This window comes from Funiculus sociatus GB2-C1, assembly GCF_039962115.1.
GTDB lineage: Bacteria > Cyanobacteriota > Cyanobacteriia > Cyanobacteriales > FACHB-T130 > Funiculus > Funiculus sociatus.
Window position 1 is genome coordinate 1 of sequence record NZ_JAMPKJ010000044.1, and the last position, 51,878, is coordinate 51,878.

The window sequence follows — 51,878 nt, forward strand, 5'->3', positions numbered from 1 at the left end:
TCTGTCCATCATCAAAAGCTATGGCTCGATAAATGAGGAAAAACAAAAACTTATATTATTGTCGGCTTGAATCACTAATCAAGCCTTCTCTGGGTCTTCCATTATTTATTCAGCAAGCCCTAGTTAGAAAAACCTAATTTAAAACTATGCTTCTTGATGCAAGTTTAGACTGTATACTCTGAGATAAGCTGGCATCCGTAGCGGTGGTGCCAGTGGGGTTAACGCGCTTTCGTCCAGCAGAAGATGAACTGATACCAGTAACGCCCGAAAAAGCCGCTGAAGTTAAAGGGAAAAGATTTAGGCGATCGCGACGATATGACTGTTGAAGAACTTGCCCAAGACTTGGGTACACCAATCTTACCCGTCAACGGCATAGAAGAACTAATCCAGGCTTGCATTCACCCTTGATAAGAAGTTCTCCTTCCCAGGTTGATCCTCGCCTATTTTTTTAAGGGCAGGCTCAGCCTCCTATTCTGGGGTTCTCAGTCTGAGACTAGAAACGAGAATAAGTAAGAATACAAAACTAATGATTTCTATTAAAATTTCTAAGTTTTTCTTCTTAGGAATAACCGTTTTAACACTGCCAGTAATTGGTTGCACCACATTATTTTCGCTGAAAAAATCTCCGGCTCTAGTAGTAAATACAATAGCAACCGTTTCCTCTACACCTATCCCGAAAACGCTATTTGGGATGCACATTCAAGAACCTACTAAAACTCCTTGGCCTGCTGTTAATCTGGGAGCTTTGCGGGTTTTTGTGCCGTGGTTCTTCATCCAGCCAAACAAAGGTGAGTGGAAATTCGAGATATTAGATAAATATGTTGATTTAGCCGAACAACAGGGAGTTGAAGTTCTTTATGTATTTAACGATACTCCTAAATGGGCAGCAGCACGACCCAATGAAGTAGGAGAATGGGGAAAAGATTTCCCCGGAGTTGCTTCAGAACCTAAAGATATGGACGATTGGCGCAACTTTGTAAGAACTGTTGCTACTCGCTACAAAGGTCGCATTCGAGCTTATCAAATCTGGAACGAAACTAATAATAAAAATGATTACAGTGGCTCAATTGAAAAGATGGTAGAAATGGCGCAGGAGGCTTACAAAGTTCTCAAAGAAGTTGATACTAATATTATTGTCGTATCTCCGGGCGCGATCGCAGGTTTGGATTTGCCAGGAAATGAAAGCTGGATTTCCCTTGGGGGAGTCGATTGGCTGGATCAATACTTTGCCAAAGGCGCGGCTGCTTACACCGACGTAGTAGGGCCGCACTTGTATTCTATCAAGGAAAAAACCCCAGAAGAACGAGTGCAAACTATTCGGAGAATGCAACAAGTAATGGCAAAGAATAAACTCAGTAATAAGCCTTTGTGGGACACAGAAAATGCCTATGCTAAATTTCCTAACGAACAGCCATTTACCGATGAAGAAGCAAGAGGTTTTATAGCACGTACTTATATTATTTATTGGGCATCAGGGATTAGTCGTTTCTACTGGTACGCCTGGGATGTAAACACGCAAATTCATCCAAATTGGTTAAAGATGGTGCAGGCGGACAATAAAACTCTGACACCAGCCAGCATTGCCTATGGTGAAGTGCAGAAATGGCTGATAGGTGCGACGATGAAATCTTGTCAACCTGATAGTAATAAAATCTGGATTTGTCAGGTTACGCGAGATAATAATTATACAGGCTGGATTGTGTGGAACCCAGAAGGGAAATTGCCTTTTAAAGTGCCTTCTAATTGGAATGTTAAGCAAGTTCGAGATTTAGCTGGGGGTAAATCTACTTTGCCAGCATCAGGTAGTGTGGAAATCGGGCGATCGCCTATATTATTAGATTAGTTAACCTGTGGTGCAATATATCCACGAGCATTGGGTGTTAAACAGGATATAGCGTTTTTCAGTTGGGTGGAATATATCGCGGTTTTAACATTGCCGCCAGCTTGGTAGGGACATGGCATTGCCATGTCCCTACAGATGTATCGCACCAAATTCCTCTTTCCCAGTCTCTGGCTGGGAATACCTACCATGAGGCTCTGCCTGAAATTATTTGATACTTTATCAGAGGCTCTGCCTCTATATCTCAGCGTTCCCAGTCATAGGGAAACGAGGATAAATTAGCTTGCTAAGTTTATATTATATTAGCTATTTCATCCTCATTCTTTAGTTAGAGAAAGCTTATTTTAAACTCTGTCTGTTGATGCAGGTTTAGATTGTATACCCTGATATAAGCTGGTGACAGTGCCAAAAATATTGAAAAAAGTTTAAGCTTTTTCAGTTGGCGATACAACGCTTTTACGAAAATCAGGTTTTACAGCTTACATCTAAAATTGAGAGGAGTAATTAATTCATGTTTTTCCACAAAAAAGAAACCATTCATACTGTCGATATTAAAGAGCCTAACCCGCGTTTTGCTCAACTAATGTTAGAGCAGTTTGGGGGAGCAACCGGCGAACTTACAGCCGCTTTACAGTATTGGGTACAGTCGTTTCACTGCGACAATCCCGGTATTAAGGATATGTTGCAAGATATCGCTATAGAGGAGTTTGGACACCTGGAAATGGTGGGTAAACTCATCGAACAGCATACAAAAAATACTGACCAAACAGAAGCTTATAAGAGTACCCTGTTTGCTATCCGTGGGATGGGGCCACACTTCTTAGACAGCCAGGGTAATAGTTGGACTGCTAGCTATATTAATGAAGGTGGGGATGTTGTGCGTGATTTGCGGGCAAACATCGCTGCTGAAGCTGGGGCGCGTCAAACTTATGAGGAGTTGATCAAACTGTCAACTGATGAAGGGACGAAGAAGACTCTAGTACATCTGCTCACCCGCGAAATTTCTCATACCAAGATGTTTATGAAGGCGCTGGAGTCGATGGGTAAACTAACTGACCCCTTCTTTGGCAATATCCAGCCTGATGAAACGGTGAATCTTTACTTCAATTTGTCTCAGAATGGTCAGGATGAGCGGGGGCCTTGGAACTCTGCACCTGATTTCCAGTATGTTCCTCAGCCTACGGCTGACAGTTAATCGTACCATCAAGTCGGGACAACTTAGTTAAAAAAATCGAGTCTGTGGGAAGGTTAACCCACAGGCTCGACTTTTCTTAATAAAAAATTAATAATGTAGGTAAGGCGATCGCCTGTAGCAATGTAGAAATTCGGTTTTATATTAAAATCGCACTTGAATTAGAAACAGTTTATACAAAAACTTCTGCGGGAAAACGATATTAATTGGATAGTACGCAATTTAGGAAGAGTTTGAGCGGGGTTTTGCCAAATACATCTGCCTATTTACTGGTATCCCACGGAAGCCGTGACCCTCGTTCCCAAGCAGCTGTAGAGGAATTAGCAACTCTTGTGGCACAGAAGGTAAGCCTTGAGAGCGAATGGATGCAGAAAAAAAGCGATCGCTCATCCTTGGCTGCGCCGCCAGTGGCATTGTCACCCCTGGTAGGTACAGCAGTTTTGGAACTAGGGGATCAGCCTTTGCATGAACAAATTCGGCAATTTAGCGATCGCGCTCATGCCAGTGGCTTGAAACATCTTCAGGTGTTGCCCCTATTTCTGTTGCCGGGAGTTCATGTGATGGAGGATATCCCAGAGCAAGTAGCGATCGCATCCATTGCTCTTGAGAGCAAGTTGACAATAGAGATCCGACCTCATCTAGGCATTCACCCTGGCTTAAGTCGTCTCTTGGCAACTAGCTTGGCTTCAGTAAACGCGGATGCGAGTATTCTCTTATCTCACGGTAGCCGCCGTGTTGGTGGAAATCAGCCAGTGGAGGCAATAGCCGCAACTCTAGGGGCAGTGCCTGCTTACTGGTCGGTGTCACCCAGTTTGGAGGAGCGTCTAGAAGATTTAGTCAGCGCTAAGTATTCTCACATAGGGATTCTGCCTTATTTTTTATTTACCGGGGGAATTACGGATGCGATCTTAACAAAAGTTAAGCTACTGTCTAAGCAATTTCCCACGAGCAAGCTTCATCTGGCTGAACCTATAGGGGCTAGTGCTGAGTTAGCCGATTTGATTTGGGACTTAAGAAGTAAATGAACAGCACAGTCATAGAGAACACGCAGGTAAACAGGAGTAAGTGCTTGGGTAAGGTATATCTAGTAGGTGCAGGGCCAGGAGATCCCGGCTTAATGACGCTAAAAGGGAAAGGACTGTTAGAGTGTGCTGATGTCGTAGTTTACGACGCTCTAGTGAGTCCGCAAATTTTGGCGATGATTAACCCCCACGCCGAGAAAATTGACGCGGGTAAGCGGATGGGGCGTCACTCCCTGTTGCAGGAAGAAACCACGCAACTGTTGATAGAAAAAGCACAGACTCAAGCCATAGTGGTACGACTCAAAGGCGGCGATCCGTTTGTGTTTGGTCGCGGCGGCGAAGAGATGGAAGACTTGGTACGTGCTGGAGTGCCGGCGGAAGTAGTACCAGGAGTGACTTCGGGAATTGCCGCACCAGCCTATGCAGGGATTCCCCTAACTCATCGTGCTTACAGTTCCTCGGTAACATTTGTCACAGGACACGAGTCTGTGGGGAAGTATCGTCCTACTGTGAACTGGTCTAGCATCGCCCACAGTTCCGAAACCATCGTTGTCTACATGGGCATTCACAATCTGCCCTACATTGTGGAACAATTGCACTTTGCAGGATTGAGTTTAGATACTCCCATCGCCTTGATTCGCTGGGGAACTCGACCCGAACAGGAAGAATTAATCGGCACCTTAGCAACGATTGTGGCGCAGGTAGAGGCGGCTGGTTTTGGCGCACCCGCGATCGCTATTATTGGCAACGTGGTGAATATGCACAGTACCCTGTCCGGTTGTCGCCCTCGTGTAATTAGTTGCTAATTGTCCCTAAATGCCCCATCAAGTCGGGGTTACACAAAAAAAGCCTGCGTAGACAGGCTTTTTTTGTCTCGCCTTGCGCGGACAAAAGTTTGTGCAGTTGCGACTATCCTTTGAGAAGGCTAAGCGCCTACAGTCGTCGTTAGGTAATTAGCGCCGCGTTTTTTCTCTTAGGATAAGCATAATTTTAAAGAAATCGTGTTAGTTGGATGCGGTAACGTTCTTTTTTAGTAACAGCAATTTCCCCAACTTCCAGCCTTCCTTTACCGCGAATAGCGATTAAGTCTCCAGATTTAACTTGAGAACTTGCTTGAGTGATTTCTTTCCAATTTACTCTGACATCGCCAGCATCGATGAAATCAACCATTTTGCTGCGAGACATTCCAAATCCAGCAGATGCGATCGCATCTAATCGCAGAGAAGCCTCAACAGTCGTCAACTCTTTTTTCTTCGGTTCGCGAATTTTTAATTCACTAAGCTCAATTCGGCGAGTTTTCACAGGAGTTGAGCGTACTTGATTGAGCTGCATTTCCAGAAACTCTACCATTTCTGGAACCACAATTGCCTGCGCTCCAGACTCTCCCAGTACAATAATATCGCCAGTTTTTTCCCGCACAATTCCACACCCCAGCATAGAGCCGAGAAAGTCGCGATGAGTGGCTTGGTCGAAGAGAAAATTTCCAGCAATATCCAAAGCCGCAACCGGGACTTGAGACACTTCCAGAGGAATTTCTGAACGCGCGATCGAGATCCTTTGCCGTTCAGCTTGCGGATAACCTCCCGAAGCAACAAGTTGTACTTCAGTTAAACGATTGAAAGCCTGTTGAATTTCAACAATTTCTGGAGGAGAAAGAAAATCAGTTACGACCACTTCCCAAGTTTTAATTGCTTGATCCGCCAGATCAATGACACGAGCTACAGTATCTCTATTTTCTACTCCTTTGAGGAGTTCTTCTCTTGGCAACATTCTAAATAGTTTTGAGTTTTGTTTTACACGCGGTTTGTCGCGTCTTGAGTTTTAAATGAATCTACAATGACTTTCTTGATTGTATCGTTGCGATCGCTCAAGGCGTATGCTTACCCAGACACAGATCGCCTACCCAAACGATTTGATATTGACTTCCAAGTCCAGCCATCATTCTGCACTAAGGCCAGAAGCAAACGCCTTCGCCTATCTATTTAGGCTGGTGACTTCTTCCTCAAAGACTTCATCGCTAACAAGGGGAATATTGTTGCTTGCTATCGGCAAAGATGAGGGAGCGATCGCTGGCGCTAAAAATTAATACCCACGCAGCCCAAGTAAGAAAAATCCATACCAGAGTAGAAATAATAATAGTGCTGTAGCCAGCGATTGCTAGCAGATGATGAGACGAAGCGCAGCGATGGTGACGCAGAATAGTTTTCCACACCCAACTAGACACTCTAGATGTAATTGGCCCGCCTCCACTTCCTACCGCTAGCGTTGTCCAAAGTACATCTATGATGATCCACCAGACGAGCGCAACTCCCAAACCCGCTAGCAATACTCTCATTCCGACCAGCCTCAAGTCACTTGCGCTGAAGCAATTACTTAGACTAGCAATGTTATGTTTGTTACTCCCTCTGTCTAGAGGATTAGCTTACACGCCATCTGGGTCAACGTAGGCTTGAAGATTTTCCGGCTCAAACTGGCGGAGTATCCGAGTAGCTACGCGAGTTGTAGTTTCGGGAGCTTTAACCACAACCAGGTACTTACCAGCATTCAGGCGGTTGCGGTAAGGCAAAGCATCGCCACTCCCAACTACCAAACCAACACCGCCGCCGACAAAAATACTACCCAAAGCACCGGAGGCTGCGCCCAGAATACCACCAATGACATGATTACCAAATGCTCCTGCCCAGTGAAAAATTTCTATCCCAGTACTCAAGTTGAAGACAAACCCGGCGATAAATCCAAAGGGTATGAGCCAATAAGCCATCAGCGTTGATTGCTTTTTAGCCTGCTCGTTAGGATCGATCAAGCCAAATTCATCAGCACTTTTGTATCCTCTACCCAGGATAGTCACCTTATCCATAGGTAAGCCTTCTTTTTCTAGAGCGGAATAAGCTGCTTCTGCTTGGATGCGGTCTTGTAGTACGGCGACGAGATAATTCATAGTGATATCGTTAGATGATGCAAAAGATAGCCTTAATTAACAGCCTATCAGTGTCGCTACAGCAAATCCTCTACCCGGATTGGGATGTGAAGCGCAAACGTACTATACAGATTTTGTAGGGTAGGGAGCAGCCCAAACAGACAAAGTTAAAAACTTTCAGGTAACAAGCCGTGTAAGAACACCTGATACAGTTAAAATGACCAACTGATGCGATCGCGCCACTGGTGGAAGTCATCAGATGCGATCGCTCTTGAGTCAACTGCCATCAATTAGCTGACTTTCAATCCTTGCTCCCTGTACACAATATCGCTCTTGGCTTTTCAAAAGTTTTGCGTACAGGAACTGATGATTTTTTACCTAGACCTACCTGCCAATCATGTCCAAGGTTCTTGTTTCTGACCCAATAGACCAAGTTGGAATCGACATCCTCTCCCAAGTTGCCCAAGTTGACGTAAAAACAGGTCTTTCACCCGAAGAACTGGTGCGGATCATGCCAGAGTATGACGCTCTAATGATTCGTTCTGGAACCCGCGTCACCAAGGAAATTATCGAAGCTGGCAAACAGCTAAAAATCATCGGTCGCGCTGGGGTTGGTGTCGATAATGTCGATGTCCCAGCTGCCACCCGTCAGGGGATTGTAGTCGTCAATTCCCCAGAAGGAAATACAATTGCCGCAGCAGAACACGCCCTAGCAATGATGCTCTCCCTCTCCCGCCATATTCCCGACGCAAATGCGTCTGTTAAAAGTGGTCAGTGGGATCGCAAAAGTTTTATCGGGACGGAAGTTTACAAGAAAACTCTCGGCGTTGTCGGTTTAGGCAAAATCGGCTCTCATGTCGCCACCGTCGCCAAAGCAATGGGGATGAAAATACTCGCTTACGATCCGTTCATCTCTGTGGAACGGGCAGAAGAACTAGACGCTCGTCTAGTAGAGTTGGATTTGCTGTTTCAGGAAGCAGACTACATCACCCTGCACATCCCGAAAACTCCAGAAACCACTCACTTGATTAACGCCGAAGCCTTAGCCAAGATGAAACCCACCACCCGGATTATCAATTGCTCCCGTGGTGGCATCATTGATGAAGTGGCTTTGGCAGAGGTTCTCAAAGAAGGCAAAATTGCTGGTGCTGCCTTAGACGTTTTCGAGACAGAACCGTTAGGCGAGTCGTCCTTAAAATCCTTGGGCAAAAATCTCGTCCTCACCCCCCACCTGGGAGCCTCCACAGCTGAGGCGCAGGTGAATGTCGCCATAGATGTTGCTGAGCAAATTCGAGATGTTTTGCTGGGGCTTCCAGCCCGTTCAGCGGTGAATATTCCCGGCTTGCGTCCCGACGTTCTGGAAAAACTCAGACCTTATCTGCAATTGGCGGAAACTCTGGGCAATATGGTGGGACAATTGGCTGGAGGACGGATTGACTCGTTGAATATCCGTCTGCAAGGAGAGTTGGCAACTAATCAAAGTCAGCCTTTGATAGTGGCAGCACTTAAAGGACTGCTTTCGCAGGCACTGCGAGAGCGGGTAAACTATGTGAATGCCAGCATTGAGGCCAAGGAACGAGGAATTCGCGTGATTGAAACGCGGGACGCCTCGATTCGAGACTATTCTGGTTCGCTGCATCTGGAGGCGCAAGGAACGCTTGGGGAGCATTCAGTGACGGGCGCTTTATTGGGAGATGGGGAAATTCACATCACCAGTATTGATGAGTTTCCGATCAACGTCCCCCCCAGCCCTCATATGCTGTTTACTCTGCACCGGGATATGCCAGGGATTATTGGAAATATCGGTTCCCTGTTGGGCAGTTTTAATGTCAATATTGCCAGTATGCAGGTGGGACGCAAAATTGTCCGGGGCGATGCGGTGATGGTGCTAAGCCTGGACGATCCCTTACCGGAGGGAATATTGAGCGAGATTACCAAAATTCCCGGCATTCGGGATGCTTATACGGTGACTCTTTAAACGATGCAAGGATTTTGGATGCAAGGATTTTGGATTAAAGGTTTACTCGTTAATCCTCAGGTTGTGTGGTTCTAACCCGTTACCTAAAATCTAAAATCTAAAATCATCGGAGGCGGAGAAACTCCTTCGCCCCCGCAAAATCTAAAATCCAAAATAGATATGGCGAACACCTGGTGGGAAATTCAAGTTTTGGGCGACCCAGCTTTGGAAGATTTAATCTTCTGGAGGCTGGACAAATTTGGCTGTCGTGGTACTTCCAGTGAGGTAAAAGGACATTCCAGCTTGGTGTGCGCTTACTTATCTCCCCTTGATGCAAATCTGCTGGATTTGGCGGCGCTGTCTCTGTGGTTGCGTCAGGATGCATTGATGGTGGGATTGGCAATGCCGATGACCCATTGGCATTTGATTGATGAGGAGGATTGGTCGAGTAGCTGGAAGCAATATTGGCAACCGCAAGAAGTAGGCGATCGCTTACTTGTCTACCCGGCTTGGCTCCCTCCTCCAGAACAGTCAGAACGCCATACCCTGCGCCTCGATCCCGGTGCAGCTTTTGGCACAGGCACTCATCAGACAACTCAGCTGTGTCTAGAGTCGTTGGAAATGCGCTTGGGTGGCGACCAAGAAGGGGTTACAGTGGCTGATATTGGCTGCGGATCGGGGATTCTCTCGATTGCCTCTGTGTTGTTAGGTGCCGAAAAAGTTTATTCCATAGATATCGATCCGATGGCGGTGCGAGCCACGCGCAGTAATCGGGAACTTAACAAGATTAGCCCCCAGCGTCTGATTGTAGAGCAGGGTAGTATCGACCGCTTAATAAAAATGAGCGATGAGCCTGTCGATGGCATTCTCTGCAATATTTTGGCAGAGGTGATTATTGACTTGATCCCGCAAATGACTGCGATCGCTAAACCTTCTAGTTGGGGAATTATTAGCGGTGTTTTGCTAGAGCAAGCCAAACCAATTGCGGATACTTTAGAACAACACGATTGGATTGTTGCCACTCTCTGGCGACGGCAAGAATGGTGCTGCTTTAATATCAGGCGTTCTTGAATTGTGCCTGTAGCAGCCCCAGTGATTCTCAAGTTGATTTCGGGAACACTAACATCAGTTGCTTGGTGTTAGTCTATGTCCCGTCTCAACAATCGCGCTTTTGAAATCCTGCGTGCTGAAATTACCAAATGTGCCGGGAATGACCCATTGAGTAAAATAGAGCAAAGCCTTGTAGTTAGGGAGTTACAATTACTGCAAAAGCAACAAGGCTCCCCTGCATCTTTAGAAGAACTACAACAAATAGTCGTCACCACTTATCCAAACTTCAGAGAGAAGGCGCTGAAGCAATCCGCAAAAGCTAATCGCTCGATAGGTATTTTAGATGTAATTAAACTAGCTGCTATACTGGTAGTCTTGCTAGTCTTAGGATCGGGATCGCTTGTCTTAGCCATCCTGCTGTATCCTACAAACGATCAGCCAGTAGCGCAGAATGCTCTCCTGAGCAATGAAGAAAATTATGAATTAGCGATCGCACTCTTAGAACAAGCAGAAGAATTAATTAACCAAGCCAGTACAGCAGCAGATTTGGCATTGGGTGAAGAAAAACTAAACGCAGCAAAAAAACATATTGATGAACTGCCAGTTTCGCATACAATATCTTCGCCGCAATACTCTTACAGGCGCAAAAAGGGTAGGCGCTATGTTAGCGGTTACAATACGCAGACAATAGAGGACGAGCAAACTGCCTCGATTCGCTCTAGATTTGAGCAGGTAAAAAACCAACTTTCTGAACAAAAACAGGTTCAGGGACGCACCAAAACTTTAATTAAAGGTGCCAAACAATTTGCCTTTGCAGCTGCTAAACTTGGACAAAATGCACCTCATACAGCAGATAAATGGCAGCAAATTGAAACTTTGTGGTACAAAGCAATTGAGCAGCTGCAAAACATTCGCGTAGATGACGTTGACTACGTGGAAGCGCAAAAATTACTAGCAACGTACCAAACCAACTTAGGCACTGTGCAAACTCGACTGAAAGCAGAACGCGAGTCACAAGAAGCTTTTAAATATGCTCAAGAGCAAATCCAAGCTTTGCTGGCTTCTATCCCTAAGGATGGTTCACAGGTGAATCGCAACCAGATAATTAGCCAGATGCAAGAAATTATCAATCAGCTGCAAACGGTTAAATCTGGGACAACCACCTATTCAGAAGCCCAAAACCTGCTGCAATCAGCACAGAAGAAACTCGCTGCTGCTCGAAAATAGCAATGAGCGGCGCGATCGCACACTCAGATAAAATGTAATTAATATTCCTTGCTGACAGCAGAAGGCTGGCGTACCATGCGTGATCCTGATTTTACAGATGCTTTACAATGGACACCTGATGCCAAAACAAAGCTGAAAAATATTCCCTTTTTTGTCCGCACTCAGGCGAGACAACGGATTGAGCAGCTAGCTCGTGCTGCTGGTTCGGATATTGTCACGGTTGAGTTTGTTGAGCAAGCAAGGGTCGAATTTGGACAGTAATAAAGTAATTCAGCTTGTCTATAGCAATCCTATTTGAGTTGTGACTACCTTTTAAATCAACCGCCCAGGCGCGGCCGGCAGAGGAAAGGGAGAAGTTCATAAATGATTTAGGACTGCTATATAGGGTTTCTCAGTTGGGTGGAATATATGGAGGTTCTGACGTTCGAGCCACCTTGGTAAGGACATGGCAATGCCATGTCCTTACAGATGTGTAACACCCAATCAAGAATTGCTATAGTAGCATGGCACTAAGTGGATATACGAAATAAATTACACATCAAATCCTATTGAAAGCCTGATGTAGCAAGGCAAGTTTGTGTAATTAATTCTGCACAGTTACTTATAGAGTAATGACTACCTAATCAACCTTCCTCTAAATTCATTGCCGATAAAATAGCCTGCTGACTCACTGTTTTGTAAACTGTATCTAAATATTGCATTACTGGCTGACTAGAAGCTGAATTGGAACCTGATGATAAAGGAATAGGGCCTAAAACATCTAATATTGTGTCGTTGCTTGGTGGTGCAATTACAACTAAGGAAGACTCTAGAGGCTCGTTGTATTGCCAAAATTGCTCAATTTTAAGCGGGGTTACTGTTCGAGTTAGCGGCGATGTTTCCGCAGTAATTTCTGTTTCAGAAGTTTCATCAGCCCCACGTCGCAATTGACGTAATGTGTCGAGTATTTGTTCTTTGGTACGTCCGCGCAACTGGAAGATTACAAAGGGGTCTTCGCTGAAGCGATCACCTAACAAATAATATACTGCTCCAATATGTTTGCAAGGATTAGCCGGATCGGGGCAAGAACATTTACTGTGGATATCAAACTTGGTCAACGGAAACAAGCTTATACCATTTGCAGTAAACACTTCTTCAATATTTTGTGGCATTTCTCCAGCCAACAAACGAGCTGAAAAAATTGCCCGCTGTGACATAGTTTCAATCACATACTCCCATTGCTCGTCGCTAAAAGCATCCAGCGATAAAACAACTTTATATGGTTCAGGCGCAGTTCCTTGCACTCTAGAAACCACCTTGTGACCGCGAAATTCTAGGCTTAAAACTTTGCCTTCTCGTGCATATATTCGCGCCCGTTCCAAGCGACGCCGCCAGCCAAAAGACTCTAGTAAATCTAGCCACCGTTGCGCCCACCATTCTCGACTTTGTTGAATATCGTAATTTGTCATTTTGTTTTACTCCTGTTGTTCTCTCATTTCCTCAGCCTGGGAACGAGAATTGAAGGCTGTAAAGGCGGATGAGAGTTTGTGCGGTTGCGAGTTTAGAGGATGTCTGGAAAGTCATAATCAAGACGCTTAGACGGTAAGATCCCCCTAAATCCCCCTTAAAAAGGGGGACTAAGACTTGATTCTCCCCCTTCTCTCTAGCGCAGCGGCGCGTTAGCGCGGGGACTGGGGGATCTAGCTAACTTTTGACGGTTCTGGGACATCCTCTTAGCCGTTCAGCATTTATTCATCATCAATTACTGCACTGCGGTCAAGTAACAGTAAGTTGCGGAGTTGGTCGGTATCTAGTTCTGTTAGCCACTGTTCGCCAGCACCAACAACTTGTTCCGCCAGCGCTTTCTTACTTTCAATCATGTCATTGATTCTTTCTTCCAGAGTACCTGTGCAAATAAATTTATGCACTTGAACATTACGAGTTTGACCGATACGAAATACCCGATCTGTTGCTTGATTTTCTACTGCTGGGTTCCACCAACGGTCAAAGTGGAAAACATGGTTAGCGCGTGTCAAGTTAAGACCTGTACCACCAGCTTTTAGAGATAGAATAAATATTCTGGGGCCTTCCGGGTCGTTCTGGAATCTGTCTATCATTTCCTCCCGTTGTTGTTTGCGGGTTCCACCATACAAAAACAATGTTTCCCAGCCAAGTTGTTGTTCTAAATAAGGCTGAAGGAGTTTTCCCATTTCGGCGAATTGAGTGAAAATCAAAGCGCGATCGCCTTCTGCTAAAGCCTCTTCTAGCATCTCTTCTAGCCGCTGAACTTTACCAGAACGACTGCGAAAAGATAAATCTTTAGTTTCGCCTGCTGATTTTAAGAATTGTGCAGGATGGTTGCAAATTTGCTTCAGTTTTAGCAATAAAGCTAAAATCATTCCCTTGCGTTGAACACCCTCGGTTTCTTCGATTTCAGCAAGAGACTCATCTACCAGTTGTTGATAAAGTGCAGCTTGTTCTGATGCAAGTCCGCAGAATACATTCATTTCCTGCTTTTCTGGCAAGTCTTGAATGATTTTGCGGTCGGTTTTAAGACGACGGAGGATGAAAGGACTAACAAGCGATCGCAATGTCTGCAACGATGCTGTATCCCCATATTTCTCAATCGGTAAAGCAAACCGCCGCTGGAAGAAATCCCGCGTTCCCAAATACCCAGGATTGAGAAAATCCAAAATTGACCACAGTTCAGCTAATCGATTCTCTACTGGAGTTCCTGTCAGCGCAAACCGAAAACCTGCTTTTAGCTGACGTACCGCTTGCGATTGTTTCGCCTGGGGATTCTTAATATTTTGGGCTTCATCCAATACCACCCCTTGCCAAGAAACACTTTGCAGGTCTTTAGCATCTCGAAATGCGAGAGAATAACTGGTAATTACCAAACTTTTCCCTTTGATTGCTTTGGTAAATGTTTTCCCTTTGGCGCGTTTATCTCCGTGGTGGACTACAACATTCAAAGTCGGGGCAAATTTCTTAACTTCTCGCTCCCAGTTACCCAACACCGAAGTCGGGCAAATTAGCAAAGTTGGTGCTTCTAATCTCCCTTTTTCTTGCAAATTTAGCAAAAATGCGATGTATTGAACCGTTTTTCCTAGCCCCATGTCATCCGCCAGACAAGCGCCCAAGCCCCAGCGCTCCATGAAGGAAAGCCAGCCCACTCCGAGGGCTTGGTAAGGGCGCAACTGACCTTGGAAGTTGGCGGGAGGCGCGATCGCTTCCACTTTCTTGTTATCTGTTAAAGTCGTCAACAACTGTTCCAGAGGCCCTGATGCCTCAAAGCTAACTACCGGAAGTTTTTCAACAAGTTTGGTATCGCCACTGCTGAGGCGCACAGCGTCCTCTAAAGAGAGAGAAAGTTGATCTTTCGGTGTCGCCAACAGCGCCGCCGCTGCTTTAACTTCTGAAGGTTGCAGTGCAATCCAATCGCCATTCACTTGTACAAGTGGACTTTTGAGGGCTACGAGTCGGTCAAATTCCTGTTTAGAAATTGTGCGATCGCCTATAGCTAATTCCCACTCAAAATCTAGCCAACTTTGTAACCCTGATTGACCTTTTCCCGGTGTCGCACTGGAGCGAATTTTTAGCCCCAAGCGCCGATTTTCTCCCTCAACAGGTGTCAGACTGGGCGGCAAAATTACCCCCAACCCGCTGTCAGCTAGCCGCCATGCGCCAGCCTTGATAAACTCATACACCTGAATTGGTGTCAAGCGACAAAACTGCGGACGGCGGTCGTGCAAGCTGGCTTCTATGGGAGGATATATTCGGGAAGCCAACCCTAAACCGCCAAGCAAAGTCTCTTGAGGATGCTCAATTGTCCGACCTTTGAACACTCCTCGCTGCAAGGAATGGTTCCAAATGGTTTCTGCATCCACCAGAAATTCTGAGTTATCAACTGCTTGCAGAAAGTAATCCAAAGTCCAGTTTTCCTCACCTGATGTCGGTGGTTGGAGAACCAAACAGGTGCGAAACAGATTCTGCTCTGGCGCTAAAAAAGTGTAAGATTCCCCGTTAGCGATCGCTCTAGAAACTAAATGGTTCTGCACGGGCGCTATCCAATCTTTGAGCGCCGTTTCCAGCTTTCCTAATCCCGTCGGTGCGTTCAGGGTATCAGATGTCGTTGATAGAGCGCCTAACCATTCTCTAACCGCAGGTTCTACTGCACTTAAGTTAGGATTGCCAACACGCAACCTCACAATCGTGTCTATCATACTACTCAAGAATCCCAACAGTAACTCCTGTGGTTCTATCGGCAACTGTACCGATTTTGGATTGGGAATTGGGAATTGGGAATTGGGAATTGGGAAAGAGGTATTCGGGAAAGTTTCCTTGTCCCCAGTCCCCAGTCCCCAGTCCCCAGTCCCCAACCCCCGATACGTGCGACAAGTAGATGGCATCAAAGCGGTAAACTTTTCTAAACGCTCCCGATCTACTGCACTATCCAGCAGGGGTTGCCAACGGGCGACGATGGTATCATTTTTTTGCCGCTCTAGTGCGGGCAAAAACTTGCACCGAGCCAGAAGATCCAAAACCCATCGACCAATATGCGACCAAAAGCGCAATTCTCCCCCCACGAATGTGTCAGATGCTTTCAAAGAGCCAAGGGGAAGCGCTTGCAAAAATTGCATTGCTTGCAAAGGGTTAAGACACAGCCCCTCAACTTGCCAAGGGTGTAAAAATAGAGGCGGCGTGTCCCCATTTTCTGACACCATTTTGGTAGACAATACGGGATAAACTGGTTCGCCTGTCTCCCCTGTTTGGGTGGGGAGAGCTAGTATACAATGCTGCCATTTCTCATCCGCAGTACGATTCTTTTTGCTTTTGGTTGCCGATGTTTGGACAAATTTCTCAATATCAAAATGGGGCGATTCTCCTCCCAAGACACTGCGCGATCGCAAGAAAGATATCAATTCCGCCTGTGTCATCGCCAAAGGATGAAATGGTATCAAATCTGTTTTATAAGACCCATCTGGCGGAATTGGTCGCCAAGTTTCTCCCCAAACAAATAAATAACTATTCTGAGATTGAAGTAGCCAACTACCGTGTAAAACTGCCATGATTTAAAATTTAATTTCTTGATTTCTAACTTAAATCTCTATCCAATTATTTTAGGTAGACTATCTAACAGCTACCTGATAAATTATAAATTTTTAAATTAAATTTTTACATAAGAGATAACATATTTTCCAAAAATTATGAATATTAATTTGCCCTGGCAGAAAAGTTTAAAAAATGGAACAAAAGTAAACTTAGACCGGATGCGCCTAAGCGAACAAAATGCGGTCAGGGCGTTATTGAACCAAATCATTATTGAGGATCAAACGTATCCACAAAATCAACCTCTATCCGAAGTAGAATTTGCTGCCTACTGGATGACTCACGATGCTTTTGTCGTCAAAGCTGCCGATGACGAAACCGCAGCAACGCCGGAGGAAATTTTGGGAGCTTTCTATCTAAAACCCAATTTTCCCGGACGGTGCAGCCACATCTGTAATGCTGGCTTTATTGTACAACCATCTATGCGGGGCCAAGGCATTGGGAGGTTGATGGGACAGGGAATGCTAGAAATTGCCACCCTTCAAGGTTACACGGCGGTGATGTTCAATTTGGTCTTTGCAAACAACACTCCATCCATCCAGTTATGGGAATCCTTGGGATTTCAGACAATGGGGCGCATTCCGGGTGCGGCGCATTTATCTGATGGACGGGTGGTAGACGCACTGATGATGTATCGGCCATTAGTCATTAGGCATTAGTTCAGTCAAAAGTCGTCAGGTTGTCCGGTTGTCCGGTTGGAAGAAGCTGACAACCTTCAAACGCTAACAGACAACTGACAACAGACTAAAAGCACCAATATTATACAAATGCTAGGATTGCGAAAGATAAAGAAAAATGATGAAAGGACAAAGTACCACATGGTAGAACTAGACAAGTCAATATCCTTTGATGGACGGGATATTCGACTGAAAGTCGGGTTGTTTGCCCCACAAGCAGGGGGTTCAGTTTTGATTCAGTCAGGAGATACGGTAGTTTTAGTCACGGCGACTCGCTCAACCGGCAGAGAGGGAATTGATTTCCTGCCTTTAATAGTAGATTACGAAGAAAGGCTTTATGCAGCAGGTCGCATTCCCGGTGGTTTTCTGAGACGGGAAGGGCGGCCGCCGGAAAAGGTGACACTGACAAGCCGTTTAATTGACCGTCCCCTGCGTCCGTTGTTTCCTTCCTGGTTGCGAGATGACCTGCAAGTGGTAGCAACGACACTTTCTATGGATGAGCAAGTACCGCCGGATGTACTAGCGGTGACTGGCGCTTCGATTGCCGTGTTGTTGGCAAAAATTCCCTTCCTGGGGCCGATGGCGGCGGTGCGTGTTGGTTTAGTAGGCGATGATTTTATTATCAATCCTACTTATGCAGAGATTGAGGCGGGGGATTTGGATTTGGTAGTGGCAGGTTCCCCAGAAGGTGTGATTATGGTGGAAGCTGGAGCCAACCAGTTGCCAGAGCAGGATGTGATTGAGGCGATTGATTTTGGCTATGAGGCGGTGCGCGATTTAATTCAGGCGCAGCGAGAGCTTTTAGCAGAACTGGGTATAGAGATGGTGCAAGAGACACCGCCGGAATTAGACCCGACGCTAGAGAATTTTATAAGCGATCGCGCAACAGCTCAAATCAAAGAAGTCTTATCTAAATTTGACTTAGATAAAAACCAGCGTGATGCTCTCCTAGACGAGATCAAAGAGACGCAAATCACCAGCGCGATCGCCCAATTACCTGAAGAAGACCCGATACGAGTTGCCGCTTCCGAAAACTCTAAAGCAGTTAGCAACGTTTTCAAAGGTATCACCAAAAAGATGATGCGCCGTCAGATCATCGAAGACGGCGTTCGCGTAGACGGTCGCAAACTTGATGAAGTGCGTCCTGTCTCCTGTCGCGTCGGTCTGTTACCTACTCGCGTTCATGGTAGCGGTTTATTTAACCGGGGACTGACCCAAGTATTATCTGTTTGCACTCTTGGAACCCCAGGCGATGCCCAGGATCTCGCAGATGACCTGCACCCAGAAGATGAAAAACGCTACTTGCATCACTATAATTTCCCGCCCTATTCTGTAGGGGAAACCAAGCCGATGCGCGCTCCTGGTCGTCGGGAAATCGGTCACGGAGCGCTGGCAGAACGAGCCATCGTGCCAGTGTTGCCGCCGAAAGAAGAATTTCCCTATGTGATTCGGGTAGTATCGGAAGTGCTATCTTCCAATGGTTCAACCTCGATGGGTTCCGTGTGCGGTTCCACCCTCGCTTTGATGGATGCTGGCGTGCCAATTACTGAACCAGTCAGTGGCGCAGCAATGGGTTTAATCAAAGAAGGCGACGAAGTTCGCATTCTCACAGATATCCAGGGAATCGAAGATTTCTTGGGCGATATGGACTTTAAAGTTGCAGGCACTGAGAGCGGCATCACGGCTTTGCAAATGGACATGAAAATCAGCGGGTTGCCCTTAGAGGTAATCGCCAAAGCGATTGAGCAAGCCAAGGGAGCGCGGCTGCACATTCTGGAAAAAATGCTGACGACAATTGAGAAGCCGCGTACCGAAATGTCGCCGTTTGCGCCTCGCCTGCTGACAATCAAGATCGATCCAGACTTGATTGGCATGATCATCGGGCCCGGAGGCAAGATGATTAAGAGTATCACTGAAGAAACTGGTGCCAAGATTGATATTGACGATGATGGCACCGTAACGATTTCTTCAGTGGATGGCGAGAAGGCGAAAAAAGCCCGCAACATTATCCAGGGTATGACGCGGAAGCTGAACGAAGGAGATGTCTATGCCGGTCGCGTTACCCGTATTATCCCGATTGGTGCCTTTGTGGAAGTGCTTCCCGGAAAAGAAGGCATGATCCACATTTCTCAACTGGCTGACTATCGGGTTGGTCGCGTAGAAGATGAAGTAGCTGTCGGTGATGAAGTGGTTGTCAAGGTGCGAGAAATTGACTCAAAGGGTCGGATTAATTTGACGCGCTTGAATATTCACCCCGATGAAGCAACAGCAGCCCGCGAAGCGGCGGCGAACCGTTAATAGCAGATAGAACAAAGCTCGGTCTGTTACAGACCGAGCCGCAGTATTTGAGGTATTAGTTTTCAACAACTGCCTTACTCTATCTCATGCCTTTGGGCAGAATCGCATTATCTAAGGCAGCATCCTCTAAGTTAGCATTCATCAAGTTTGCCTCACTCAGGTTGGCACCGCTCAAGTCTGCTTGCTGGAGATCCGCACTATTGATAAATGCGGCAGTCATATTAGCCTTTTCCAGATTAGCCGCTGTTAAATCAGCACCTTCCAGGTTAGCTTTGGACAAGTTTGCGCCTTTCAAATTAGCCCCTCTCAAGTCAGCTCCGGCCAGGTGAGCGCTTGCCAGATTTGCCTGTGTTAAGTCGCAGCCCTTACATTGTTTAGTTTCTATCAACTGTCTGACATGGGCAGGATTTTCTGCGCGAACCGGAGCTACTAAGCTTAAGGGAAGTAGAAGTGCTGCGGTTGCTAAAATTGTCAGTTTCATATTTTTTACCTGCGCTATTTTATTAATTCTTTATTTTTGTTTCTGATATAATCTTATGTTTTACGATTATTCCAGAGCATCCTGCATTAGGTTGAACCTGTGGGGTGAATCCAGAGGAAAGCCTGGAAAAAATTTTTGAAGTAATACCTAAGAGATAGAAGGGGGGAAAAAAAGAGCAAAGCCTCGCCTATAGGGGCATACGCTACTCTTTGGGAACCCCGGTAAGCATCAAGGCGATCGCGATCGGATCTATTAATGTATAAAATTGATCCCCTTAAAGGCAGAGGTTCCCCCGCGCCGTACTAAACTGGAGGTTACAGTTTTTAGCATTGTGAACTTGGCTGAGCTACCTGTGCGGAAAATAGTTATTGCTGGTAATTGGAAAATGTACAAAACCCAGGCAGAGAGTCTGGAGTTTTTACAAGGATTCATGTCCCACCTGGAAGAAACACCTCAGGAGCGGGAAGTCGTTATCGCGGCTCCCTTCACCGATCTGAGCATCCTATCGAAAAATTTACATAACAACCGGGTGCTGCTATCTGCCCAGAATATCCACTGGGAGCAGGAGGGAGCCTACACAGGTGAAATTTCCGGTTCCATGCTCACTGAAATCGGTGTGCGCTACGTAATTGTCGGTCACAGCGAACGGCGGCAATATTTTGGCGAAACCGATGAAACAGTGAATCGGCGACTCAAAGCAGCGCAGCGCTGTGGTCTAACGCCGATTCTCTGCGTCGGTGAAAGCAAAGAACAACGAGAGAATGGTGAAACGGAATCCCTGATCACCACTCAACTTAAGAAAGGTCTTGTTGACGTTGATCAGCAGAACCTAGTTATCGCCTACGAACCCATCTGGGCAATTGGCACTGGCGACACCTGTGATTCGCCGGAAGCTAACCGGGTAATCGGTCTGATTCGCAGTCAGTTAAAGAATCCTCATGTTTCGATTCAGTACGGTGGCTCGGTAAAGCCTAACAATATTGATGAAATCATGGCGCAGCCAGAAATTGATGGTGCGCTGGTGGGGGGAGCGAGTCTGGAGCCTGAGAGTTTTGCTCGGATTGTGAATTATAAGTAGTAGTCATTAGCTAATGGCTAATGGCTAATGGCTAATGGCTAATGGCTAATGGTCATTAGTCCTTAGCCATTAACAAACGACGAATGGCTAAGGACTAATGACTAATGACTGCGGATTTTTGACAATCAGGGGAAAAACCTTTGAGTGGGGAAAGCGCACGTATTTGATGGGCGTGTTGAATGTAACGCCTGATAGTTTTAGTGACGGGGGAGACTTCAGAGCGATCGCTTCTTCCCTGGCGCAGGCTGAGCATCTGATAGCGTCTGGTGCAGATATTCTCGACGTGGGAGGACAATCGACTCGACCAGGAGCCGCCCAAATCTCTTTAGAAGAGGAATTGCATCGGGTGCTGCCAGTTGTGCAGGCACTACGAGAAGGCGAAAGACAAGATAAACAAATTGATCCAACCGATCCCCCCAGGGAAAATCACGCGATGTTTTGGGAAGAACGGGAGGTTGGGGGAAGAACCAGTAATGGTTCAACTCCCTCATCAATCTCCCCAAACATCGCTCCAAAATCCTCAGTGGTGATTTCGGTGGATACGACGCGCTCGGATGTAGCACGGGCTGCGATCACATCTGGGGCAGATATGATCAATGATATTTCCGGCGGGACTTTCGACCCTCAGATGTTCCCCACCGTAGCAGAGTTAGGCGTACCGATTGTGTTGATGCACATCCGGGGAACGCCTGCGACGATGCAGCAGATGACAGATTATCAGGATTTGATGGGGGAGATCGGGCAGTTTTTGGCAAGCCGAATAGAAAGCGCGATCGCGTCTGGCATTGACCGCCAGAAGATTATCATTGACCCAGGTATCGGCTTTGCCAAAACTTACGAGCAAAGCCTAGAAATCTTGCGTTCCTTGCCGATGTTGCGTTCTTTGGGCGTGCCGATTTTAGTGGGGCCATCCCGTAAAAGTTTTATCGGGCGGATTTTAAATCAACCCGATCCCAAAGCCAGAGTTTGGGGAACTGCGGCGGCTTGTTGTGGAGCGATCGCGAGTGGTGCTGATATCCTGCGAGTACATGACATTCAACAAATGCACGATGTCTGTCGCGTCGCCGATGCCATATTTAGAATTAAAAATTAATAAAACTTTTTTAATTCTAAATTACTTATTGCCATTGCTGCCATTGCTGCCATTTGGTACGTCAGTCTCCGTTCCCATCAGCTCTCCCAGTGCTTCGCTCATAGCTTTCGGGTCCATAAACAGAATCTTGGAATTTGGAGATTCGCCTAATCTATAGTTAGCATCGACAAATCTCTGAGCCAGATAAAACTGCAAAACTTCCTTACTATTAGCTTGCGATCGCAAAGCTTGAGAAATGCGGTTCATATACTCCGCAGCGCCCTCAGCTTCCAAAATTGATGCCCGTTTTTTAATCTCAGCTGCCCGCTCCTGCTCCATCGACTCTAGCACCGTCTGAACTGGCATAATATCCAGAACTTCCACACGAGTGACTTTCACGCCCCAAGCGTCAGTCACATCATCCAGCTCCGCCAGCATTGCCTGATTAATTTCTTTTCTAGCTGAAAAGGTTTGCTCCAACTCCATCTGACCAACTTCAGTTCGCAACCGGGTCAAAACCAGATTTTTCAGCGCGTTTTCAATATCATCAATAGCGTAATAAGCTTTCTTGAGATCAAAAATCTGCCAATACAACACAGCATCGGCTATCAGAGAAACATTATCTCTGGTAATGGCTTCTTGAGGTTCAATGTCTAAGACCCTCTCACGAGTTGTCTCTTCCACTACAATTGAGTCCACAAAAGGGATGATGAAGTTAAGACCAGGTTCTAGTTTGCGATGGAACTGACCCAAACGCTCTACCAAAGCTTGATTACCCTCATTGATAATTTTCCCAGAACCCACTGCTGAGCCGATAATCAGTAGGGCTAGGGGAGCAAGAATTGTGATCGGGTCCATGACTTTTGTTTTTTCCTCAAAAAGCTACTTTCCAAGTAGCTATTACCTTAATGGTAACGAAAGCAATGTGCAACTTTACGTTTTGCTTTGTTTGTCTTGTTCCTAGCCAAAGGCTAGGAATGCTTACCCTAAGGCTGGAGCCTCATATCAAGTTTGTTTGTCTGGTTCTCACTCAGAGAGTAGAAACGAGAAATTTCAATTTTGGCAAATAGGGATTTCAATCCAAAACTCCGCTCCTTGTCCAGGTTCTGAGAAGCATTTCAAGACACCGCCGTGCTTTTGGGTGATAATTTGGTAGCTAATGGATAGCCCCAAGCCAGTACCCTTGCCGACGGTTTTAGTAGTGAAGAAAGGATCGAACAAACGCGATCGCACATTCGCAGTCATTCCCGATCCATTGTCTTTTATTTTTATTACCACACTCTGAGCATTCAGCGCCTCGGTGCAAATCCGAATCTCCGGGGCTGGGGATTGGGGATTAGGGATTAGGGATTGGGGATTGGAAGAATTCTTACCCAGTCCCTTGTCCCCAGTACCCAGTACCCAGTCTGCAATCCCGACTTCCAAAGCATCAATAGCATTGACTAGGATATTCATAAATACCTGGTTTAGCTGCCCCGGATAGCACTCAACGAGGGGCAAGTCGCTGTATTCTTTAATCACCTGAATACCGGGACTTTCTGGCTTGGCTTTGAGACGATTGTGTAAGATCAGCAGCGTACTATCGATGCCCTCATGGATGTCTACAGGCTTCACCTGGGCTTCATCCAGACGAGAGAAGTTCCGCAGAGACAGGACAATTTCACGGATGCGCTCTGCCCCCAATTTCATCGAAGTTAACATTTTGGGGAGGTCTTCGAGTAGAAAATCGAGGTCAATTGTTTCGGCTTCCTCCTGAATTTCCGGCACCGGATGGGGATAGTGCTGCTGATATAGACTCAGGAGGTAGAGCAAGTCTTGAGTATATTCCTCGGTGTGGACAAGGTTGCCATAGATGAAGTTGACTGGGTTGTTGATTTCGTGAGCGACACCAGCAACTAGCTGCCCCAAACCGGACATCTTTTCTGACTGTACCAGTTGCAGTTGAGTGTGTTGCAGCTCTTTTAAAGTTTGCTCTAGCTGAGTAGTTTTGTATCGCAAGGCTTCCTCTGCGGTTTTTCGCTCAGTGATGTCCATCAGCAAGCCATCCCAGATAATATCGCCATTAGCTTGCAGTTCTGGACGGCTTGCACCTTGAATCCATTTCAGCTTTCCTGATGCTGTATACATTCGTCCTTCCCAGTACCAAGGTTGGAGCGTTTGTGCGGATAGCGCCACAGAGTCTTTATGCTCTTGGAGGTCATCGGGATGGATTAGATTGTAGACGAGGGAAACATCACTCTGGGCGGCTTCTGGCTCCAGTTCATACAATTCTCGGCAACCGGGACTCATGTATGGGAAAGATATCAAGCCATCCGGTCGCAGGAGGAATCGATAAATCATTCCTGGCATATTCGCGGCTAGCTTTTGTAATTTTGCCTCAGTTTCGGACAATGCTTCTGTGGTTCGCTTATGCTCGATATTTAAAGCGATCGCATTCGCTACCGTGAACAGCCCTATCTGCTTCGCTTCACACAGCGGTTTAGTAAAGAACATTGCCATCACGCCTACCAGCTTTTCCTCTACCAAGAGGGGGTAGCCAGCGAAAGCAACCATTCCTTCCCGCTTCGCCCACTCTCGATCACTGATGCGAGGATCGTCTTGGACGGTGTTGCTCAGGTGTGGCTGGCGCTTTTGGGCAATCATACCGATTTTAAACTCGCCAACTCTCACTCGGCTATGGGGGCCGTCGATATGGGTGTACATTCCAGCACTAGCTTGCAATTCAAGTACATCCTCCTCCGAGTTGAGTATCCAGATCCGAGCAAATGCTGCATCAAGGTGTCGAACTATGGTTTCGGCACACAACTGAAGACTTTGTTGCAAAGTTGCCTTCTGCGTCAAAGCGAGGTGTACATCTGCTCGCAGCGCCTCCATGCAAAGCTGCGCCAACAATGCCTCTTCTGCTTGCTTCCGCTCGGTGATGTTTTGTGTCATCATCATGCCCGCGGTAATCTCTCCGTTTTCATTTCTCACTGGCAGAGTATGCACTTTGTAGATGCGTGAAGCAAAGCTATCGCCGCAGAAGCGCGAATCGCGATAAGGCACTTCAAAGACATTTTCGATGCCAGCCAGTGCGGCATGAAAATAAGGCTCTAGGAGTTCACTGGTTTCCGGCGTGAGTGTCTCGTGCAGGGTTTTTCCTTCCAAAAACTCTTTGTCTTTACAGCAGCCGACAACTTCTAAGTCTGTACCTTCAGCTAAGGTGTAGCGGCAGTCACTGTCAAATAAAACTACAGCACCATTAGGGAAGTTTTTGGCTATTGTGCGATAAAGTTCTTCACTTTTTCGCAATTGAGTCTCAATTTGCTTGCGTTCGGTGATATCTTCTGTAATTGCCAGCAAATACTCTGGTGTTCCTTGGGCATCTAAAAGCGGTATTTTCCGAGTGTGCAGTATTCTTAGCTCTTGATGCCCAGTCTGAATCTGCTCTTCGGGAATGTCTACCAGTTTGCCATTCCTCAACACTTCCCGATCGATGCTGGTGAAGAAATCAGCTTGTTCTTGTGGGAACAAGTCATAATCATTCTTGCCCAGCACGTCTTGTCTGGAAAAGCCGAGCAGTTCCTCGCAGGTTTTATTGCAGAACGCAAAGCGGAGATCGGAAGCATTCTTACAACAAACCCCGACGGGCAGATTGTCTAACACAGAGTTGAGAAATGTTTGGCTGTGCAAGAGAGCAACTTCTGCACGTTTGCTCTCGGTGATGTCTCTGCCGATGCCCGTTGTCCCCAAGACTAACCCAACTTCGTCATGGAGAACAATGGCGTTAAAACTTATATGGACAGGCTTGCCATCCGAGTGCAGTTGTACTGTCTCATACTGATAGTAAGACTGGGCCGCTAAAATCTTCTGATACACTTCCCAGCCTTGCTGTTGTTGTTCTGGCGGCTGAAAATCGGTGAAGGTATGCCCAATCATTTCTTCTGGTTCGTAACCCAGAATGCGCTTAGCGGCAGAGTTCACGAAAGTAAACCGCCCTTCTTGGTCGGTTGACCAGATTAGATCCTGCGACATTTCGACTAAATCGCGGTACTTTGTTTCACTTTGTTTGAGTGCTGTTTGGGCTATAGTGCGAGCTTGTGTAGCTAATACGCGCTCGGTGATATCGGTTTGCGCCCCGATGTAGTGAATTACGCGTCCCTTAGTGTCGCGGACTGGCGAAATCTTCAGCTCATTCCAAAAAGGTGTGCCGTCTTTGCGGTAATTTTTGAGGACGACTTGACAAGTGTTTCCTTCGCGGATGCTGGTGCTGACTTGCTCTATAGCGATGGGATCTGTATCTGCTCCCTGCAAGAACCGGCAATTTCTGCCGATAATCTCGTTGCGGGAGTAGCCTGTAATTTTTTCAAAAGCCCGGTTGCAATAAATGATGGGATTGTCGGGTAAGATAGCATCGCTAATGACGATACCTGTACCGCTATAGGCGATCGCTTGTTCTAATAAATACAGCAATGTTTCTACAGAACCACCTGGAAACGGCTCTTGCTGTTGAGGTAGTTCGGGCGGCTGATCTTCAGTCTGATTAGTAAGAAAAATATCTGAACTGGGAGTCATAGAACATTGGGGATAGGGAATGGGGTGGTGGCAGTAGTTTCCCGGTCGTCCGCCCGAATTGCGATCGCGCCCTTCGACAGCTATTGTTTTTTGCCGAACTGTTTGGATGCAGTATAGGCTAAACTCTCTTGAATATGTAAGCGTGATGCTACGGGAATTGTAACCATTTGCTATGTTGCTTTCCGTGAAAAACAGGAGAGGGTAGATATGGAAGACAAGGGACTGGGGACTAGGGACTGGGGATTGGGGACTAGGGACTAGGGACTAGGTAAGACTTTTTCCCAATTCCCAATTCCCAATTCCCAATCCCCAATCCCTAGTCCCCAGTCCCAATTCCCAATCCCCAATCCCTAATCCCCAATCTATGGCAGTGCAGATAAACTAAGCCAGGAAATAATACTTGCTGGTAGTTGCGTATTGAAGCGCAGAGGCATTTTTGGGGTAGAAAAAGATTGGGTGTAGGCGGGTGAGAGAAACGGTTCGTAAGTTGGGGCGGCTGGAGTTAGTTGTTTGACAAACGAGAGGCCGATCCCTTGGAGCAACTGACGCATAGGAGTAGCAACCATGCCGGTTCTTTCGTTAACCAGGGTACTTCGGGTGAGAACTTCGCCTTGGGAGCCGGGGCTAAAGTCGCTAATGCTTAAGTGAGTGCCACCGATGGCTGTGATCAAGTATTTGGGATTAGGTAGTTGCCTAAAAGGTCGCAGTTGATGGTTCAGTGCTGGGGTGAGGTTGTCATCTGTCCCAGTCAAGATTAAGGTGGGGGTGGCAACTTGGGCAAGTCCAGTTTTACCAAACAACTGTCCGATAACCGGGTTGAGCGCGATCGCGCCTGCTATCCGGCGATCGCGCAATTGCACTCTCTTTTCAGGTAAATCCGCAGCTGCACACTGCAACCAGTCTCCCCCAGATTTCAAAAGCGGGTTGCGATTTTTGCACACGGATCGCAATTCGTCTAGATTCAGTTCGGCTCCTGCCAAAGCTAAAGCTGTGTAACCGCCCAAGGAGTGACCGATGGCGGTGACTTTCTCGGTATTTAGCTTACCTTGTAGGGAGCCTGGTTTCTGGTTTAGCTTTTTTAACCGATCTAGCAAAAAACTAACGTCTTCAGGCGTGGCGATAAACTCAGACGCTGGTAGCAAGGGATTAAGTCCAGGCAACCCTACAGGGCTGCTGCCTAAATGCTCGGCAAAAAGTCGGCTGGCATTGCTACCAGGATGCTCGATGGCGGCGACGGTTACACCGTGGGATGCTAGATGACGGGCTAGGTAGCCTAAAAATGAGCGGTCAGCACCAAAGCCGTGAGAGATGACTACCAATGGGGTGTTGAGTTGCTGCGGTTTTGGTGAGGGAGACAAATCTTTCTTGTCTCCCTGATCTCCCGCTTTTGCCTCTCTCCTTATTACCTCTGGCAGTTCTTTCCAGACTGGGGCGGAGAATGAGTTTGCCCAGTAGAGATCGACGATGATTTTGCGATCGCGTCTTCGGTCGTAAAAACTCCGAGTTTGTTTATGCACTCTCTCAGAACCGAAAGCTGCTGGGTTAAAGGCTGGGCTGAAATTTTCCCCAGCAACAGTCAATTCCCGTTCTAAGAGCAAGCTTAAAGCTTTACTCTCCCAGTAGGGGGCGTTAAATTCAAGGACAATAGCGATCGCGCTTGAAGCATCTAAGGTTATCGTTTCGGCTGGGTATGCCTGCAAAAAGCTGATAACGCTTAAGCCGTTGCTTTGTTGCACAGCTAGACTCAAGGCAGCTTGCATTTTTTCAATGTTACTGTCGGGCAAAGCCACGCCGATTTTCTCGATTAACTCTTTTCCTACTGGCGATCGCAACAGGTCTTTAACTACTTTGTCTCCCAATTTGGGATCTAGCTGCAAGCTAGATTTGAGCGTTTCCCGAAATTGGGGAGTTAACAAAAGCTGGTAGTGCTTAAGCGTCCGGGGAACTTTCCCCGTTTTGGCAAATTCTTCTAAGTCGCTGACCGCTACTGACTGGTGAAATGGCCCCAAGCGCATTTTCACTCGTTCGGCGGCTAACACCGGATCGAGGCTCAATGAGAGTGCGATCGCTCCGCCAGAAAGCGCGATCGCTGCACTCAAGAAAATTCTTTTTCTCCAGCTTCCAGAAATTGCTTTCCCTGGACGTTTTGATCCGGTCTGGGTTTTTTGAGTCATTTGCCGTAACGCCCTACCACAAGACCAGTCAAGCTTTAACTTCATCATTACTCCTCTGACCAAAGAATTAAAAATGCCAAATTAAACATAAAAAAAGAACTATTTCCCTTTTTATTTTTAATTTTTAGTTTTTAATTTTTTCCAGTGCGGCTGTAAGAAGGATACGCGGGAGCCGTATAACCTTTCAACCCATTGGCAACTATACCCAAGACAGAGCCACCAGAGATTTTTAATCCATCTAGTGCTTTCATCAGCATAGTACGGTCTGTTTTGTCAATTCCCACAACCAGCACAGTACCATCTGTATTAGCAGCCAGAATGTTGCTATCTGCAAGACCGACCAGGGGAGGCGAGTCGTAGATAACTAAGTCAAAACGGGCTTGAAATTGCTCGATCAGATACTGCATTTTATCTGACGAGAGCAATTTTATCGGGTCTGAGGAATTTTGACCTGCGGTTAACACGAAGAGGTTCTTATCTGAGGGCGATCGCCCAATAGCATCATTAATACTCAAGTCTGTAGCGATGACATCCCCTAATCCACGCACGTTGGGTAAATTCAACCGAGTATGCAAACTCGGACGGCGCAAATCTGCGTCTACTAACAATACCCGTTGACCGATTGCTGCTGCTGCTAACGCCAGGTTAATCGCCACAGTAGACTTGCCATCTCCGGGTACAGCTGAACTAACTGCCAACGAAGTAATCGGTCTATTGGCACTAATTAAGCGAATATTTGTATACAGAGAGCGAAATGCTTCCAAGAATGGGGAATCGGTGTAAAAATTCAAGGAAGCTCTGCCATTGCCATTATTAACAAGATTGCCACCCAAACTTTCATTTAAACTACCTACCTCCGGTAAAGAAGCAAATTCCTTTTGTTTCTTGGGAAGTTTTTTGAGTTCTTTGGCGAAAGGAATTACCCCAAGTATTGGCAGTTTAGTTTCACCTTTTACATCTTCAGGGGTGTGGAATACTGTATTGAGGGCTTCTATCAGGAAACCCAGCCCGATGCTAAGAAGCGCACTCAAAACGATTGCGATCGCTAACTGTTTTTTAGTTTGTTTCGTAGCAACTGATAGCAGATTGCCCTCTTCATCAACTCGTAGCTGAGGATTTTCAATCAATTCCCAAGGCACTTCCTGCTGGGCAGCATCTAGCCTCAATGCTTCGCGTTTGGCTAAAAACTCCTTTAAATTCTGCGTCGCTACTTCTAATTTCCGTTGTAAATCTCCATACTGCCGGGAAACATCTGGCAATTGTTGAAGTTTTTGCTTTACCTGCCTTTCAGTTTGAGCAATCGTTTGGTAGCGATTCTCCAATCCTTCAAGTTGCCCAGCAACTTTTTTCAGAATTCCTTCGGCTTGTTGACGCAACAAATTTTGTATATTTTGTTGCCTTTCCCTTAAAACCTGAATAGGTGGGCTGTCTTCACGAAATTGGGGAGACATTGACGCAATCTCAGTTTCTAGCCCCTGTAGCTTTCCAATTAAGGTTTCATATGTCTTGGAATCTGTAGCTAAAACTCCGGTAGGATTCCCTTCTCTCAACTGTTTTTGCAGAGTAGCGTAAAACGCTCGCGTTTCCGCCAATTGTACTTGAGTATCTAATCGATCTTTCTCCAGAGCCAGAGCTTGCTGAAACAGCATAGTGTCTGCTTGTTCCGGATCGCTCACATTGTACTGCTGCCGCAATTTTTGCAGCTGTCCTTGCAGTGTATCAACTTGCCCCCGTAGCTGCGGGAGCTGCTGATTAAGAAAATCTAGTCCCTGTTTTAGACTTGACAGGCGCTCTTGTTTGCTGTACCTAAGATAAGTTTGAGAAAGTTTATCCAATATGAAATTTACTTTTTCGGGATTTTTATCTCGATAACTAACTTCTAAAATTTTTGTTCCATATTGCGTCCCATCTTTCTCATAATTAACTCTAAATATTAATAGCTTGGTAATCATGGAGTTATAGTTAATATCAGGATATTTTTTTTGCATATCCTTGATTACTGGTTCCATCAATTTACTACTAAGCAAAACCCTAATTTGAGTCTCGTAATCCAACAAACTAGATTTTTCTACTTCAATTTTTTGGATATCTGCATTATTTGTTTGAGAGGATAAAAATTGCTTTGCCAGTCTATCTTCAGCAGTGACAGGCTCAACTAAAATCCGAAATGAGCCTTCATACTCTGGAACAATACTTTTCGACTTCAAAACGATCGTGCTTCCAGAGATGGCAGTCAATACAATTGCTACCCCTGCCATAATTGGCAAGCGGCGACGCACAACTCCTAACAGCCACGCTAAATCTAACTTCTGTTCATCACCGTCGTCAGGTTTGACAGTGAGCTGTCCCGGCAATGATTGAGGCTGGTTTCCTCCGCTATTACGCCTATTAATAAACGCCTGTGAATCGTGTTCGGTATCCATTTAACAATTAGAGAAAGGTTAGCTACATAAAACCAGAAAAAAGACGCACCCGAAACACCCAAATTACTGCCTATCCAAGATTCCGAAGAGACTAAAAATGTTAAAGAAAGTAAAAACTTTCTCAATGGGTTCTAAAAATGTTCTCACGCTGTCACCAGTCTTAGCGCTACCAGAACGGCTGACTACAATAATGTCGTTTTCCCGTAGCAGTGGATTATTTTGCTCATTGATTCCTTGGGCTAAATCAATTTTTACTTTACTTTTCGACACCGTGCCGTCAGGATTGAGACGAATCAGATCAACAGCCTTGCGATCCGCCCTAGCATCGTTAAATCCTCCCGCAGTTAGCAAGGCTTGATTCAAGGTTGTATTGGGTGCAACCTCCACGACTCCAGGTTTTTTAACTTCTCCTACCACACTAACTTTAATAATACTGGGAGAAAAGCTAGTGGTTGCTAATTCTGTTACTTCTGCCGGGTTTACTACTGTTGCAGTGGGAACAATAATGGTATCTCCATCTTGCAAAATCGCATCTTGACTCACATCTCCTGTCTGCAATAGTTGCCACAAATTTATATCGATGAGTTGTTCAGTTCCAGATTTGGTGAGGCGACGTAGTTGGACGCGGCGCACATCAGCCAATGGCTTAATGCCGCCAGCCAAATCGATAGCCCGCGTCACGCTGGGAATTCCCAGCGTTCTTTGTTCTAGTGTTGTTTTTCCGCCGATGACGACATAAGATCCAGGGCGGTTAACTTCGCCTACCACAGCAACGGTGCGGGGTTTCTCTAGAGGTGGTGCAAACCGAGTAGTGGCTAATTGGCGTGTTTCTGCTAGGTTGACGGTGGTGGCTGTGGGGACATAAATTGAGTCTCCATCTCGTAAATTTAAATCTTGCCGCCTATCGCCAGTTTGCGCCAGTTCCCAAAGGTTAAGAGTGATGACTTGATCTTTACCTGACGCTGTTTTGCGGCGTACCTGAACCCGACGAAGATCGGCGGCTAGGGTAACTCCTTCCGCCAACTCAATTGCCTGGGTTACAGAAGGATATTGCAGCCCAGGTAAGGTTCCGACTCCTGCTGTCAGGGGAATTGTGAAGCCTCCGGGACGGTTTACTTCTCCCCCCACGCGAATATTTGCGGGACGCGGAGACAGAACGCTCATTGTAATGATGGGACGTTTGAGGAAGCGAAAGTATTTAGAGGAAATGATATTAGCCGCCTGTTCTACGGTTCGCCCTTCGACAGGTATAGTCCCAATCAGGGGTAGGTAGATTGTGCCATCTGCTAGAACTGTGTACTCGCCGCTAAACTGAGGAACCTCGAAGATATCAATGCGGAGGCGATCGCCTCCGCCTAATGTATAAGCTGCACCCGCTGGGACGGGGCTGGCATTAGGTTGTGCTAATGGTGCATTTGGCTGAAAACCGGGTACTTGCGCGTATGTTAAAGATTGGTAAGAAATGGTAAGTGTTGCCCACATTAAACTCGCACAACCACGGGTGAGTTGTTTAGAAAAACCTACATCGACCATACACAACCTACTTGCTTTATCCTTATTAATTTAAGCTTGACTTTCAATAAACTGCCAAGGCTAATATTTTTTACTTCATTCCTTATGTAAATTTACTGATAAATTACTGCAACCTATCCCCGGTCAGTATCTATGGGTTTATTAAGCTGATTATAATTTTTTTAGCTGGCAAGAAATTTGCAGATGTAATAAATTTAATATACCGTAAATTTATCTTTCGGGTATTTATATTCGGACAGGGAAAATTTAGCAGGTTCTTTTAACCAATAAAATAGGTATGAATACTATAACGTCAGAGCCTTTACTTCTTATCATTATTCTAAGCATGGTGGTTATTTATATTTTATTATTATTTAGCAATGCTAGTAATAATAAAACTTTTTCTGCCACTTTAGAAAAAGTTTTTATTATGCTGATGATATTTGCGATCGCTGGGGTAACGCTAAGTGGTTTTGATAAAATACACCCTAGAGCTTTGTATCTCGAAGGCAAAAAGCTTTTTTCTCTCATTTTACAAATTGGAATCTATGTTGTCGGCTTGTTTATTATATTTTACCGGCTAAGACACACCCTTAAAGATATTATCTTTGTATATTCAAAAATTATATTAAAAAATCCCTATTTCTGTCTTTTGATGTTACTTTTATGCCTGTCGGCTGCTTGGTCAGGAACCCCAGTATATACATTAAAAGCTAGCATGGTTTTTTTAGGAACCACGGTTTTTTGTATTTATGTTGGGAAACAGTATAAGTGGAAAGAACTGTTTGAATTATTACTATTTACCAACCAAATTATACTTGTACTGAGTGTATTTTACGCTTTATTCAGACCGTCAATCGGAGTAACTTCTAAAGGCTGGCAGGGAATTTTGCCCCACGGCAATGCTTTTGGCTTCTTGATGGCTCTGACTACGATCATGTTTTATTTGCAGTCAGTCCGCAAACCCAAGACTAAGGTGCAATCTTTGGGATTTGCTGCTTTAGCTCTTTATTCTCTCCAACGTTCAAACAGCGGTATGGGTAAAGTTTTAATGGTTTTATTGGTAGGTGTATTAGTAATTGTCCGGTTTATAAAAAAAATGCCACCTAGATTGGCTTTCGCCTGCATTATCTTTTTCATGGCTTTGGGAATTTGTCTGACTATTTTGGTAACGCAAAATGCAAAATTTATTATTGTAGATACTCTGGGGAAAGATTTGTCATTAACCGGACGTATGGACTTCTGGCCCCTGGTAATCGAGCATATCAAAGAAAATCCAATACTGGGTTATGGATACTTAGGATTTTGGCAATCTTGGCGAGGAGAAGCCGATCCTGCGGCTGACATCCTAGTAGTGAAAACCCAATTTAAGCCTGAGCATTCTCACAATGGCTTTTTAGACCTTACCGTAGACTTAGGTTTGGTAGGATTAGGTCTATTTTTCCTTTCTTTTCTCACTAATATTGCGTTATCAGTAAAGTACATGAAACGCAGTACAGACGTTGAATTAGTCATGCCCCTTCTACTTACTACGTGGGCAGTGATGACAAACATAACAGAAACGGGCTTGATGTCAATTACCTATGCGTGGATGTTTTATGTTTTAGCGACAGTTCGATTGTGTCTGGACTCTACAACGGAAAGTTGTAATGAACATCCCAGGCTGCAAGAACCGCTTCGCTAGTGCGCCTCCCCCTCTTGAAGAAAGCCACGCAGGAGCAGCCTCATAACAGGCATTCCCAGTCGGAGGCTGAGAACGAGAAAGGGTAAAAAATATTTTTTCAGCATAATTACGTAGGACATTTGTCTAATAATTTAATTTCAGCGTAATTACGTAAGACATTTGCCTAATAATTTAATAACATACGATTAAATTAATAGGCAAATAGCAGCTTTTGGAGGATTTATTTATGGATAGACCTAGAGACTATTATCAAGCTAACGGATACTATATTTTTAGAAATCTCATTCCTCAAAACATAATTGATAACCTCTTAAACGAATATGCGTCCAAGGTTATCACATCAAATTCTCCTTTTTTTAGGCAGTCAAGTAACCGCTGGCAACCTAATAAAATTAATGATTATGGATATTCCGAAGAATCTTTTCGCGATGTTCACGATTACCCAAAACATTCAACATTTACTGAATCAGCTAGAAAAATTTTTTGTTCGCAGCAAGTTAGGGAAGCATTAACTGAACTAACGGGTATTGAGGAACATAATTTAATGCAAACTATGTTGTTCGATATGAACACTGCTACCCCAGCCCATCAGGATTGGTACTACTTAGATTCTATGCCAAATGGTCATTTACTGGCTGGTTGGTTTGCCTTAGAAGATATTCACGAAGAAGCTGGTAGATTCTATGTTTTGCCAAAATCTCATCTAGTGGATTTTGAATTAACAGAAGATAAGAAGCTTTCTAATCGTTTTTATTTAGAAAAATTGAAGGGTTATATCAATTCTCATAAAGATGATATTAATGCGCCAGCTTTGAATAAAGGAGATGTACTTTTCTGGAACTCCAGAACCATTCACGGTTCTTTGGAAACAATTAATCCTAAGTATTCTAGAAAGTCTCTTACGGCACATTATTTGCCAGGGGTGTATGAATTTGGCAGCCGCAATGCCTCTTCTCCTAGTGCTGTAGAATATGCTACATACAACGGGATGAAATATCGGTTAATTCCTTCAATGTACAAAGAATATTCTCCGGCGGCCAAACTAAAGACGGATTTATTGCAGTATTTATGGGAGCAACCAAAATTGATGCAAACCGCCCAATTTGTGAGAAAAGCTTTGCAAGGTGCTAAAGCTAAATAAATGGATTTTTATAGCATTTGCTACATAAACTATGTAGTGCGACTTTTTATTCCCTAAAATATTGAAAAATTGTGATGTTAGATAAGCTGACTTTGGTAAGTCAAAAGTTTAGTCCTGGTTTAAGGAAGGTTGTCAGCAACATAGGTTGGCTGTTTGCCGACAAAATCCTCCAGATGGGCTTGAGCTTAATAGTAGGAATTTGGGTTGCTCGCTACCTTGGCCCTGAGCAATTTGGGTTATTTAATTATGCGATCGCATTCGTTGCACTCTTGGGGCCAATTGCCAATCTGGGCTTAGATACCATTGTGGTGCGCGACATTGTGCGTCACCCAGATAGTAAAAATGAGACGCTTGGTACTTCCCTCGCACTAAAGCTCTTCGGCGGTGGTGTAACAACTTTGTTGGCTTTTGGCGCAATTTCTTTGCTACAGCCCCAAGATAATTTAACTCATTGGCTGGTAGGAATTATCGCCGCTGGAACGATTTTTCAAGCTTTCGAGACTATCGACCTGTGGTTTCGCTCGCAAGTTCAATCTAAATATACAGTTGTTGTTAAAAATAGCGCTTATATACTTATTTGCGCTCTCAGAATTGTTCTAATTCAAACGCAGGCACCCCTAATTGCATTTGCCTGGGCGAGGTTTGGAGAACTTGCCTTAGCTGCGGTGGGGTTGGTGATGGTTTATCAAGCAAGCGGACAGGACTTAAAAGCGTGGCGCAGCACCCTCCCTCGTGCTAAGAAATTGCTCACAGAAAGCTGGCCTTTGATTGTGTCGGGAATTGCAATTTATGTGTATTCCACAATCGATCAGGTCATGCTCGGTTCTTTTAACCAAACAGTGCAATTGGGCATTTACGCCGCCGCAGTTAAGATATCGCAGATATTTGATTTCATCCCATCTATCATGCAGATATCTTTTTTTCCCAAACTCACTGAAGCCAAGGCTCAAGGAGAGAGCGAATACATCAAAAAATTTCAAGCATACTTTGATTTAACTTTAATTTTATGGCTAGTGGTAGCAATTCCAGTTTCTCTACTTTCTAATTATGTTGTTCATTTTCTATACGGCGATAATTACGCTGCTTCAGCTACAGTATTATCAATTTATGTGTGGGCGCAGTTTGGTAGTGGTTTTGGAGTTGCCAGAAATGCTTTTATTATGATTGAAGGCAAAGCTCACAACGAATTATATTTAACTTTTACAGGTGCCTCATTAAATATAATTTTAAACTGGTATTTAATCCCTAAGTATGGTGCAATAGGCGCAACTGTAGCAACTTTAATAACTTATTTTGTTGTCGCTGTATTGCTCAATTTCATAATTCCAGATTTAAAGCCAGTCGGTAAGTTTATTCTCCGCTCTTGCAACCTATATAAAGGTGTAAATAGAATTTTAGAGGTAGTGCGATGATTGAAATTAAACCGAACATTCAGCACCCATCTACCTGTCCCCATTGCGAAGCACCGCTTAAACCTAAAACTATTCTGTGGCAAGGGATGCACGTCTGCGTCGAATCTAAGTGTGTTAGTTGCCATACAAAAATTATTGAGGACTTAGAAGTTGGTCACGCTGTTAATTTTCCATACCAAGTTGATTTAGCAAAACACGAAGTTTATGGTCATGAATTTTGTAAATATTGGTTAGGAGAAAAGCTGCTCGTATCTCTGCAAAATCCTCAAGAGGAGAAACTAGGAATATCTAAAGAAGTTTTTAAATGCCATCAGCGCGTCCTAATTTTAAACTGTATTGATTATCTTTATGGACATAGTTTGTTAAAACTATTAAATGCTCAAAGACATTTAGACAATTATCCTGATTATGGCTTAATTGTTATTGTACCGAAGTTTCTTAGATGGATGGTTCCGGAGGGAGTTGCAGAAATATGGACGGTGAATATACCTTTAAAGCGGGGGCAATGCTACTATCCAAATTTTGACCGATTTGTATCTGAAGAATGCCAACGTTTTGATGATATTTACGTCAGCAAGGCACATTCTCATCCGAGTCATTTTGACATTAGCAAATTTACCAGAATTCCCCAGTATAACTTTGATAAATATCCGCCTAGAATAACGTTTATCTGGCGTGACGATCGGATATGGTGCAATGCGCTGCTATCGGCAAGTCTGAGAAAGCTGAAAATGCCTGATATTGCCCTCAAGCTTCAAAATGCGCGGGTGCAGAAACTATTTTCAAAGATACGCGATCGCGTTCCGGAGGCAAAGTTTGCGATCGCGGGATTGGGTAGAAGAACTCAATTTCCAGACTGGATCGAAGATTTGCGGGTAGACAAGTTTAATGCAGAAACAGAAAGGGAAATATGCCAAATTTATGCCGAAAGCCGTTTGGTAATTGGCGTACATGGCTCGAATATGCTGCTACCTTCTGGTCATGCTGGCATGACACTTGACTTAATGCCAGAGGAGCGGTGGGGAAATTTAGCGCAAGATATTCTCTACCAGGAGGCAGATGCAAGACTAGCTGCTTTTAGATATCGCTACGTTTCGCTTCAGACTCCTTTAGCTGAAATAGCAGCGATCGCTTCTAGCATGATGCTACACTACACCGAATTTAAGCAGAATATGACTGCTGACAAATATTTATGAAAACTCCAGTTGCTTTGTTAATCTTTAAGCGTCCTGAAACTACTGAAAAAGTATTTGAAGCGATTCGTCAGGCAAAACCACCTAAACTTTTAGTAGTTGCTGATGGACCTCGTGCCGATAAGCCAGGTGAAGCAGAACAGTGCGCTGCGGCTCGTGCAATTATTGACAGGGTAGATTGGGATTGTGAGGTTTTAAAGAATTATTCGGATGTAAACTTAGGCTGTGGGTTACGTCCAGCTACAGGCATCACTTGGGTTTTTGAACAAGTCGAAGAAGCCATAATTTTTGAGGATGATTGTTTACCCCACCCGACCTTTTTCCAGTTCTGCGAAGAGTTGCTCTCAAAGTACCGGGATGACGAAAGGGTAATGGCGATCGCTGGTACAAGTCTTGTAGGAGAATGGCGATCGCCTCTGCAAAGTTATTATTTTTCCCAGTTTGGCGGTAACTGGGGCTGGGCATCGTGGCGGAGAGCCTGGAAATTTTTTGATTACAATATTAAGCTATTTCCGCAACTTTTAGAGGCTCAGTTCCTAGAAAATTATCTGCGAGAGCCAAAGTATTATTTATATTGGAAAAAACTCTTCCAAGAAATATATGAATCTCCAGATAGATCCTGCTGGGATTATCAATGGTTGTTAGCTTGTTGGATGCAAAATGGGTTAAGGATTTGCCCAGAAGTTAACTTAATTACTAATATCGGATTTGGAGCCAATGCTACTCATACTTTTAGCGATAATCCTTTAGCAAACGTGGAGACGCAAGAAATAAATCTACCCTTAAAACATCCTCAATTTATGATTCAGAATTTCCAAGCAGATCATCTTATTCAAGAAAAATTCTTTAATGTAGGCTTTATGTCTAAATTAAAGAGAAAAATAGCACAAACAATCAAAATTAAGTAGTAAAACAAACCTTAAAACGTATGAAGAACATAAAAAGCTTCATAGTCTCAAAACTCTCAGATTCCCAAATAGACAGACTCAAATGGTTGGGAGGTAACTTTAAAGCTTATTTCGCTAAAAGGCGGAATGTTGGCAAAAATACTTATATTGAACCATCTGTTCATGTACTAGGTTGGGGAAACGTAAAAATTGGTGAAAATTCTGTCATCGGACAGGATACAACAATTGTGATTAACAAACGGGAACTAGGAAAGGTTTCTGTCATCATTGGCGATAACTGTTTTATTGGACGGAGAAACTTTCTAACTGCGGGAGGTCTGATTAAAATTGGTGACTACGCCATGATTAGTAATGACTGTCGAATTTTGGGAAGCGGGCATCTTTTTGATACCCCTTTTATGCCCTATATCGCTACTGGAACTACCTGCGATGACGTAATAGAGTTAGGGGCAAATTGTTGGTTAGGAGCAAATACTACTCTCTTAAGAGGTGTAAAGGTGGGATATGGTTCAATTATTGGAGCTGGAAGTGTTGTAAACGGCGATATTCCTCCGTGCAGTGTAGTTGTGGGAAATCCTTCTAGGATCGTCAAAAGATTTGATATGCAGTCTCAAACTTGGGTAAAAGCTAAAGACTATCCCGAAGATAGCGATAAATATCTTCCCAGTGAAGCGGAGTATTTAGAAATTCTCAAGAAGAAATGTCCCACTACAAGAATGCCAATAATTGCTGTTAGTAAAACTTTAGGCGATCTTGAGTAATATACTGCTTATGAAAACTGTTTTAATTACAGGTGTAACAGGATTTATCGGGCGATATGTTGCTCGTCAATTTGCCGAAACTGGTTGGAGCGTTGTCGGTATAGGAAACCGTCCTCCTGAGAATGCACCCAGGCAAGATTTGTTTCGCTATCAACAAATAAGTTTGCCTTCTGCTGATTTAGTAAACGTGATTCAAGAGTTGCAGCCAGAGATTTGTATTCACTGTGCTGGACGAGCATCAGTAGAACTTTCAATTACAGATCCATCAGCAGATTTTAGTAACAGTGTTTCTGTTACTTTCAATCTACTTGATAGTTTGCGTCTTTACGCTCCAAAATGCCGTTTAATTTACCTTTCTAGTGCTGCTGTCTACGGAAATCCCGAAACATTACCAATTCAGGAAAGCCAAAGCCTGAAGCCAATTTCACCTTATGGTTTTCATAAGATGATGTCCGAGCAGCTTTGTACAGAATTTTTCAAAGTTTATAACTTACCTACTGCCATAGTACGTATTTTTTCAGGCTATGGGCCGGGATTAAGGCGGCAAGTTCTTTGGGATATGTGTCAGAAAGCTTTGACACAATCTGCACTGAAGTTAAGGGGAACCGGAAACGAAAGCCGCGATTTTATTCATGGGAGAGATGTAGCAAGAGCAATTCACATTTTGGCTGAAAAAGCTGATTGTGAAGCTGAGGTTTATAACCTAGCTAATGGTATCGAAACAACGATTAAGGAACTAGCCGAGCTAATGTTAGCGAAACTTGGGGAATATGTTCCAGTTGAATTTGATAATGTTACCCCGGTAGGAACGCCGATAAATTGGCAAGCAGATATGAGCAAGCTTACCAAACTTGGATTTACCCCTGAAGTAGCTATAGAAAGGGGTGTAAATGTGTACGTTCAATGGTGTCGCGCTGAGATTTTAGGATGGTGAAAAATTTACATATTTGCCTCAACATGGTGGGTGGCTCTGGTTGGCTGGGAGGGGTGCTATATATTCAGAATTTAGCGCGTGCGATCGCAACTTTACCCGCTGAAGAAAAAGCTAATCTCAAACTAACCGTAGCCGTTCACGATAAAGACCTAAATTTGATAGAACCTGCACGCGGTTATGTTAACCATATTTATGCTACTTCTAAGTTGCAGCGTGCCTATCTCAAAGCTTGTAATGTTTTAGCTGAAAAGGTTTCTTTTATTCCTCTAAATCTACTAAATCCTCAAAAAGTTGACTTTCTCTACCCCGCCATAGCTGGAACCCGCACACCTTATCAATGGGGAGGTTGGATTCCTGACTTTCAACACTATCACTTACCCAACCTTTTCTCGCCAGAAGAAATCGAGCAACGCAACAAAGATCATCAACAAATTGCGAGTGCAGCTCCGGTTATTGTACTAAGTAGTCAGATGGCGCAGCAAGATTTTAAACATCTCTATCCTGATGCGGCTTCTCGAAGCGTTGTGATGAATTTTGTAAGTTGTCCCGAACCCGAATGGTTTGAGTTAGATCCCCAACTAACTCAAAAAAAATATCAACTTCCAGATAAGTTCTTCTTGGTAAGTAATCAGTTCTGGAAACATAAAGATCATGCTGTGGTAATTGAAGCTTTGGGTTTGTTGAAGAAACAAGGTATTACGCCTACAGTTGTCTGTACGGGAAGTGCTAGCGATTACCGCAATCCTGATTATTACAATCAACTATTGGCGAGAATTAAAGATTTAGGGATAGGGGAGCAAGTGCGCCTTTTGGGATTAATTCCTCGCGTAGATCAAATTCAGCTAATGAGAAGATGTTTAGCGGTAATTCAACCTTCCTTATTTGAGGGGTGGAGTACGGTTGTAGAGGATGCACGTTCTCTTGGTAAACCTATGTTACTCTCTGATTTTCCAGTTCACTTGGAGCAAAACCCGCCAGATTCTTACTTTTTTGAGCGAAGTAATGCTGAACATTTGGCAACGCTCATCGATAAAGCTTTTACTACTTTAATGCCAGGGCCAGATGTAGAGAAGGAAAGTTTAGCCAAACAAGATAATGTTGAGCAAATAAAAGGGTATGGTAGGCGGTTTTTAAAAATAGTGCGTGGGGTTCTATAACAGGATTGCTTTGTTTATTTCTTCACATTTGGCAGGAGAATGAACCACTCTAAGTACAGATTACGCAGAGAACAAGCTGGCTAAATTCTGATTTTTATAATGTAATTATTAGGAGATTGGGAAGATGCTGAAGCGCTCAGAAAAATACATACATTATGTGTTAGTTGATTCGCTGAAGGATAAAAGTATTATTCCCCCAGTGATTTTTTGGATAGGGGTAGTTACGTTATATGCAGTAGCGAATGCTCCGAGAAATAGGATACTTATAGCTCTTGAAGCTATTTTAAACCGTCTCCCTCAAGATTGGGTTTTTGCAAATGTCCAAGCAATCTTAAGCCGTTTTACTCCAGGGGTGATTTCTTCAGAGATTTTAGCCAAAACTGCACCGCAGCAATTAGCAGAGATTATTACTACTTATGGCGTTATTCCTATCAAAGGAATGCTCTTTTTTGTAGCAACTTTAGTAGTTGGTATGCCAATTTTAATGTCGATTATAAAGTCGCGTTTTTTCCTATTTAATGCTGGATTTACAAGGAGATCGATCGCATCCTTAAGCATCTTCCTAATTTTATCCTTACTTATCCTTCCTTTCAGATATCCTTTAGGCACAGCAGTAATGGGTTTAGAGTATGCTATCAGGAGCTTGGAGCCTTTTAGTCAAAACGCAGACTGGTATTATAGACGGCTGCTCATGCTGGCGATCGCTAACTTTATTCACATGAGCGGCCCTTTCCTATATTATATTTTTTCGCTGCTTTGTACTTACGTTTTAATATTGTTATCATTAACATTTATAGAATCAAAGATTTTAAATTTAGACAATAGATATCCAAATTACCGGACACAATTTTTATATTGCCTATCGATAGTAACCAGCAGTTACGTGATGTTTAATTATCAATTTCCAGGTTATGTAGATCAGCTATTTTTTATCCTAATATTGCTTCCTGCTTGCATACCAATGAGTCGTCAAGGTAGATTAGGAACACTTGCTCTTGCCTTAGCAACGCATGAAGCTAGTGCCTTTGTCTTTATCCCAATTGTTATCTTCTGTTTTCCCAGACGAGAAGTATTAACTGCTTTATCTTTAGTACCAATTTACTGTTTTATTTGGTTTGCGGGTAGTGGATTTTCTCTGGATAGTCCAGTTAAGGCACACTTGATACTGGAGAATAAGACAGCTTTGCAGTATTTGGCGGAAAATCCACTGATGGGATTAGCTGGTTTCTTCTTTTCCTATAAATTACTTTGGGTTATTACCCTGTATATTCTCTGGATACTTTGGCGACAAGGGGAGACACTTTTGGTAGCTGCCATAGCAAGTATCATTGCATTTCCCATATCTACAATGTTTTTGATTGTAGATACCAGCAGAAACGTCGGTTATGGCTTCTTTGGAATGCTGATTGCATTGGCTATCCTGCTAGGAGAGGAAAAAAAAATTCCGGGATTTAAAATGTTGTTTTATATTGCTTTAGCTAATATTATTTTGCCGTCCTATTATGTAGGTTTAAATACAGGTTTTCAAAGTTATACAGGTCTTTATCACCTTATCCCTCTTTTTCCATCTACTTATGTTCCATAGCGCTAGAGACACGGCACCGCCGTGTCTCTACTGAATCCTTACTTAACACATTCCATAAACAAAGATTCTGGGCGTTCTTCTTTTTCAGCAATACCTGAAATTTTACTTTCTCGATACTCACGTCTAACAACGTCCCGAAAACCTGCTTCTTGGAGAATCTTTCGCAATGAATTTTCGTTATAGTGCCAGTGATGGCGATTTTTCTCTAGTGTCTGTGTCGCCTCTAAAAACTCCGTTAAAAAGACTTCTGGACTGCTAGAATCGTAACTCTTAATTAATTGATCAAGGTCGGGAACTGCGATCCGAAATATTCCACCCGGCTTGAGAACGCGATAGACTTCCGAAATGCAATTTAGCGCTCCCTCAAGATACAAATGCTCAAGTACGTGCGAGGTATAGGCAGCGTCCACGCTGTTATCATCCCAAGGAAATTTTTTGGTTAAATCGAGATAAGTTAACTGTCGAAAAATGCCTTTTTTATGCTCGTCGTAACGCTCTTTATCTAGCTTTCTTAAGCTAAACATTACATCTGCTAAAAAAGGTACTTTTGTGACAAAAATGTGAGGGGTAATATCGGTATTGATCCAGCCTGGAAAGATGCGATCAAAAGACCCTAGATTCAATTTCATTGTTGTACTCATGGTTCAATTCTGCATAAGGGGTATATAGTAAGTTTAGTGTTTTTTAGATAGCTTAATGAAAAGCTTTATCAAAGATTTATAAAATGTTTTTTTAATCTTGGAAGAAATTACAATGTATCAGTTTAGTTATAAAATAAATATAACAAAAAAATATACGATCGCTCTCTTACAGCGCTAGTATTAATTTCAACGAGATAAACGAGTAATGGGAACAAGCATAGCAATTCTGATAACTTGCTATAACCGCAAGCCTAAAACTTTGGCAAGTCTAGAGGCACTTTTTAACCAGGTATTGCCAGCTGACGTTGAGCTTTGCGTTTATTTGGTAGATGATGGCAGCACCGACGGCACGGCGGAAGCTGTAAGCCATATTTATCCTCAAGTAAAAATAATTCAGGGAGATGGCAATTTATTCTGGAACGGGGGAATGCGGATGGCATGTTCTGAAGCAATAAAGCACAACCATAATTATCATCTTTGGCTTAATGATGACACCCTGATTTATCCCGATGCTTTGAGTAAAATGCTAGCAACATCGCAGCGTTTAGCTGAGCAAGGTTATGCGCCAATAATTGTCACAGGAGCGACTCGCGATCCAGAGACAAATACAGTTTCTTATGGAGGCGTAGAGCGCAATACATGGTGGCATCCCTTCAAGTTTCGCTGGCTAGAACCAGGTGAAGAACCTACGCGCTGCGATACCATGCACGGGAATTGTGTCCTAATTCCTAGAGAAATTTATCAAACAATAGGAAACTTAGATCCTGACTTTAGACATTATGCCGGAGACTTTGATTATGGGTTAAGAGCAAAACAGAAAGGATATACAGTTTGGTTAGCTCCAGGCTACATTGGAACGTGTTCAGGAAACCCTTTGTATGCTAATTGGATGGACTCGAATTTGCCTATTCGCGAACGATGGCAGAAAGCAGAACAGCCGAAGAATTTTACCTTCAAAGAACGGCAGTTATTTGCTCAGCGTCATGCGGGTATTTTATGGCCTATTTTTTGGTTGCTACCGTATAGAAAATTACTTTTTTCTAGCTTCGGAAAGCGGCGACGGGAAAGAGCATGAAAGTAGCTGCACCCTCGGATGGTGTGACTATAAAGGCCGTCTACGCGGTCTTTATAGCCTGCTAAGCTACGGCTTAGTTTATTTGCCGTTGACTTTAGTCGTAAGGCATTTTTACAAAAATGAGACACATTGGTATAAAAGTTGAGAATAAAGAATTAAATATGGATAAACTCCGCATCGCCGTAGTGGTTCCCTCCGTCGAATTTGGCTCTTATTGGCGGCCAGTTTTGTACGAACTTACGAAAATATGTAAGAATACAGTTTTTTATACTGGTTGCCTTTGGCCTAAATTTGATCCTGAAGCTCCGGGAGCTTCCGCGGTTAAACTTGTAGGAAAATTTAAGTTTGTAGAAGCAACTCAAGTATCAAGTGGCTATGGTCGCGGCTTCATGGTGGCTTCACCGAAGATTGTAAATGAGTTACTTAAATTTAAGCCTCATGTAGTTTTTGCCAGTGCTTTCTCTATTTGGACTGTATTGGCTTTACTTTTCAAACCTTTGGGAGGTTGGAAAGTAGTAGTTATTTACGATGGCAGTTCACCCAATACTAACTTTCAAGATTCTAAATTTCGTTCCTTCGCTCGTCGGTTAATGGTTCGGTTTACAGATGCCTTTATTGCTAACAGCCATGACGGTAAAAAGTATCTTCAGAAAGCGATTGGAGCCGATGAAAATGGAATTTTTACTAAAACTTATTTGGTGCCAGATACGCAAGCTTTGCGGGAACGGCTTGAAGCTGCCAAACAAAGTGAATTACAGTTAAAACGTCCGGTTTTCCTATTTGTCGGACAAGTGATTTCTAGGAAAGGGATAAAATCCCTGTTAGAGGCGTGTTCACTTCTGCAAAGTCAGGGATACTCTAATTACTCGCTGCTCATTATTGGGGATGGAGCGCAACGAGAGGAACTGGAAGTTTTTGTTAAAAATAGGAGTTTGGCAGAGCGCGTAACCTGGACGGGATGGGTTGAATACGGACAGCTTGGTGCATACTTTCAGTATGCAGATGTTTTCGTATTTCCTACCTATGAAGATGTCTGGGGTATGGTGGTACTTGAGGCAATGGTGTTTGGCAAACCTGTTTTATGTTCTAAGGGTGCAGGCGCTTACGAAATGATTGTGGAAGGGGAGAATGGTTATCTATTCGATCCTCTGAAACCGGAAGAAATTGCTGAAGGTATGCGCCGTTTTATAGATAATCCAGATTTAATTGCTTCAATGGGTAAAAAATCGCAGCAACTGATAGCACAATATACTCCTGAAGCGGCAGCAAAAGAAATGGCACAAGTGGCAATAAATGTAATAGAAAAAAAATGATTGGCTGGGGCCGCCCGTGAAGGAGGCACCAGCCTCTATAATTTCGTTTCCAAACTCAGCCTGGGAACGAAATTATAGGGGTAATGGGTATTTTAGAAAAATAAATGGGAATTATATAAATAGAAAGTTGCTAAGTTTATCAAGAGATGAAAAGCTTATGAAAATCCTTTTGTCTGCTTATGCTTGTGAGCCTGGTTGTGGCTCTGAGGAAGGAGTAGGCTGGAATACGGTGCGACAGGTAGCAAATGATCACAAAGTTTGGGTGTTGACTCGCATTGGTTTTCGTCAAGCTATTGAGGCAGAATTAGAACGCAACCCGGTGCCAAATTTACACTTTGTTTACTTTGATCCCTTCAACTGGACTGAGGATTGGCGAAATAAGCAAGGGTTGGTGCAACTTCACTACTACCTTTGGCAAATTCAAGCTTATTTTTTGGCAAGACGACTCCATCAAGAGATTTGCTTTGACATAGTGCGTCACGTTACTTATGTTAAGCACTGGTCGCCGAGTTTCTTAGCGTTGCTGCCAGTACCTTTTATTTGGGGACCTGTGGGAGGCGCGGAAGCTGCACCAAAGCTTTTCTGGAAAGATTTTAGTCGGCGTGGCCAGGTTTATGAAGTGCTGCGAAATTTAGCTCAATCTGTGGGTGAGTGTGATCCCTTTGTGCGGCTGACGGCTGTTCGGAGTAGGGTGGGTTTAGCAACTACGCACGAAACTGCGGAACGGTTGCGATCGCTTGGGGTAAAAAATGTCCAAATCGCTTCGCAAGTGGGTTTGTCTAAAGAAGAAATTAACAGTTTGGCGCAATATGGCCTACCTGATGGTAGTCCAGTGCGGTTTATTAGTGTTGGTCGCCTGATACATTGGAAAGGCGTAGATTTGGGGATTCGCGCTTTTGCGATCGCTCTCAACCACATCCCCGAAGCCGAATACTGGATAGTCGGAGATGGAGGGGAACGGCAACGATTAGAAGCATTAGCGCACTCGTTGGGAATTGGCGATAAAATCCGCTTCTGGGGAGCTTTGCCGCGCCAAGAAACACTGTCTAAAATTGGGCAGAGTCACGTCCTCGTTCACTCCAGCTTGCACGAATCTGGCGGTTTTGTATGTGCGGAAATGATGGCGGCGGGTCGTCCAGTAATTTGCTTAAATTTGGGAGGGCCAGCGGTACAAGTGACTGAGGAAACTGGGATTAAAGTTGCTGCTGAAAATCCCGAACAGACAGTACACGATTTAGCTAAGGCGATGATTCGTTTAGCTGAACCACAAGTTAGAATTCGCATGGGACAAGCGGGACGAAAGCGAGTGCAGGAAGTATTTGATTGGGAACTCAAGGAAACACTTTTGCTTGATTTGTATGAAAAAATTCTGCCTCAGTCAGCTGTTGTAAATTCTGTTGTTCCAAAATGACCGAAAATAATGGGATGCAAGCCCCGTCCTTCTAGGACGGCTTTTTATTGTCTTGTTCTTGGAATAAAGCATCAATGAAGTTCCTCATCTGACGGCCTGTCACCCCGTCAGATGAGAATGGGTTATGGGAAGTTCGGCTTCACATAACCCATTCACGTTATTAGCCTGTGACTAATAACGAGGATAAAGTCAGTCTTTTTCTTCGCCCCCTCCTCATTGACCAACTGGGGATGGGGTGACGCAGTGTGGCTGAAAAAGGAAGTAGCGATCGCCTTATTGTTTTTGGGCTTGGTAGATATAAATATTATTAAAAACTCCCACCGACTCAAAATGATAAGACGGCAAAAACGAACTCACCGATAAATCCGTGCGGTAAATACTAAAGAAAATAAAATTATGCCTTTCTGTAGTTTCAGCAATAAGTTGCTTAACTTGCGGACTACCAGTTTCTACCAGTAAATTACATTGACGCTTCAAAAAGCCACCGAAATCTTCTGACGCTTTTGCACAAACATTGTCTTTTAAATACACCGTCAGCTGCTGTAAGGCAAACTCTTCATACTCAGCCTGACTCGGATTAGTCATAGCCATTGCCACGCCCAGCCCAGCTAGGACGACTGTCCCAATTGTTTGAACAACCTGCAAACCCTTCATGGTACGCCTACGACTTATCTTTATGGTTAAGACTACGCCTGCTGGCTCCTGAGTTCCGGGGTAATTTTTGGCTTAGTGGATCAAACCGGAAAATTATGCTATAGTTAGAAACTGGAATGGCGAGCGTAGCCAAGTGGTTAAGGCAGTGGATTGTGGTTCCACCATTCGTGGGTTCAAGTCCCATCGTTCGCCCTCATCTTAACACCACACAAAAAGACCCCTCGGCGGTGGCCGAGGGGTTTTTTAATATTTGGTTGTCAAAGTGTAAGCTACTGGTATACTACCCCCCTTCCAAGGGAGGCAAAGCAGGGTGGTTGCATTTATTAAAAGAAAATTCTGAACGTTGATTTCGGCTGGCGGTAGGGGCATGGCAATGCTATGCCCCTACAAAATCTCGCAATTTTCGATATTTTCTAAGGGTTGTATGAAACCACCCTGCCTTCTAAGGGAGGCAAAGGAGGATCTTACTTTATGTAGCTCACGTCTAAGATCGCCCCAAGCCCTTTTCCCAGAGAGCCTAAGAAAAACTTGTCAATTACGTAATCTACTTGATGGGAACAGCCTTAACATCAACGGTGTCTGAAGAAGCTGTTGAAGCTTGGTTAGCAGCATCAGCTTCGCTAACTGTTTCCTCGTTACGAGATTTGAGACGCTGCGACAGCATCTGGGATATCTCAGAAACCAGCAGTGTCAAAAGCAAGGCATCGTCAATCTGTCCCACAACAGGAATAAAATCCGGAGCAATGTCAATCGGGCTGAACAGATAGGCCACTGTCCCCAGAATCAGCCACCAGCGATACTTGGGATTACGAATTGTGTTGCGATACCAGTTGTAAAGTGATTGGATTGAAAAATTCATTCTTTAACCCTCGATCTATTTTTAATATTGACAAATCTACCAGCAGTATGCAGGTGTGGATATCCCCCCGAAGTTTGACGCTTATGATGCGACAACAGCAGAAGAAGGTATCTCTTATGAATGACAATGCTTAACTAGAATTGGAATGGCTTTAACAGAACAAAGAAAACCTAAGCCGGGGAGTGAGGAGGAAAGAATCCACTGTGACATTTCAAGAACTGATTGAAAAGGGCGGACCGGTGATGTGGCCCCTGCTGGCTTTATCGCTGCTATCTCTGGGAACAATTTTGGAGCGTCTGTGGTTTTGGGCGAGAATCTTAACTAAGGAAAGAGAGATTATAGATCGTATACTGGAGGCGGCGAGCCGCAACTGGGACGTTGCCGCAGAGATTGCCGGACAGGCGAGAAGACAACCTATTGGGCGCTTTTTGTATGCTCCCTTGCGGCTGGCTAACCCCGATCCAGAGGTGTTTAAACTGGCGCTGGAGTCATCAGCGGACGAGGAATTGGCTGCGATGCGCCAAGGCGACAAACTCTTAGAAGCTGTAATTGCCCTAGCGCCTCTACTAGGTTTGCTGGGTACAGTTTTGGGCTTGATCCGCTCCCTGAGTGGTATTCGTTTGGGCGATTTGGGAACGTCTTCGACTGCTGGAGTAACTTTGGGAATTAGTGAATCTCTCATTAGTACGGCGGCTGGACTGGTGGTTGCAATTACTAGTCTGGTCTTCTATCGGCTGTTTCAAGCTTTTTTGTTTAATCAAATCAAAATTTTCCGCAAAGCCGGGAATGACTTGGAGTTACTTTACAGGCAGGAATGGCCGAAATTTGGCATTAACCCTCATAGTAATGCCATCAAACCGAAAATCGACAGTTCTGAGCCTAGCGATCGCTGAAATTAGTCCTTAGTCAATGGCTAATGGATTTTTAACAATTAGCGATACTTCAATTAGCAATTCTCCTCTTTTTTCCAACAATGAAAGTAAATTTGGATACTCCGTCTGAAGAAGCGCGGATTGAGATTGTTCCTCTGATAGATGTCATCTTTTGTATCCTGACGTTTTTTCTGTTAGCTGGTTTGCAGCTAACTCGTCAGCAAGCTATCAGTGTGGATTTGCCTAAAGCTAGCAGCGGCACTCCGCAGATGCGAGAGATGTTGATGGTAAGTTTGGATGATGTGGGTCAAGTTTATATCGAACAACAGCCGATCGGCTCAAAAGATCAGCTATCTGTGGCACTAAAGAATTATCGCTCGACAAATCCCAATGGTTTGATGGTGCTGTATGCGTCACGAACTGCAAGTTACAACGATGTGATTCAGGTGTTGGATTTGCTACGCGAGGTAGGAGGCGATCGCGTGTCTTTAGCAACTTTACCCGGTTCCGGTGACGGGACTTCTGGCTCTAATACGCAGGTTCCTGTTGCTCCGGGAGTTACACCTTACTCCGGTACTGCTCCTATCCAGCCGTATAATCCCTACGCTGCACCAGCTCCCACTTACCCTTACAATCCAGGTCAGCCGCAATTACCTGTTGTACCCGGACAACCAGGTGTTAATCCTACTGCACCCCCTGTCCCAGTCCCTGGTGCTACTATTGCTCCGCCAAAGGCTGATTCTGTTCCGAAGAGGTAGAGTTGATTCTGCCAATTTATAGAGGTAGAGGCGCGATCTTTAACTTACGGTAGTAGTTATAAAGATAATTTTTCACGCCTCTACTTCTTGAAAGGGAGTAATAAAAATATGGATTTTATTGATCTTTTGATTGCATGGCTGGTATCAGCTTCTAGCTTACTGATTATTTCCCAAATACCTGTAGGCGTAGAAATTGATAGTACCCCGAAAGCATTTGTTTCAGCAGCCGTGCTGGGAATTGTTGCGGCTATAGTTAGACCAATTATGGGACTTGTGTTTGCAATTCCCAACTTTTTGACGTTTAACTTGCTGTCAGGGCTTTTCACGTTTATTGTTACGGTTGCAACTTTCATGATTGCAGCGTCTCTGGTACAGGGATTCCGCTTGCGGTTGGGGATTTGGAGTGCGGTAATCGGTGCGATCGCGCTTTCTTTAGTCAGCAACCTGATCTACAACTTTATCTAGACGCTGTAGTTGAAAATATAACCCTATAATTGAACCGCCTGGATGTGAAAGATTCAGGCGGTTTGCGTGTAAATATATAAGATACGATATCTTAGCGATCGCTTATCATCATCAAACCTCAATTTCACACTTCTAAATTCCAATCCTCCCCACCTGGTAATTGACTGAATTGCTCCGATATTGCATCACCTAACGCTTTTTCTGCATGAGAATAAGTTAAATTTAGGAGTTTATCGGCTATATTTATAATTTGTGTTTTGTCTACTATTTTAATTAATTGAGCTGGCTTATATGCTCCATTAGCAACTTCCACACTAGCTGCAAAAACTGCATCATCAAAAGCATTTTCTAGGTAATATTCCCATTGTTCTTGCTTAGGTGGTGGTAAATATGTAGTGAAAGGGTAAATATATAAACTAAAAATACTTTCATTTTTACACTTTGCACTGGTTATTTATTTGCCTCGGCAAGCGGTTATTTTGACAATTAG

Annotated in this window: 44 protein-coding genes and 1 tRNA gene; 29 read left to right on the forward strand and 16 right to left on the reverse strand. The window is 44.3% G+C overall.

Annotated features, from left to right (window positions below):
- Positions 1 to 218: 218 nt before the first annotated feature.
- Entirely contained in the window at positions 219 to 398 is a 180-nt protein-coding gene (locus NDI42_RS29075) for a hypothetical protein (RefSeq protein WP_190456236.1), read from the reverse strand.
- A gap of 128 nt (positions 399 to 526) precedes the next feature.
- Between NDI42_RS29075 and NDI42_RS19030 the strand changes: the two genes are divergently transcribed.
- The 4 genes from NDI42_RS19030 (at position 527) to cobA (ending at position 4,860) form a co-directional block, all read left to right on the forward strand.
- Positions 527 to 1,843: a beta-galactosidase gene (locus NDI42_RS19030; protein WP_190456237.1), complete on the forward strand. Its 1,317-nt coding sequence runs from the start codon at positions 527 to 529 to the stop codon at positions 1,841 to 1,843.
- 508 nt (positions 1,844 to 2,351) lie between these two features.
- Positions 2,352 to 3,035, forward strand: a complete 684-nt coding sequence (locus NDI42_RS19035; protein WP_190456239.1) for a manganese catalase family protein — start codon at positions 2,352 to 2,354, stop codon at positions 3,033 to 3,035.
- Between the two features lie 242 nt (positions 3,036 to 3,277).
- Positions 3,278 to 4,057: a sirohydrochlorin chelatase gene (locus NDI42_RS19040; RefSeq protein WP_190456240.1), complete on the forward strand. Its 780-nt coding sequence runs from the start codon at positions 3,278 to 3,280 to the stop codon at positions 4,055 to 4,057.
- Positions 4,054 to 4,860 carry a uroporphyrinogen-III C-methyltransferase gene (gene cobA / locus NDI42_RS19045; protein ID WP_190456242.1) on the forward strand — a complete coding sequence of 269 codons (807 nt, stop codon included), beginning with the start codon at positions 4,054 to 4,056 and terminating at the stop codon, positions 4,858 to 4,860. The genes NDI42_RS19040 and cobA overlap by 4 nt, the downstream gene beginning before the upstream one ends.
- Positions 4,861 to 5,044: 184 nt before the next feature.
- Here cobA and NDI42_RS19050 read toward each other — a convergent pair whose 3' ends face one another.
- Complete coding sequence (locus tag NDI42_RS19050; RefSeq protein ID WP_190456244.1) at positions 5,045 to 5,824, reverse strand: photosystem II electron transport protein, Sll1252 family; 780 nt, start codon at positions 5,822 to 5,824, stop codon at positions 5,045 to 5,047.
- Between the two features lie 66 nt (positions 5,825 to 5,890).
- Here NDI42_RS19050 and NDI42_RS19055 point away from each other — a divergent pair, with 66 nt between their 5' ends.
- Positions 5,891 to 6,040, forward strand: a complete 150-nt coding sequence (locus NDI42_RS19055) for a hypothetical protein (RefSeq protein ID WP_190456246.1) — start codon at positions 5,891 to 5,893, stop codon at positions 6,038 to 6,040.
- Between the two features lie 31 nt (positions 6,041 to 6,071).
- Here the strand turns inward: NDI42_RS19055 and NDI42_RS19060 are convergent, their stop codons facing one another.
- Positions 6,072 to 6,389, reverse strand: a complete 318-nt coding sequence (locus NDI42_RS19060) for a hypothetical protein (RefSeq protein WP_190456248.1) — start codon at positions 6,387 to 6,389, stop codon at positions 6,072 to 6,074.
- An 87-nt stretch (positions 6,390 to 6,476) separates the two neighbouring features.
- Positions 6,477 to 6,992, reverse strand: a complete 516-nt coding sequence (locus NDI42_RS19065) for a hypothetical protein (protein ID WP_190424452.1) — start codon at positions 6,990 to 6,992, stop codon at positions 6,477 to 6,479.
- A 376-nt stretch (positions 6,993 to 7,368) separates the two neighbouring features.
- Between NDI42_RS19065 and serA the strand changes: the two genes are divergently transcribed.
- The 4 genes from serA to NDI42_RS19085 all read left to right on the forward strand — a co-directional run bounded on the left by serA (position 7,369) and on the right by NDI42_RS19085 (position 11,466).
- A complete protein-coding gene (gene serA, locus NDI42_RS19070) occupies positions 7,369 to 8,949 on the forward strand; it encodes a phosphoglycerate dehydrogenase (protein ID WP_190456251.1) in 1,581 nt (526 codons plus the stop codon).
- Between the two features lie 159 nt (positions 8,950 to 9,108).
- Positions 9,109 to 9,999: a 50S ribosomal protein L11 methyltransferase gene (prmA, locus tag NDI42_RS19075; protein ID WP_190456252.1), complete on the forward strand. Its 891-nt coding sequence runs from the start codon at positions 9,109 to 9,111 to the stop codon at positions 9,997 to 9,999.
- A gap of 75 nt (positions 10,000 to 10,074) precedes the next feature.
- Complete coding sequence (locus NDI42_RS19080; RefSeq protein ID WP_190456255.1) at positions 10,075 to 11,205, forward strand: hypothetical protein; 1,131 nt, start codon at positions 10,075 to 10,077, stop codon at positions 11,203 to 11,205.
- 75 nt (positions 11,206 to 11,280) lie between these two features.
- On the forward strand, positions 11,281 to 11,466 hold the full coding sequence (locus NDI42_RS19085) for a PCP reductase family protein (protein ID WP_190424522.1): 186 nt from the start codon (positions 11,281 to 11,283) through the stop codon (positions 11,464 to 11,466).
- Between the two features lie 362 nt (positions 11,467 to 11,828).
- Here the strand turns inward: NDI42_RS19085 and NDI42_RS19090 are convergent, their stop codons facing one another.
- Positions 11,829 to 12,653: an SWIM zinc finger family protein gene (locus NDI42_RS19090; RefSeq protein WP_190456257.1), complete on the reverse strand. Its 825-nt coding sequence runs from the start codon at positions 12,651 to 12,653 to the stop codon at positions 11,829 to 11,831.
- A 279-nt stretch (positions 12,654 to 12,932) separates the two neighbouring features.
- Positions 12,933 to 16,256: a DEAD/DEAH box helicase gene (locus NDI42_RS19095; protein ID WP_190456258.1), complete on the reverse strand. Its 3,324-nt coding sequence runs from the start codon at positions 16,254 to 16,256 to the stop codon at positions 12,933 to 12,935.
- Positions 16,257 to 16,400: 144 nt separating this feature from the next.
- Between NDI42_RS19095 and NDI42_RS19100 the strand changes: the two genes are divergently transcribed.
- Together NDI42_RS19100 and NDI42_RS19105 are read left to right on the forward strand one after the other, a co-directional pair.
- Entirely contained in the window at positions 16,401 to 16,955 is a 555-nt protein-coding gene (locus NDI42_RS19100; RefSeq protein ID WP_190456305.1) for a GNAT family N-acetyltransferase, read from the forward strand.
- A 159-nt stretch (positions 16,956 to 17,114) separates the two neighbouring features.
- Positions 17,115 to 19,271: a polyribonucleotide nucleotidyltransferase gene (locus tag NDI42_RS19105; RefSeq protein ID WP_190456260.1), complete on the forward strand. Its 2,157-nt coding sequence runs from the start codon at positions 17,115 to 17,117 to the stop codon at positions 19,269 to 19,271.
- Positions 19,272 to 19,350: 79 nt separating this feature from the next.
- Here NDI42_RS19105 and NDI42_RS19110 read toward each other — a convergent pair whose 3' ends face one another.
- Complete coding sequence (locus NDI42_RS19110; protein ID WP_190456262.1) at positions 19,351 to 19,752, reverse strand: pentapeptide repeat-containing protein; 402 nt, start codon at positions 19,750 to 19,752, stop codon at positions 19,351 to 19,353.
- 352 nt (positions 19,753 to 20,104) lie between these two features.
- On the opposite strand from NDI42_RS19110, the gene tpiA reads away from it, so the two are divergent.
- A complete protein-coding gene (gene tpiA / locus NDI42_RS19115) occupies positions 20,105 to 20,830 on the forward strand; it encodes a triose-phosphate isomerase (RefSeq protein WP_190456264.1) in 726 nt (241 codons plus the stop codon).
- Between the two features lie 97 nt (positions 20,831 to 20,927).
- The gene (folP, locus tag NDI42_RS19120) at positions 20,928 to 21,923 is read left to right on the forward strand and encodes a dihydropteroate synthase (protein ID WP_199311211.1); all 996 of its coding nucleotides are present in this window, start codon (positions 20,928 to 20,930) and stop codon (positions 21,921 to 21,923) included.
- Positions 21,924 to 21,944: 21 nt separating this feature from the next.
- Here the strand turns inward: folP and NDI42_RS19125 are convergent, their stop codons facing one another.
- From NDI42_RS19125 to NDI42_RS19145, 5 genes are all read right to left on the reverse strand, one after another.
- Complete coding sequence (locus tag NDI42_RS19125) at positions 21,945 to 22,760, reverse strand: SPFH domain-containing protein (RefSeq protein ID WP_190424468.1); 816 nt, start codon at positions 22,758 to 22,760, stop codon at positions 21,945 to 21,947.
- 195 nt (positions 22,761 to 22,955) lie between these two features.
- On the reverse strand, positions 22,956 to 26,456 hold the full coding sequence (locus NDI42_RS19130) for a PAS domain S-box protein (RefSeq protein WP_190456266.1): 3,501 nt from the start codon (positions 26,454 to 26,456) through the stop codon (positions 22,956 to 22,958).
- Positions 26,457 to 26,818: 362 nt separating this feature from the next.
- On the reverse strand, positions 26,819 to 28,630 hold the full coding sequence (locus NDI42_RS19135) for an alpha/beta hydrolase (protein WP_348231455.1): 1,812 nt from the start codon (positions 28,628 to 28,630) through the stop codon (positions 26,819 to 26,821).
- Positions 28,631 to 28,761: 131 nt separating this feature from the next.
- Entirely contained in the window at positions 28,762 to 31,053 is a 2,292-nt protein-coding gene (locus tag NDI42_RS19140; RefSeq protein ID WP_190456268.1) for a GumC family protein, read from the reverse strand.
- Between the two features lie 63 nt (positions 31,054 to 31,116).
- Positions 31,117 to 32,586: an SLBB domain-containing protein gene (locus NDI42_RS19145; protein ID WP_190456270.1), complete on the reverse strand. Its 1,470-nt coding sequence runs from the start codon at positions 32,584 to 32,586 to the stop codon at positions 31,117 to 31,119.
- Between the two features lie 277 nt (positions 32,587 to 32,863).
- On the opposite strand from NDI42_RS19145, the gene NDI42_RS19150 reads away from it, so the two are divergent.
- The 9 genes from NDI42_RS19150 to NDI42_RS19190 all read left to right on the forward strand — a co-directional run bounded on the left by NDI42_RS19150 (position 32,864) and on the right by NDI42_RS19190 (position 43,340).
- Complete coding sequence (locus NDI42_RS19150) at positions 32,864 to 34,249, forward strand: O-antigen ligase family protein (RefSeq protein WP_190456272.1); 1,386 nt, start codon at positions 32,864 to 32,866, stop codon at positions 34,247 to 34,249.
- A gap of 226 nt (positions 34,250 to 34,475) precedes the next feature.
- Complete coding sequence (locus NDI42_RS19155; RefSeq protein ID WP_190456274.1) at positions 34,476 to 35,390, forward strand: phytanoyl-CoA dioxygenase family protein; 915 nt, start codon at positions 34,476 to 34,478, stop codon at positions 35,388 to 35,390.
- A 74-nt stretch (positions 35,391 to 35,464) separates the two neighbouring features.
- On the forward strand, positions 35,465 to 36,802 hold the full coding sequence (locus NDI42_RS19160) for a flippase (RefSeq protein ID WP_190456276.1): 1,338 nt from the start codon (positions 35,465 to 35,467) through the stop codon (positions 36,800 to 36,802).
- Positions 36,799 to 37,998 carry a hypothetical protein gene (locus NDI42_RS19165; protein WP_190456278.1) on the forward strand — a complete coding sequence of 400 codons (1,200 nt, stop codon included), beginning with the start codon at positions 36,799 to 36,801 and terminating at the stop codon, positions 37,996 to 37,998. The genes NDI42_RS19160 and NDI42_RS19165 overlap by 4 nt, the downstream gene beginning before the upstream one ends.
- The gene (locus NDI42_RS19170; protein ID WP_190456279.1) at positions 37,995 to 38,903 is read left to right on the forward strand and encodes a glycosyltransferase family 2 protein; all 909 of its coding nucleotides are present in this window, start codon (positions 37,995 to 37,997) and stop codon (positions 38,901 to 38,903) included. Before NDI42_RS19165 ends, NDI42_RS19170 begins: the two co-directional genes overlap by 4 nt.
- A 20-nt stretch (positions 38,904 to 38,923) precedes the next feature.
- Positions 38,924 to 39,664: an acyltransferase gene (locus NDI42_RS19175; protein WP_190456281.1), complete on the forward strand. Its 741-nt coding sequence runs from the start codon at positions 38,924 to 38,926 to the stop codon at positions 39,662 to 39,664.
- Positions 39,665 to 39,674: 10 nt separating this feature from the next.
- The gene (locus NDI42_RS19180) at positions 39,675 to 40,598 is read left to right on the forward strand and encodes an NAD-dependent epimerase/dehydratase family protein (RefSeq protein ID WP_190456282.1); all 924 of its coding nucleotides are present in this window, start codon (positions 39,675 to 39,677) and stop codon (positions 40,596 to 40,598) included.
- A complete protein-coding gene (locus NDI42_RS19185) occupies positions 40,592 to 41,755 on the forward strand; it encodes a glycosyltransferase family 4 protein (RefSeq protein ID WP_190456284.1) in 1,164 nt (387 codons plus the stop codon). Before NDI42_RS19180 ends, NDI42_RS19185 begins: the two co-directional genes overlap by 7 nt.
- 124 nt (positions 41,756 to 41,879) lie before the next feature.
- The gene (locus NDI42_RS19190) at positions 41,880 to 43,340 is read left to right on the forward strand and encodes a hypothetical protein (RefSeq protein WP_190456285.1); all 1,461 of its coding nucleotides are present in this window, start codon (positions 41,880 to 41,882) and stop codon (positions 43,338 to 43,340) included.
- Between the two features lie 38 nt (positions 43,341 to 43,378).
- Here the strand turns inward: NDI42_RS19190 and NDI42_RS19195 are convergent, their stop codons facing one another.
- Positions 43,379 to 43,969, reverse strand: a complete 591-nt coding sequence (locus tag NDI42_RS19195) for a class I SAM-dependent methyltransferase (RefSeq protein ID WP_348231456.1) — start codon at positions 43,967 to 43,969, stop codon at positions 43,379 to 43,381.
- A gap of 217 nt (positions 43,970 to 44,186) precedes the next feature.
- On the opposite strand from NDI42_RS19195, the gene NDI42_RS19200 reads away from it, so the two are divergent.
- The 3 genes from NDI42_RS19200 to NDI42_RS19210 all read left to right on the forward strand — a co-directional run bounded on the left by NDI42_RS19200 (position 44,187) and on the right by NDI42_RS19210 (position 47,780).
- Complete coding sequence (locus tag NDI42_RS19200; protein WP_190456289.1) at positions 44,187 to 45,056, forward strand: glycosyltransferase family 2 protein; 870 nt, start codon at positions 44,187 to 44,189, stop codon at positions 45,054 to 45,056.
- 161 nt (positions 45,057 to 45,217) lie between these two features.
- A complete protein-coding gene (locus NDI42_RS19205) occupies positions 45,218 to 46,369 on the forward strand; it encodes a glycosyltransferase family 4 protein (RefSeq protein WP_190456291.1) in 1,152 nt (383 codons plus the stop codon).
- Between the two features lie 157 nt (positions 46,370 to 46,526).
- Positions 46,527 to 47,780, forward strand: coding sequence for a glycosyltransferase family 4 protein (locus NDI42_RS19210; RefSeq protein WP_190456293.1), 1,254 nt, complete (start codon positions 46,527 to 46,529; stop codon positions 47,778 to 47,780).
- 273 nt (positions 47,781 to 48,053) lie between these two features.
- Here NDI42_RS19210 and NDI42_RS19215 read toward each other — a convergent pair whose 3' ends face one another.
- Complete coding sequence (locus NDI42_RS19215) at positions 48,054 to 48,434, reverse strand: DUF4359 domain-containing protein (protein WP_190456295.1); 381 nt, start codon at positions 48,432 to 48,434, stop codon at positions 48,054 to 48,056.
- Positions 48,435 to 48,553: 119 nt separating this feature from the next.
- Here NDI42_RS19215 and NDI42_RS19220 point away from each other — a divergent pair.
- Positions 48,554 to 48,626: transfer RNA gene (locus tag NDI42_RS19220), tRNA-His, on the forward strand.
- Between the two features lie 352 nt (positions 48,627 to 48,978).
- Here NDI42_RS19220 and NDI42_RS19225 read toward each other — a convergent pair.
- Positions 48,979 to 49,293, reverse strand: coding sequence for a YkvA family protein (locus tag NDI42_RS19225; RefSeq protein ID WP_190424631.1), 315 nt, complete (start codon positions 49,291 to 49,293; stop codon positions 48,979 to 48,981).
- A 203-nt stretch (positions 49,294 to 49,496) separates the two neighbouring features.
- Here NDI42_RS19225 and NDI42_RS19230 point away from each other — a divergent pair, with 203 nt between their 5' ends.
- The 3 genes from NDI42_RS19230 (at position 49,497) to NDI42_RS19240 (ending at position 51,388) form a co-directional block, all read left to right on the forward strand.
- A complete protein-coding gene (locus tag NDI42_RS19230; RefSeq protein ID WP_190456296.1) occupies positions 49,497 to 50,186 on the forward strand; it encodes a MotA/TolQ/ExbB proton channel family protein in 690 nt (229 codons plus the stop codon).
- A gap of 80 nt (positions 50,187 to 50,266) precedes the next feature.
- Positions 50,267 to 50,923, forward strand: coding sequence for a biopolymer transporter ExbD (locus tag NDI42_RS19235; protein ID WP_190456298.1), 657 nt, complete (start codon positions 50,267 to 50,269; stop codon positions 50,921 to 50,923).
- 108 nt (positions 50,924 to 51,031) lie between these two features.
- On the forward strand, positions 51,032 to 51,388 hold the full coding sequence (locus tag NDI42_RS19240; RefSeq protein ID WP_190456300.1) for a phage holin family protein: 357 nt from the start codon (positions 51,032 to 51,034) through the stop codon (positions 51,386 to 51,388).
- A gap of 124 nt (positions 51,389 to 51,512) precedes the next feature.
- Here the strand turns inward: NDI42_RS19240 and NDI42_RS19245 are convergent, their stop codons facing one another.
- Positions 51,513 to 51,701 carry a hypothetical protein gene (locus NDI42_RS19245; protein ID WP_190456302.1) on the reverse strand — a complete coding sequence of 63 codons (189 nt, stop codon included), beginning with the start codon at positions 51,699 to 51,701 and terminating at the stop codon, positions 51,513 to 51,515.
- Positions 51,702 to 51,878 lie beyond the last annotated feature (177 nt).

Coding starts and splice junctions, on each gene's coding strand:
- NDI42_RS19240 (WP_190456300.1), top strand. CDS start 51,032: ATGGATTTTATTGATCTTTTGATTGCATGGCTGGTATCAGCTTCTAGC.
- NDI42_RS19140 (WP_190456268.1), bottom strand. CDS start 31,053: ATGGATACCGAACACGATTCACAGGCGTTTATTAATAGGCGTAATAGC.
- NDI42_RS29075 (WP_190456236.1), bottom strand. CDS start 398: ATGCAAGCCTGGATTAGTTCTTCTATGCCGTTGACGGGTAAGATTGGT.
- NDI42_RS19035 (WP_190456239.1), top strand. CDS start 2,352: ATGTTTTTCCACAAAAAAGAAACCATTCATACTGTCGATATTAAAGAG.
- NDI42_RS19180 (WP_190456282.1), top strand. CDS start 39,675: ATGAAAACTGTTTTAATTACAGGTGTAACAGGATTTATCGGGCGATAT.
- NDI42_RS19185 (WP_190456284.1), top strand. CDS start 40,592: ATGGTGAAAAATTTACATATTTGCCTCAACATGGTGGGTGGCTCTGGT.
- NDI42_RS19150 (WP_190456272.1), top strand. CDS start 32,864: ATGAATACTATAACGTCAGAGCCTTTACTTCTTATCATTATTCTAAGC.
- NDI42_RS19080 (WP_190456255.1), top strand. CDS start 10,075: ATGTCCCGTCTCAACAATCGCGCTTTTGAAATCCTGCGTGCTGAAATT.
- NDI42_RS19160 (WP_190456276.1), top strand. CDS start 35,465: ATGTTAGATAAGCTGACTTTGGTAAGTCAAAAGTTTAGTCCTGGTTTA.
- NDI42_RS19135 (WP_348231455.1), bottom strand. CDS start 28,630: ATGACTCAAAAAACCCAGACCGGATCAAAACGTCCAGGGAAAGCAATT.
- NDI42_RS19210 (WP_190456293.1), top strand. CDS start 46,527: ATGAAAATCCTTTTGTCTGCTTATGCTTGTGAGCCTGGTTGTGGCTCT.
- NDI42_RS19235 (WP_190456298.1), top strand. CDS start 50,267: ATGAAAGTAAATTTGGATACTCCGTCTGAAGAAGCGCGGATTGAGATT.
- cobA (WP_190456242.1), top strand. CDS start 4,054: ATGAACAGCACAGTCATAGAGAACACGCAGGTAAACAGGAGTAAGTGC.
- NDI42_RS19200 (WP_190456289.1), top strand. CDS start 44,187: ATGGGAACAAGCATAGCAATTCTGATAACTTGCTATAACCGCAAGCCT.
- NDI42_RS19110 (WP_190456262.1), bottom strand. CDS start 19,752: ATGAAACTGACAATTTTAGCAACCGCAGCACTTCTACTTCCCTTAAGC.
- NDI42_RS19060 (WP_190456248.1), bottom strand. CDS start 6,389: ATGAGAGTATTGCTAGCGGGTTTGGGAGTTGCGCTCGTCTGGTGGATC.
- NDI42_RS19090 (WP_190456257.1), bottom strand. CDS start 12,653: ATGACAAATTACGATATTCAACAAAGTCGAGAATGGTGGGCGCAACGG.
- prmA (WP_190456252.1), top strand. CDS start 9,109: ATGGCGAACACCTGGTGGGAAATTCAAGTTTTGGGCGACCCAGCTTTG.
- NDI42_RS19145 (WP_190456270.1), bottom strand. CDS start 32,586: ATGGTCGATGTAGGTTTTTCTAAACAACTCACCCGTGGTTGTGCGAGT.
- NDI42_RS19155 (WP_190456274.1), top strand. CDS start 34,476: ATGGATAGACCTAGAGACTATTATCAAGCTAACGGATACTATATTTTT.
- NDI42_RS19190 (WP_190456285.1), top strand. CDS start 41,880: ATGCTGAAGCGCTCAGAAAAATACATACATTATGTGTTAGTTGATTCG.
- NDI42_RS19030 (WP_190456237.1), top strand. CDS start 527: ATGATTTCTATTAAAATTTCTAAGTTTTTCTTCTTAGGAATAACCGTT.
- NDI42_RS19175 (WP_190456281.1), top strand. CDS start 38,924: ATGAAGAACATAAAAAGCTTCATAGTCTCAAAACTCTCAGATTCCCAA.
- folP (WP_199311211.1), top strand. CDS start 20,928: ATGACTAATGACTGCGGATTTTTGACAATCAGGGGAAAAACCTTTGAG.
- NDI42_RS19055 (WP_190456246.1), top strand. CDS start 5,891: ATGACTTTCTTGATTGTATCGTTGCGATCGCTCAAGGCGTATGCTTAC.
- NDI42_RS19065 (WP_190424452.1), bottom strand. CDS start 6,992: ATGAATTATCTCGTCGCCGTACTACAAGACCGCATCCAAGCAGAAGCA.
- NDI42_RS19170 (WP_190456279.1), top strand. CDS start 37,995: ATGAAAACTCCAGTTGCTTTGTTAATCTTTAAGCGTCCTGAAACTACT.
- NDI42_RS19195 (WP_348231456.1), bottom strand. CDS start 43,969: ATGAAATTGAATCTAGGGTCTTTTGATCGCATCTTTCCAGGCTGGATC.
- NDI42_RS19095 (WP_190456258.1), bottom strand. CDS start 16,256: ATGGCAGTTTTACACGGTAGTTGGCTACTTCAATCTCAGAATAGTTAT.
- NDI42_RS19130 (WP_190456266.1), bottom strand. CDS start 26,456: ATGACTCCCAGTTCAGATATTTTTCTTACTAATCAGACTGAAGATCAG.
- NDI42_RS19215 (WP_190456295.1), bottom strand. CDS start 48,434: ATGAAGGGTTTGCAGGTTGTTCAAACAATTGGGACAGTCGTCCTAGCT.
- NDI42_RS19085 (WP_190424522.1), top strand. CDS start 11,281: ATGCGTGATCCTGATTTTACAGATGCTTTACAATGGACACCTGATGCC.
- NDI42_RS19105 (WP_190456260.1), top strand. CDS start 17,115: ATGGTAGAACTAGACAAGTCAATATCCTTTGATGGACGGGATATTCGA.
- NDI42_RS19125 (WP_190424468.1), bottom strand. CDS start 22,760: ATGGACCCGATCACAATTCTTGCTCCCCTAGCCCTACTGATTATCGGC.
- NDI42_RS19050 (WP_190456244.1), bottom strand. CDS start 5,824: ATGTTGCCAAGAGAAGAACTCCTCAAAGGAGTAGAAAATAGAGATACT.
- NDI42_RS19205 (WP_190456291.1), top strand. CDS start 45,218: ATGGATAAACTCCGCATCGCCGTAGTGGTTCCCTCCGTCGAATTTGGC.
- NDI42_RS19225 (WP_190424631.1), bottom strand. CDS start 49,293: ATGAATTTTTCAATCCAATCACTTTACAACTGGTATCGCAACACAATT.
- NDI42_RS19165 (WP_190456278.1), top strand. CDS start 36,799: ATGATTGAAATTAAACCGAACATTCAGCACCCATCTACCTGTCCCCAT.
- serA (WP_190456251.1), top strand. CDS start 7,369: ATGTCCAAGGTTCTTGTTTCTGACCCAATAGACCAAGTTGGAATCGAC.